A 55,976-nucleotide genomic window follows, 5' to 3' on the forward strand; every position below is an offset into this window, starting at 1 on the left:
GCGGAGAGCATGATGATGAACGTGTCGCTGATCCGCCGGATGCGCTTCGCGACCTCGAAGCCGTCGATGCCGGGGAGATTGATGTCGAGCGTCGTGATCACCGGGTGGTGCTCCTCGATCGCCGCGAGCCCGTCCAGCCCGGATCCGGTGAGGACCGTCTCGAAGCCTGCCGCGAGGAAGACCTCGTCCAGCAGCGACCGCACGTCGGGATCGTCTTCGATGATCACGGCGACCAGCGCGGGGTTCACTCCCTGGGTCATGAGATGCTCTCGCGCACGATCGTCACGATCCGCGGCGCATCGGCATCGAGTTCCGAGGGGTCGAGGTCCGATGCGCCGACCGGGCGCTCGAGCTCGATGTCCCACCAGGAGTCGGCCAGCTCCTCCGCCATGCCACGGCCCCACTCGATCACGACGACCGAGCGCTCGAGGTCGAGATCGAGATCGTCGAGCTCTGCCGCCGACCCGAGCCGATACGCGTCGACGTGCACGAGCGGTGCCCGGCCGACCAGCGAGGGATGTGTGCGGGCGATCACGAAAGTCGGGCTCTGCACGGGCCCGCGCACTCCGAGTCCCTCGGCGAGTCCGCGGGTGAACGTGGTCTTGCCTGCGCCCAGAGGACCGGTGAGGATGAGGAGGTCACCGGGCTCCAGCTGTTCGCCGATCCGCAGACCGAGCTGCTCCATCGCTTCGCTGGTCGCGATCTCCCGGCGTCCGAGGAAAGCGGGATCGACACTCATACGGTCCGCCGGGGTACGCGCGGGCCGATGCGCGTCACGATCTCGTAGTTGATGGTGTCTGCTGCTTCCGCCCAGTCTGCGGCGGACGGCACCCCGAGAGTGGGATCACCGAACAGGACCACCTCGTCGCCGATCGAGACAGGGGTGTCGCCGACGTCGACGATGAACTGATCCATCGCGATGCGTCCGACGTTCACGAAACGGCGTCCGCCGATCGAGACGGGGAGCCGCCCGGAGGCGTTGCGCGGCACACCGTCGGCGTACCCGAGCGGCACGAGGACCAGAGTCGTGTCGCGGTCGGTGCGATGGTCATAGCCGTAGGAGACGCCGGTTCCGGCCGGCACACGACGGACGGCCGCGATCGCTCCACGGAGCGTCATCGCCGGGCGCAACCCGAGCGAGGCGGAACTGCGGTCCTCGAACGGCGACAGCCCGAAGAGCCCGACACCGATCCGCACGGCGTCGAGCCGCATCTCCGGCAGGTCGATCGCCGCGGCAGTGGCGGCGATGTGCCGGATCTCCGGGTGGATGCCGAAGGATGCCGCAGCCGCGACCCCCTCCTGGAACTTCGCGAGCGCAGCTCTGTCGTCTTCCACCGAGGTGTTGGAGAGGTGGCTGAAGAGTCCGACGATGCGCAGGCGTCCGATGCGCTCGAGACGCGCGGCCTCGGCCAGCACCCGCCCCCAGTCGGCCGGGGCGATGCCGTTGCGCGACAGTCCGGTCTCGAACTTCAGGTGCACGCCGACCGGACGGTCGACCGCGGCTGCCGTGGCGGCCGCCTCGAGCTGGTCGAAGGATGAGATCCCGACCTCGATGTCTTGCGCAGCGGCATGCTCGAACCGCTCCCCCGGCGCGTGCAGCCACGCCATGATCGGGGCATGAACGCCCTGCCTGCGCAGCTCGAGCGCCTCGGGGATCTCGGCGACGCCGATGCGCGTCGCACCGGCGGAGAGCGCGGCGACGGCAGCGGCAGCCGCTCCATGTCCGTAGGCGTTGGCCTTGACGATCGCAATCACGTCGACGCCGGTGAGGCGGCGGAAGTGCCGCACGTTGTCGGCGATCGCGTCGAGGTCGATGGTCGCTTCACGGAACGGGACGGTCACAGCGGTGCTCCTTCGGCGACGACGAACGCGGCGGCGAGGCCGGCATCGTGGGTGAGGGTCAGATGAAGCGTGAGGATTCCCCGTTCCTGGACGACGGCTGCCGTCGAGCCGGAGAGAACGAAATGGGGGCGACCCGAGGGTTCCGATGCGATCTCGATTTCGGTCCAGTGCACACCGTCCGAGCCGCCGAGCGCCTTGATCAGCGCCTCCTTGGCGGCGTAGCGTGCAGCGAGCGACGGGAGTCGCAGAGTGCGCTCCGACGGAGCGAAGAGTCGCTCTCGCAGTCGTGGCGTCCGTGCCATCGTCCGCTCGAATCGCGGGATGTCCACGAGGTCGATGCCGGTGCCGATGATCACTCGCTCAGCCTATCGAGCATGCTTCCGGTTGAGATCGCCCAAATGGCCCCGTTTCCGGTGGAAACGAGGCCATTTGCGCGATTCGGAGAAGGGGTTACTCGACCGTGACGGACTTCGCGAGGTTGCGCGGTTGGTCGACGTCGAGACCCTTCGCCGTGGCCAGAGCCATCGCGAAGATCTGCAGCGGAACGACCGCGAGCAACGGCTCGAACATCGCACCGGCGAGCGGGATGCGGATGACCTCGTCGGCGAACGGCAGCACGGCGGCGTCGCCCTCCTCGGCGATCACGATCACACGGGCACCGCGGGCGCGGATCTCCTGGATGTTCGAGACGACCTTGGAGTGCACGAGTGCCGAATGACGCGGAGACGGCACCAGGACGAACACCGGCTGCCCCGGCTCGATCAGCGCGATCGGGCCGTGCTTGAGCTCGCCGGCGGCGAAGCCCTCGGCGTGGATGTAGGAGATCTCCTTGAGTTTGAGCGCACCCTCGAGCGCGATCGGGTAGCCGACATGGCGACCGAGGAAGAGCACCGAGCGGGTGTCCGCCATCCAGCCGGCGAGCTGGGTGACGTGCTCGTGCTCGCTCTCGAGCACCTTCGCGATCTTCTCCGGAAGAGCCGCGAGCTCGGCGACATCGACCGATGCGTCTGCCACCGCACCACGCACCCTGCCCATGTGCAGCCCGAGCAGCAGCAGCGCCGTGATCTGTGCGGAGAACGCCTTGGTCGAAGCGACCGCGACCTCGGGCCCGGCGTGGGTGTAGACGACGGCGTCCGACTCACGCGGGATCGTCGCGCCCTGCGTGTTGCAGATGGAGAGTGTGCGCGCGCCGCGCTCGCGGGCGTACTTCACGGCCATGAGCGTGTCCATGGTCTCGCCCGACTGGCTGATCGAGACCACCAGGGTGTCGGCGCCGATGACCGGATCGCGGTAGCGGAACTCGTGCGCGAGCTCGACGTCGACCGCGACGCGCGCCCACTGCTCGATCGCGTACTTGCCGACGAGCGCCGCGTACGACGCTGTGCCGCAGGCAGTGATGATGACGCGGTTGATACCCATGAAGAGCTCGTCGAGGCCATCGAGCTCGGGGATGACGACCTGGCCGTCCTTGATGCGGCCGCGGATCGTGTTGGCGACCGCCTCAGGCTGCTCGGCGACCTCCTTGGCCATGAAGCTGGACCATCCGCCCTTCTCGGCAGCAGCAGCGTCCCACGACACGTCGAACGGCTCGGGCTCGACCGGAGTACCGGCGAAGTCCATGACGGTGACGGCGTCCGGGGTGATCGAGACGATCTGATCCTGACCGATCGCGAGCGCCTTGCGCGTGTACTCGATGAAGGCGGCGACGTCGGAGCCGAGGAAGTTCTCCCCCTCGCCGAGTCCGATGACGAGCGGCGAATTGCGGCGGGCGCCGACCACGAGGCCAGGGTGGTCCTCATGCATCGCGAGCAGGGTGAAGGCGCCCTCGAGGCGGTTCACGACGCTGCGGAACGCCAGCTGCAGGTCTCCGCCGTTGTCTGCGTACGCCCGGCCGAGGAGGGCGGCTGCGACCTCGGTGTCGGTCTCGCTGCGGAACACGACGCCGTCGACGAGCAGCTCTTCGCGCAGCGCCGAGAAGTTCTCGATGATGCCGTTGTGGATGACGGCGAGCTTGTCGTCGTCGGCCAGGTGCGGGTGCGCGTTGCCGTCGGTCGGCCCACCGTGCGTCGCCCAGCGGGTGTGCCCGATGCCGGTCGACCCATCGGGGAGCGGCGCGTCGGCGAGCGAGTCACGCAGCACGGCGAGCTTGCCCGCCTTCTTGCGCATCCCGAGCGAGCCGCCGCCGTCGATGACGGCCACTCCCGCAGAGTCGTACCCGCGATACTCCAGGCGGGCGAGGCCGGCGAGAAGGATGTCCTGGCTGGGGCGCGGGCCCACGTATCCGACGATTCCACACATGCGGTCAAGAGTAAGGCGGAATTTTTGCGAGCCGTCCGTACATTCTCGGGAAGCGCCGTCGATCGTCGACCGGACCGCATCGACGCGCTTGCGAGCCGTGTCAGAGCTTGCGCAGCAGCACGGTCTCGACGTCGTGGTCCGCGCCCTTGCGCAGCACCAGACGCGCACGATGCCTGGTGGGCATCACGTTCTCGACGAGGTTGGGCATGTTGATCTCGTTCCAGTACCCGAGCGCCGTGGTGATCGCCTCCTCGTCCGTGAGGTGCGCGAATACGTTGAAGTAGGACGAGGGGTTGCTGAACGCGGCCTGGCGCAATGCGAGAAAGCGGTCGACGTACCACTTCTCGATGTGCGAGGTGTCGGCGTCGACGAAGATCGAGAAGTCGAACAGGTCGCTGACGGCGACGTCGTTCGGAGCCGGCGGGGGCTGCAGCACGTTCAGTCCCTCGACGATCACGACGTCGGGGCGACGCACCACGACGTTGGCGTCCGGCACGATGTCATAGCGCATGTGGGAGTAGAACGGGGCGCGCACCTCGGTGGCGCCGCTCTTCACCTCGGTGAGGAAATCGATCAGCGCACGGCGATCGTACGACTCGGGAAATCCCTTGCGGTCCATGATCCCGCGGCGCTCGAGCTCGGCATTCGGGTACAGGAACCCGTCGGTGGTGACCAGCTCGACCCGGGGCGTCCCCGGCCAGCGGCTCATGAGCTCGCGCAGCAGACGCGCGATCGTCGACTTGCCCACCGCCACGGATCCTGCAACGCCGACGACGAACGGCGTCGTGGTGTCATCCTCTTGGAGGAAAGACGACGTCGCGGCGCCGAGGCGCTTCGTCGAGGTCGCGTACAGGCTGAGCAGCCGACTCAGCGGAAGGTACACCTCGCGCACCTCAGTGAGGGAGAGGCGGTCCCCGATGCCCCGGAGCTCCACGACCTCGGTTTCAGTGAGCGGCTGATCGAGCCCGGCCGCGAGCCGAGCCCATTCTGCGCGGCCGATCTCCCGGTAGGGCGACAGCGGCAGCGTGGGGTCGGCGGTGGTCACGGAGTACATCGTATCGGGGGGCGAGTATTCTCTTCCCGTGCGCCTAGGAGTCCTCGACATCGGATCCAACACCGTCCACATGCTGGCGGCCGATGTCCGCCCAGGTGGACGTCCACTCGCGACGACCAGCGACAGGACGGTGCTGCGCCTCATGCGCTACCTCACACCTGACGGCTCGATCTCCGAGGAGAGCGTGGTCGCGCTCGAAGTCGCGGTCGCCCAAGCGCGCCGCGTCGCCGAGAGCGAGCGCGTCGACGCACTGCTCGCGACGGCGACGAGCGCCGTGCGCGACGCACGCAACGGTGCAGACGTGATCGCCCGCATCGAAGCAGCCCTCGGTCAGCCGCTGCAGGTGCTCGACGGCGAGACCGAAGCCGAGCTGACTTTCCTCGCGGTACGCCGCTGGTTCGGCTGGTCTGCCGGGCAGATCCTGCTGCTCGACATCGGCGGCGGCTCATTGGAGATCGCGGCAGGGGCCGAGGAGATGCCCGACGCCGCGGCATCCGTGCCCCTCGGCGCAGGACGCATGACCGTGCAGTTCCTGCCGAACGATCCTCCAGGCGAGGTCGACGTCGAGCGATTGCGCGCCCACGCCGAGACCACTCTCGCGGCAGTACTGCCCCCGTTCGCCGCACTCCCCCGCCCCGACCACGTCGTCGGATCGTCCAAGGCGATCCGCTCCCTCGCCCGGTTGGTCGGCTACCCGGTGCCCGGATGGTCGGGAAGCGAACGGATGCTGCTGCCTCGGGCAGCACTCGGCTCCTGGATTCCTCGGCTCGCACGCCTCCCCGCCTCAGCCAGGCAGGAGCTGCCGGGCATCACGCCGGACCGGACGTTCCAGATCGTCGCCGCTGCGGTGTCGCTGCACGCGGCGATGACCGCGCTGCAGATCGATGAGCTGGAAGTGTCCCCATGGGCTCTGCGCGAAGGCGTGCTGCTGCGATACATCGAGCAGCTGAAGTGGAGCGATACTCGAAGCTGAGGAGCGACCGGGAGCCCGACGCAAGAGGCACTGTTGCCTTCCCCGTCCGCGCCGGTATCCTCTGACGAAGCGAGCACTTCCCCGTCCGCATCATCCGCTGGTCGGTGAGGAACGAGCCCGGCGAGCACCGGCCCGTGGTCGGTGTCGTCCCCACGGTCATCAGCGTCGGGGGGTGCTGCATGGGTCAAGGCAACGTCAGAGAGATCAGCGCTGCGGAGTTGATCGCTCACGGCGTCCGCGCCGTCGGCGCCCGCTCGCCGCTTCACGCCTTGGAGCGGACACCGGGTCCGGTGATCCTGCTGTCCCTGCATGGCATCACCACCGAGTTGGCGATCGACACCACGACGGCTCACCCCGAGCACGCCGTCTTCGCGTTCGTCGACGCCGCAGGACTGTCGACGAAGACACCGGACGGGCCGTGGATGCCGCTCGAGGGCGGAGTCGTCCTCGCCGCGCCAGGGGTCACCCACCACGTGCGCTGCGAAGGCGCCTGGCGCGTGACAGCCGCCTACGTTCCTCGCTCCGCGCTGGGGGCCTTCGTCGCTGCTCTGCCGACTGTCGCCTGGATCCTCACCGAACGTCGTCCATTGGATCGGGCGATGCAGGCCTTCATCGAGCAGATCCTCGACACCGATGACCCGGCGACGTCGATCGAACGGTATGCGATCGAGCACCTGATCGTGGAGATGAGCGGCGCGATCCTGCTCGACCGTGTCGGCGCGGCTTCCGGTCAGCGCTCCCCGAGGGCTGCGCTGCGCGACCGAGCCGTAGCGGTCATCGCGCAGCAGTGCGGTGACCCCGCTCTGAACCCGACGCTGGTCGCCCGTGAGGTGCAGTCTTCACTGCGTCAGCTTCAACTGGTCTTCGCCGAGGCGGAGAACAGCGTGGCGGGCGAGATCCGGCACCAGCGCGCACGCCTGGCCAAGTCTCTTCTGATCGACAGCCGATTCGACGTGCTGAGCATCGAGCAGATCTCGCAGCGTGCCGGATTCCACTCGCCGATGAGTCTGCGCCGCGCACTCGACGACGACTATGGCACGACGCCGCGGGCACTTCGCGCGCACCGCAGCGAAGAACGCGAAACGGCCGTCCGCTGAGATCAGCGACCGGCCGTTCCGAAACACTACAGGTGTCAGAGCGCGAGGCGCTCCTGGACGACCTCCGCAAGGCGTCCGGCGTAGGCGTGCACCGACTCCGCGTCGGCGGCCTCGACCATGACCCGCACCAGAGGCTCGGTGCCGGACTTGCGCAGCAGCACCCGTCCGGAATCGCCCAGCTCGGTCTCGATATCGCGCACGGCCTGCTGCACGACCTCGTCGTCTGCGACGCGATCCTTGTCGACATCGCGCACGTTGATGAGAACCTGCGGGTAGATGGTCATCACCGAGGCGAGCTCGGCGATCGTCTTCTTCTGACGTGCCATCTCGGCCACCAGGTGGAGGCCGGTGAGGATGCCGTCGCCGGTGGTCGCGTACTCGCTCATGATGACGTGGCCGGACTGCTCGCCGCCGAGGGCGTAGCCGCCCTCGTTCATGTCTTCGAGGACGTAGCGGTCGCCGACCGCGGTCTGACGCACCGTGATCCCGTGCTCACGCATCGCGACATGCAGACCGAGGTTGCTCATCACGGTCGCCACGAGGGTGTCGTCGGTGAGGTGACCGCGCTCCTTCATCGACACGGCGATGATCGCCATGATCTGATCGCCGTCGATGTGCTTGCCTTCGGCGTCGACGGCCAGGCAGCGGTCGGCGTCACCGTCGTGGGCGATGCCGATGTCGGCCCCCAGACGCACGACAGCCTCTGCGAGGTTGTCGAGGTGCGTCGAGCCGACGCCGTCGTTGATGTTCCAACCGTCGGGGTCTGCTCCGATGACCGTGACCTCGGCGCCCGCATCGCGGAACGTCTCGGGAGAAACGCCTGACGCTGCACCGTGGGCACAGTCCAGCACCACGTGGATGCCGTCGAGGCGGTTCGGCAGCGAGCCGAGGAGATGCACGACGTAGCGATCCTCCGCGTCGGAGAACCGGTCGATGCGGCCGACACCGGCACCCGTCGGGCGCAGCATCTCGCCAGCCATCGCCTCTTCGATGCGCTGCTCGACGACGTCGGGAAGCTTGCGGCCCCCGCGAGCGAAGATCTTGATGCCGTTGTCGGGCGCGGCGTTGTGCGACGCCGAGATCATCACGCCGAAATCGGCGTCACGGTCAGCGACGAGGAAGGCGAGCGCAGGTGTGGGGATGACCCCTGCCTCGAGCACATCGACGCCCGAGGAGGCGAGTCCCGCTGCGACAGCTGCGGCGATGAAGTGCCCCGAGACCCTGGGGTCCCGGGCGACCACTGCGAGGAGTCGCTTGCCTTCGGCTTTGCGAGCCTCCGCAGTACGCCCCTGGCCCAGGACGACAGCAGTCGCCTGGGCCAGGGTGAGCGCAAGATCGGCGGTGAGGACGCCATTGGCGAGTCCTCGCACACCGTCCGTGCCAAAGATCGGCATCGGAGCAGTGGACCTTAACGCTTCGAGTACTGAGGCGCCTTACGGGCCTTCTTGAGTCCGGCCTTCTTGCGCTCCTTGACGCGAGCGTCGCGCGAGAGGAAGCCGGCCTTCTTCAGGGTCGGACGGTTGTTCTCCTCGTCGATGCCGTTCAGCGAACGGGCGATGCCGAGACGAAGCGCACCGGCCTGGCCCGAGGGGCCACCACCGGAGATGCGTGCGATGACGTCGTATGCACCGGTGAGGTTCAGCACCGTGAACGGGTCGTTGATCAGCTGCTGGTGCAGCTTGTTGGGGAAGTAGTCCTCGATCGTGCGGCCGTTGACCGTGATCGTGCCCGAGCCGGGGACGATGCGCACGCGGGCGATGGCCTGCTTGCGACGGCCGACAGCGGCGCCCGGGACGCTGAGGACGGGGCGGGGAGCCGCCTCGACCACGTCGGTCTCGGGAGTCGACGTCGAGAAGTTCTGCGGGGTTTCGGTGGTGTCCTGGATGTCAGCCACGAGTATGTCCTTAAGTCTTTACGGCGCTTACTGGGCGACCTGGTCGAGGGTGTACGTCTGCGGCTGCTGAGCGGCGTGCGGGTGCTCTCCACCGACGTAGACCTTGAGCTTCGAGAGCTGCTGGCGGCCGAGGCTGTTCTTGGGGAGCATGCCACGGATGGCCTTCTCGACAGCGCGGACCGGGTTCTTCTCGAGGAGCTCGGCGTAGGTGACCGACTTCAGACCACCCGGGTAACCGGAGTGGCGGTAAGCCAGCTTCTTCTGGAGCTTCTGACCGGTGAGCGCGACCTTCTCTGCGTTCACGATGATGACGAAGTCACCCGAGTCGATGTGGTTGGCGAAGGTCGGCTTGTGCTTGCCACGCAGGAGCGTAGCGGCGTGCGAAGCCAGACGGCCGAGAACGACGTCGGTGGCGTCGATGACGACCCAGTCGCGCTGGACTTCGCCAGCCTTGGGGGTGTAAGTGCGCGTCACGATAGTGCTGCTTTCTTGTGTCGAACGGAGAAGTTCGTGAATCCCACTCCGGGGTGGTTCTTCCCGACAGGGAGGAACACGCCAGTGGAGGGCTCACGTTCGGACGATGCCCCTTCACCGCGAACGGGAAAGGCACCAAAGAGAGATCATACGCCACCCGACGCCTGATGCCCAAACCACCGGCTCAGTCGGGCTTCACCGTGACGAGGATCGGACGGTGATCGCTCGCTCCCTGCGGCAGGGTCGTGATGCGTTCGATCTCGAATCCGGTCGAGGTCGCGAAGTCGTAGTGCCCGCGGAACACCCGGTAGCGCGTGTAGGTGTGATCGTCGCTGAGAGACAGCGCGTAGCCGTGGTCGCGCACGGCCTGGCCGAGGTTCTCCTTGAAGATGGGGTAGTTGTAGTCCCCCACCATGAGCTGCGGCAGCCCCTCCCCGAGCGCTGCCAACTCGGTGAGCGCGGCGCGGATCTGGTGGCGTCGCAGCGAGTTCAACGCCGTCAGCGGGGCGGCGTGGAACGAGGCGACGATGAAGTCCTGACCGTCGTCGATGTCGCGCAGCCGCGCCCCGAGCACGCGCTCGTGCGCCGGCTTCGCGATGCGGTCGTGCAGCGATTTCTTGAGACCGAGCATGCGGATCGAGTGCAGGTGGAACCTGCTCGCGCGATGGAACAGCGCGAGCCCGAGCCGATTCCCCTGGGTGGCGTCAGCGAGCACGAGGTCGCCGATCTGCGCGGGCAACTCCGAGACGTCGCACTCCTGCAGGCAGAGGATGTCGGGGTCGTGCTCGCGCACGAGGGCCGCGAGCTCGCCGGCCGCTCGATGCTTCTGGAGGTTGTACGAGATGACCTTCATGACCGTCTTACGCTACTCGTCCCTGCTGTGCCCTGGCTCCGGATCGCCGTCGTACCCCCAGCGAATGCCCAGCACGCCAGGGCCGAATCCATGACGGGACACATGGACGGAACCGCTGCGCACCGACCGCATCACGCACAGGTAGTCGTCTTCCGTCTCCACGTACTCCTCGCACCAGCTCGGCTGCGCGTCCGGATGGAACCGCACCCAGATGAGGGTCTCGCGTGCCGGACGCGAGGTCGCGTGCCACGCCGACTGCCGCGCCGGGTACCCGGGTGGGAACGTCTCGGTGAACTCGATGAGGGTCGTGTCTCCGACGGTGATCGGCTCGTCGAGCGCGATCACCACGCCGGAGAGCAGACGCCCCGGGTGCAGGTACTCCCTGTCGATGCGTCCGCCGACGACGTCCGAGATGACGGACAGCGCCTCCGTCTCCTCGGGAGCGACGTCGATGAGCGGGAGCTCGGTGATGATGCCATGGGTCGCCTGGACGAGAGATCGCATGACGATGCTCCTCACAGCGCCTTCCGCACCCACCTGCACGGTCATCTGGGTGGAGAGATCTCGCAGAACATCCTGAGGTGAGGACCGAAGCGCGGCCAACGTCTCCGCAGTCTCGCGGTTCTCGCGCTCCTCGTCGAACGGCAGCCTCGGCGGCGGCACGGCACCGAGCCGAGCGGAAGGGCCGAGCAGTGCGCTCAGATGACCGCGGCGAAGTCGAAGGCGATCCTCGATGCCCTCGACCACGCCCAGGGACTGCGCACCTTCCGGCTGCCGGGCCCCCGATCGCCAGTAGCTGAGCGTCGCCATGGATACGACGTTCCCATCGTCGACGAGCTGTTGCCGCAGACGTGCGAGGGTGATGCCGCGCTCGGAGACCGCCGCCCGCAGAGCCGCCGCGAAGGCGTTCGGCCGCTCGCCGGTCGGCGCGGTCATGTCAGCTGCTCGCTCCGTCACGGCGTGCGCGGGTCTGCGTCGCCCGCGCCGAGAGCAGCTCATCGACGGGGTACCCCACCTCGGTGAGGATCAGTCCGCGCGCCGCCAGCACCTTGAACTCACTGGTACGCGTCACCGCGTCGCGCAGGACCACGAGGTCGTCGACGTCGAGGCGTCCCTCCCCGACGGCCGCGCAGGCGCCGACGAGAGCACGCACCATGCTGTGACAGAACGCATCGGCTTTGACCTCGGCGACGAGCACGCCTTCGGCGTCGCGCTCCCAGCGGTAGTCGAGCAGGGTGCGGATCGTCGTCGCCTCCTCGCGGGGCTTGCAGTACGACGCGAAGTCGTGCAGCCCGATGAGGGTGCGGGCGGCGGCATCCATGGCCCGTTCGTCGAGGCGACCGCGGATGGTGGTCGTGTCGTGGCGGCGCAGCGGATCGAATCCGGCCTGCGCATCGGCGAGACGGTAGCGGTAGCGGCGCCAGACGGCGGAGAACCGTGCATCGAAGCCGGCGGGAGCGATGGACGTCCGGGTGACCGCGACGTCGGAATAGGCGCCGAGCACACCCCGCATGCGGCCGGCTATGGTCTCGGCCGGCTCCAGCGGCGCGCGCCCCTGCCTGGCCTCGATGCGCGCCCACTGCTTCTCGTCGAGATCGACGTGCGCGACCTGCCCGCTCGCGTGCACACCGGCATCGGTTCGGCCGGCGACGACGAACTGCACGTCGGAGCCAACGATTCGAGCGAGGGCGGCCTCCAGCGTGCCCTGCACAGTGCGCAGAGTCGGCTGCTTCGCCCACCCGCGGAAGTGGGTGCCGTCGTAGGCGATATCGAGCCGGATGCGCACGGAGCAAGCCTAGGACAAGCGCCCCCGCGCCACCGGGCGACCCTCAGCGTTCGACGAGGATCCCGTCCTCATCGCTGTACAGATGCGCACCGGGCCGGCACACCACTCCCCCGATCACGAGCGTGACATCGACCTCGCCGGCGCCGAGCTTGGTGCTCTTGCGCGGATTGGTGCCCAGCGCCTTGACCCCGAGGTCGAGCGCATCGATCGCGACCCGGTCGCGGATCGCCCCGTTGATGACGACGCCCGCCCAGCCGTTCGCCACCGCTGACGCGGCGATCATGTCGCCCATGAGCGCTCTTTCCAGCGACCCTCCGCCGTCGACGACGAGCACGGCGCCCTCGCCGGGCGAGGCCAGCACGGACTTCACCAGCGCGTTGTCCTCGAAGCAGCGGACGGTGCGGATCGGGCCGTCGAACGCCGACCGCTGCCCGAACGAGCGCAGCTGCAGCGAAAGCGACTGGATGCCCTCTTCGAGTTCGTCGTAGAGGTCGGCAGTGGCGACCGGCATCCTCAGATGCCTCCGTCGATCGAGCGGATCGTCACGGCGGGCTCATCCGGCACCATCACCTGGGTCTCGCGGTTCAGGCTCTCGCCGCGGAAGAACCGCTTCGACCGCGGGAACAGATACCAGACGAACATCAGCACCAGGCCGAACGCCAGCGAGCCGACGCCGATCACGAACGTGCCGCCGATACCGAACAGGACCGTGTAGCCGTAGTCGACGTCCCACATGTCGATCGCGGACTGGATGAACGCCCAGGCCAGCATGAGACCACCCAGCAGCGGGAACAGGCCCTTGAAGAAGAACTCGCGGGCGGAGTTCGCCAGGTCCTTCCGGAAATACCAGACGCACGCGAAGCCGGTGATGGCGTAGTAGAACGCGATCGCGAGGCCCAGCGACAGGATCGAGTCCTGCAGGATGTTGTCGCTGATCAGGGTCATGCCGACGTAGTAGACCGTGGCGACGACACCCATCACGATGGTCGAGAAGGACGGCGTCTTGAAGGTCGGGTGCACTTCTTTGAACTTGGCGGGCAGAGCCCGGTACACCCCCATCGCGAGCGTGCCGCGGGCCGTCGGGAGGATCGTGGTCTGGGTCGACGAGATCGCCGAGATGATCACCGACACCACGAGCACCCAGCCGAACGGGCCGAGCAGTCCGTCTTTGATCGCGAGGAAGAAGTCGTCGGCATTCGCCTCGTTGCCGAGGCCCGTGCCGTCTTCTCCGAGGCCGGCGTACATCATGGCCGCGATGGTCACGGCGACGTAGGTGAACAGCAGGATGACGGTGGTAAGCAGCGCTGCGCGACCGGGGATGCGCTTGGGGTCCTTGGTCTCCTCATTGAGGGCGAGGCAGGTGTCCCAGCCCCAGTAGATGAAGAGTGCGAGCAGGATGGCCTCGGTGAAGCCCGACCAGTCGGTGAAAGCGAAGGGGTTCATCCACTCCCAGTCGAAGGGAGTGGGGTTCGGTGCGGTACCGGCGAAGAACTGCCAGAGCGCCGTGACGACGAAGATCGCGAGAGCGAGGTACTGGATGCCCAGCAGGATGTTCTGGATGCGTTCGCCGATCTCGACGCCACGCCAGCTGACCCAGGTCATCGCGGCGATGAAGGCGACCGCGACCAGAACCACACGCCAGTCGTTGTTCTCGAGGTCTTGCCCGATCAGCGACCAGAAGTACACCGAGGCGATCTGGGCGAGGTTGGCGAGCACGACCATGCCGGCGACCGCGACGCCCCAGCCGCCCATCCAGCCGACCCAGGGGCCGAAGGCCTTGGTGCCCCAGGTGAACGTCGTCCCGCAATCGGGCACCGCATTGTTGAGCTCGCGATAGGCGAAGGCGATCAGGAGCATCGGCACGAAGGCGATGATGAAGGCGATCGGTGCCTGCGCACCGACCGCGAGCACCACGAAGCCGAGGGTCGCGACGAGCGAGTAGACGGGGGCCGTCGAGGCCAGACCGATGACGGTCGACCCCCAGAGTCCCAGTGTTCCCGCAGCCAGACCCTTGCCGTCGGGTCGTTCCAGATGAATCGGCGTCGTTGCTGCCATGTCAGAACAGTAGAGCCACCACGGTTATCGCGTCAACGGCTTTCTGCGACAGCATGAATCCGAAGCCCAGAACAGGCCCTGACGACGGAATCCGCAGAATCAGGGTCTTTCGAGCATGCCGTCGGCGTGGTCGGCCACCCACTCCATCAGGGGCAGCATCCGCTCCATCAGATCTCGTCCGAGCGGGGTCAGGCTGTACTCCACGTGCGGGGGCACGGTCGGGAGGGATTCCCGGTGCACGAGTCCGTCGTCGACGAGGGTGCGCAGCGTGGAGGCGAGCATCTTCTCGCTGATGCCGTCGACCTCACGACGCAGCGCTCCCCAACGATGCGTGCCGTCGGACAGGCACGAGAGCACCAGCACGCCCCACTTGCTCATGATGTGGTCGAGCACCACCCGCGTTCCACAATTCTGATCGAAGACGAACGGCGTGGATTCCTTTATCTGCGCGAAACTAACCGTCATGTGGGTACCTTACTCCAAAGTGGGTACCCGCGGATTGGAATGCTTAAGGCCCCACCGCGGGTTGTCGAGGATGTCACTTACGAAAGGACCCCTCATGACCATCCTCGTCACCGGCGCGACCGGCAACCTCGGACGCCTCATCATCGCCAGCCTCATCGAGCGCGGAGCCGATCCGCAGTCGATCGTCGCCGGAGCCCGCGACACGGCCAAGGCCGCTGATCTCGGCGTGCGCGTCGTGCACCTCGACTACACCGACCCCGCCTCGGTCTCCGCAGCCGTCGAGGGCGTCGACACCGTGGTGCTGGTCTCCGGGTCCGAGGTCGGTCAGCGCGTCGCCCAGCACCAGGCGGTCATCGAGGCGGCCAAGGCCGCCGGCATCTCCAAGTTCGTCTACACGAGCGCCCCCAAGGCGACCACGAGCGACCTGATCCTGGCGCCGGAGCACAAGGCGACCGAAGAGCTGATCACCGCCGCGGGTCTGCCCGCTGTGATCCTCCGCAACAACTGGTACACCGAGAACTACGCCGCCGACCTCGCCCGCGCCGCCGAGACGGGCGTGCTCGCCGCCGGCACCGGCGAAGGACGGGTCGCCTCGGCCAGTCGCAAGGACTTCGCTGACGCCGCCGCCGTCGTGGTGCTGGAAGACGGTCACATCGGCGAGGTCTACGAACTGGGCGGCGACGTCGCCTGGACCTACACCGATCTGGCTGCGGCCTTCGCCGAGGTCACCGGGCGCGAGGTCTCCTTCGTGCCGGTCGGCTTCGACGACCAGATCGCAGCGCTCCGTGACGCCGGCCTCGACGAGGGAACGGCCGGATTCGTCGCTGCGCTCGACGCCGGCATCAAGAACGGCGCACTCGCCGACACCGACGGCACGCTCGCACGTCTGATCGGCCGACCGACGACCCCGCTCGTCGAAGGGCTGCGCGCCGCCTCCGCCTGATCACCGCAGGAAGACCGAGTGCCGCCGTCCCCCCGGACGGCGGCACTCGGTGGTTTCAGGACCGGATCATGAGGTGCCGCTGGTCTGCACGTGTGCGACGGTCAGAGTGATGCTCTCCCGCCGCACGCCTCGTGCTCCCAGCAGCGCATCGATCGCGGTGTGCACGTCGCGAAGGATGTCTGCCGACCTCGCGCCGGAGTCCACACCGAGCGTCGCTTCCACCGCCACTGCATCGCCGGCCGCGACCACCGAGACGATCGGCTCGTCGTCCTTGCGAACGCCGATCGCCTCGGCCCCCACGCGCAGCAGGTTGGAGATCAGCGAACCGGATCGATAGACGCTGCGGACGCCCGGAGTCGACCGCAGGGTCGCCTCGACGGCCGCTGCGAGCTCTTCGCGCTCTTGTGTCCCCATCAGCTCTCCCCCGCCCACGACGACACCTCCCGGATGTCTCGGATCGCGATGTCGATCGCGACGACGTTCAACTCGGTGTGCGCGCGAAGGCCCCGATCCACCTCGGCTCGCAGTTCAGCGGCGACCTTCGGGATCGACTGTCCGTGCAGCGCGCTCGCGTCGATCGCGACCCGGATCGGGGTTCCCGGCTGGGTCACGTCGCCTTCGAGTCGGCACCGTCCGATGAGGAGTCCCGGCACGGCGTTCTCCGCAGAACGGATGAGGCCGCGCACGGCTCCCTCGGTGATCGCAAGGTCGACGCGCGGATCCGGAGACTCGAAGGGGATGCGCCTTCCGGCGCGGGCATCCATCGCGATTCCGCTGAGGATGCGATCGACCCAGTTCTCGTCGACCGCGGGTTCGGCGGCAGCCTCCGCGGCGATGAGCTCAGCGCCGAGCCCTTGCAGCCGGGTCAGTGCGTCCAGCGCCAGCTGGCAGCCGGGCGACTCGTCGATCGAACGATCGGCGGGCTTTCGCCCCGCGTCGAGATAGTCGGTGAGCTCGTCGAGCGTGTGCCCGTCGAGATCGGTCGGTTCCAGGCCGAGCCGGCGGACGTCAGGTGTGTCTCTCTCGTCGGTCATCGCCACTCCTCCATCCGTACGATCATGTATTTTCGGGCCCGCGCGAGCAGCCCGCGCGCGGTCGAGACGGGGATGCCGAGTTCCTCGGAGATCTCGTCGTAGGAGTACCCGCCGATCTCCCGCAGCACCCAGCATTCGCGCTGCGCATCCGGCAGTTCGCGAAGCGCGGCCCCGAGGGCGGCGACACTCGCTCGCGCCTCGACGACCGCGGTCGGCGAGGCATGCAGCGGGGCGGGACGGTCGATCGAGTCGATGTCCACGGCCGGCCGGATCGCACGGATGCGATCCACCGCCTTCCGACTGACGATTCTCATCAGCCAGCTCTTGACCTTGGCCGGGTCTTCGAGTTCACCGAATCGCTGCCAGGCGGTGACGAACGATTCCTGCACGATGTCGTCGACGTCGGCCGATGCATTCAGCATCCGCTGCGTGTACGCGCGCATCATGGGCGTGTACCGGCGCACGAGGACCGCGAACGCCTCGACGTCGCCGTCCATCGCCCGACCGGCGACGATCCCGTCGTCCGCCTGTTCGAGCGCTGTGCGAAAGCGTTGGTCTTCCATCTACCCCACCCCTCGATCCGATCTCCAGAGAGATTCGGAACAGATGCCCCACCGGATCGGATCATTTCTCACGCACCTGTGAGAGATCGGGGAGAGGCCGCATGGGCCTCTCCCCCGACTCATCACTTCTTGAACGCATCCTTCACGTTCTCGGCGGCATCGCGGACGTTGCCCTTGGCCTGCTCCGCCTTGCCCTCGGCGACGAGCTTGTCGTCGTTGACGACCTTGCCGACGGTCTCCTTCGCCTTGCCGGCGACCTTCTCCGCTGCGGCCTTGATCTTGTCTTCAGCGCTCATGGCTTCTCCTTCTCCCATACCGGCCCCGGGTCTCGGGACCGAGTCCTCGACGAGGCGTCTATGCGGTCGGCGCCTCGTCCGTGTCGTTTTCGTCGTCCGCGGGGACGTGCACGTCGTCGATCGTGACGTTCACCTCGACCACGGCCACCCCGACCAGCTCGACCATGTCTCGATGGATGGCCGCGCGAACGTCGTCCGCGACCTTCTGCAGCGAGACCGGGTACTCGGCGACGATGGTGACGTCGACCGTGATCTGTGCTTCGCCGACCGCGACGCTGATCCCCTGCGAGAGGTCGGTCGTGTTGAGCGCGTCCCGAATCGCGCCCACCATACGCGCGGCGCCCCCGCCGAGCGCGTGGACCCCACTGACGTCACGCGCGGCGATGCCGGCGATCTTCGCGACCACCGCATCCTCGATCGTGGTCGTTCCCACTGCAGCCCCCTGCAGCGGGGCGACGACCTGGATCTCGGGCTGAGTGCCATCCGTCGTGTTCGCCATCGTGAGCTCCTTCATCCGTATGCCGCCCGCAGTGCGGACGCAGGTCGCGGTCGGCGACGCCATCACTAGGACGGATGCCGGACGGCGAATGTCACAGATTGATCGAAAGAAATCTTCGAGCAGGCGCGATGCGTCGCTCTCAGTGCACTCCAAGGTTAAGAGTGCAATATTGCACTCCATGAGCGACAGTGCAGATTCACTGCGAGAGCAGCGCAAGCGCGAGACGTCTCGTGCACTCACCGACACCGCCCGCCGCCTCACCACCGAGCTGGGCTTCGCCGGGTTCACGATCGAGGAGTTGTGCAGCGAGGTCGGAGTGTCCCGGCGCACGTTCTTCAACTACTTCGAGAGCAAAGAGAACGCGGTCTTCGGGTTCGCGACGATCGACTCCCGGCAAGAGGCACTCGAAGAGGAGTTCGCCACCCAGCACGGAGACCTCCTCGACGACTTCATCCAGTTGACGATCCGCCGGTTCGATCTCTTCAACCCGGTCGAGGACGCTCCGGCCATGTTCGCGGTGATCGAGCAGGAGCCGCGATTGCTCAAGGCCGCCTTCGAGCAGCTCGCGAAGAACGAACGGCGCGACATGAGCCTGGTCGTCCGCCGCATCGAGGACGCACCGGATGCCGAGCTCCGGGCCGCCGTCATCGTGCACACCGTCGGCGCGCTGGTCCGCCTGAGCATGGACCAGCTCCTGCACCACCAGTCCACCGAGCCGTTCGCCGACCTCATCACACGACGCCTCGAGCTCGCTCGCTCCCTCTACGCACCGTCACAGAAAGACCACTGAATGTCCGCCACCGCCACGAAGGATGCGCCCTTCCTGCTCACGAAGCGCCGCATCTGGATCATCTTCAGCGCCCTCATCGCGGGCATGCTGCTCTCCAGCCTCGATCAGACCATCGTGTCCACCGCCATGCCGACCATCGTCGGACAACTCGGCGGCGTCGACCACCAGGTCTGGATCACCACCGCCTACCTGCTGGCCACCACCATCGTCATGCCGATCTACGGCAAGTTCGGCGATGTCCTGGGCCGGCGCAACCTATTCCTGATCGCGATCGCGTTGTTCACCCTGGCTTCGGTCGGCTGCGCCTTCGCCACCGACTTCTGGATGTTCGTCGTGTTCCGCGCCCTGCAGGGACTCGGCGGCGGCGGTCTGATGATCCTGTCGCAGGCGATCATCGCCGACATCGTCCCCGCCAACGAGCGCGGCAAGTACATGGGCCCGCTCGGCGCCGTCTTCGGGCTGTCAGCCGTCGCCGGCCCGCTGCTCGGCGGCTACTTCGTCGACCACCTGACGTGGCAGTGGGCGTTCTACATCAACATCCCGGTCGGCATCGCGGCGTTCATCATCGCGCTGGTCGCCCTGAAGCTGCCGAGCAAGAAGGCCCAGAAGCCGATCGACATCTTCGGCGTCATCTTCCTCTCCATCGCCACCACCTGCCTCATCTTCTTCACCGACTTCGGCGGAGACAAGGAGTTCGGCTGGGATTCGCTGGCCACCTGGGCCTGGGGCGCCGGGCTCGTCGTCGCGGCGACCGCGTTCGTGATCACCGAGTCGCGTGTGCAGGACCCGATCATCCCGCTGAGCCTGTTCCGCAACCCGATCTTCGTCAATGCCACGGCGATCGGGCTCGTACTCGGGATCGGGATGTTCGCCGCGATCGGGTTCGTGCCGACGTTCCTGCAGATGTCTTCCGGCACGTCCGCCGCGGAATCCGGCCTGCTGATGATCCCGATGATGGTCGGACTCATGGGTACGTCGATCTTCTCCGGTATCGCGATCTCGAAGACCGGCAAGTACAAGATCTATCCGATCCTCGGCACGATCATCACGGGCATCGCGATGGTCTCGATGACCACGCTGTCGGCGTCGACGCCGATCTGGCTGATCTGCGTGTTCCTGTTCGTGTTCGGAGCCGGGCTCGGCCTCATCATGCAGGTGGTCGTCCTGGTCGTGCAGAACGCGGTGCCCGCCGGCGAGATCGGCACCGCGACCAGCACGAACAACTACTTCCGCGAGGTCGGTGCGTCGCTGGGAACCGCGGTGTTCGGCACCATCTTCACCACACGGCTGACCGAGAACCTGCTCGGCGTCTTCGCCGGAGCCGGAGCCTCTCCGGACGCCGCATCGCAAGCCGCATCGACGATCGACCCGTCGACGCTCAGCTCGCTGCCCGACGAGGTGCGCGAAGGGATCGTCACCGCCTACGCCGACGCTCTGGCCCCGGTGTTCTGGTACCTCGTACCCTTCATCGTGCTCGCGCTGCTGCTCTCGCTGTTCCTCAAGCAGATCCCGCTCTCCGACACGGCGGGACTCGTCGCGCGCGGCGAAGCCATCAGCGGCGAGGAAGCAGAGCGACTGGAGGCCGAGCAGCGCGGCGGTGGGCGTGCGGGAGCAGTCCTCACGGATACGGGCCCGGTGGATACCGACTCCGCCCCCGCAGCTCGCTGACGACCGAGGCCTCCACTCCTTCCCTGGGGTGGGGGCCTCGATCTGTCAAGGGGCTCCCTTTCGGCGGACGGATCGATCATCATTCACCGTGGGGACAGCTAGGAGAATGATGGAGCACGATCCACATCGGAGGTTCGCGTTGGTGGAGGTCAGCCCGACCGACTGGGCGATCCACGATCTGCAGTACCCCGAGAACGACCACCGCAGAGTCGTCTGCACGATCTTCGAGGATGCACCGACCGAGGTCGAAGTCCTGTGGCGACGCGACCTTCCACTCGCGTTGCGCTACTCCTCCGCCGACGATGTCCTCGACGCCGTCCGAAGGTTCCAGGACACCTCGCGCGCCACGCGTCCGATCCCGATCCCACACCTCCCGCCGGCACGCGGATCGAAGGGATTCCGTGGGTGATGCCTCCGACACTCCCCAGATTTTCCGGATGGACGCCGCCCGCCGCCGTGCGCCAAACTGACGGGTAGTCGGCCGCCCCCACCCGCCGACGGTCTGGAGCTCCCCATGTCGACACCCGCGGCCATATCCCCCTGGAAGAGGTTCTGGGAGAAGGGCGGCTGGTGGCGCGCTCTCATCCTCGCGGCCGTGTACTTCGTGCTCTACGACTTGCTCTCCCTCGCGTTCACTCCGCTCGCACTTCAGCTCGACGATCCGACCAGCGCCGCGGCGATCGTGGTCTACTACGTGCTGCCCCTCATCGTCGGTGGCCTGCTGCTCGCCGGCTTCATCGCGTCGGTCGGATGGTGGCGCGAGGTCTTCGGGACGCAGCCGATCCGCGGCCGGGGATGGATGTGGATCGCGATCGTCGTCGTGCTGCTCTTCAACATCCTGCGCTTCATGACGATCGACTACGGCGACGTCGGCTTCGACGTCGTGGCCACCTGGCTCCTCGCAGGGCTCTTCATCGGATTCGCCGAAGAAGTGCTCACCCGCGGTCTCGTCGTGAACCTCGCTCGCAAGGCCGGCTACCGCGAGATCGTCGTCGCGGTGATCTCCGCTGCCGTGTTCGCGGGGCTGCATGCCGGCAACCTCCTGAACGGACAATCGCTGTTCGCAACAGCGTTCCAGCTCGTGTACACCTTCGCTTTCGGCATCCTGATGTACCTCGCCCTCCGCGTCACGGGGACGATCATCGCGCCGATCCTGCTGCACGCCAGCACCGATCCGAGCATCTTCCTGCAGACCGCGTATCCCGCGGAAGGCGCACTCACCGGTATCGCCGGCTTCGGCAACATCGCGGTGATCGTCACCGGATTCGTGTTGCTCTTCTTCATCCGCGGCCGCGTCGGCGATGCGAAGCCCTCCTTCACCGAGGAGCGCGCCGCGTGACGACCGCGTCGCTCCGGGTCACACCGCGCGTATGGATCGGCCTCGTCATCTGGGTCGGATACCTCGTCGTCGTGTTCGCGATCCAGAACTCGACCGGCATCCCTTACGACACCTGGGGCGACAGCGCAGGGAACCTGTTCCTCGGCGGCGGGCTCTCGCTCATCATCGCAACGGTGCTTCTCGCGATCACCACCAGCTTGTTGGGTTGGTGGGGCCCCGCGATCCACGAGGCGCAGCGCAGCCGACACAAGTGGCCGATCTTCGTCCCCGTCCTGATCGCCGTCGCCGCCGTGATGAACTTGGCCGGGACCGATTGGAGCGCCTACAGCGTTGCCTTCTTCGGCGCTTCTCTGGTCCTCCTCCTGGTCGGCTTCACCGAAGAACTGGTGCACCGCGGACTGCTGCTCACCGCGCTGCGCTCACGGTTCTCCGAGGTGTGGGTATGGCTCTTCTCCTCTGCGCTCTTCGCAGCGATGCACCTCGCCAACATCCTTCTCGGCGCCCCGGTCGCCGGCACGATCAGCCAGGTCGGCACCGCCTTCTTGATGGGAACGGCGCTGTACATCCTGCGCCGTGTGACGGGCTCCCTCATCTGGGCGATGGTGCTCCACGGCGTGTGGGACTTCTCGGTCTTCGCCGCCGGTGTGGGGACACCGAGCAGCATCATCCAGATCTCCGGTCTGTTCTATGTGCTCGTCGGAATCATCGGCGTCGCCATCGTCTGGGTCGTGATCCGGGGAGCGCACGAGCGCATCCCCTCGATCGGAGCGACACCCGCCTGACCCCGGCTCAGACCCGACGCGGGCGGTCGTCGACCGTCACCAGGGTCCGACCACGAAGCGTGTAGATCACACCGTCGTCATCGACGTTGAGGTGGGGACCGCTGTACCAACCGCCGTTGATGGCGGGGACGACGGTGGTGACCTCGAAAGTGCGCGGGTCGATGCGGAAGAGGGTGGTGTCCGAGACGCCGTAGATCACTCCCCTGGCCGCCGTCATCGCGGCGAACCCTGGCACGAGCGCGGCGAGATCGCCGGTGTGCACGATCGTGCGACGGCGTAGATCGATCACCACGAGAGCGCCCTTGATCGTGAGGGCGAAGAGGTGCCGTCCGTGGCTCGCGAGAGCGGCGATGCCGTTCGGCTGGTTCGTCTCGAGGCGCCACAGCTCGCGATGCGCGATCGGATCCCACGCCACGATCGTCCCTCGCCGGCCCGTCTTCTGGGCGTTGTCGCCGCCGAGATAGGCGACCCCGTCCACCGAGACGACGGCACGGACGAGCTGCACCCCATCGATCGGGTTGATCACATGCGTGCTCTTGTTCCGCCGGGGATCGTAGGTCCACAGCGAACCGCCGCCCTCGGTGTCGGCCTGTGCCGCGACGAGCAGCAGCCTGTTGCAGTCGTCCCAGTGCGTGTCGAGCGGACGGTTCTGCGCCGAGGGGAACTCTGCGACGCGATGGATGGGATCGCCGGAGCGCGGGTCGTACGACCAGATGCCCTGCGAGCTGTACTGCCCCGTGTAGAGCACGCCGCGGACGACCTCGGCGTCCTTCGCCTCGCCGGGTGCGCGCAGGTTGACCACCCCACCGCGTCGCAGATCGTGCCGGGCGATCCCTCCGTTGCCGCCGACGTAGGCGTAGCCCGCACCGACCGCGATGCCCATGCAGGTCTGGGCGCTGACGGGTGCGCCGGCCTCACCGAGGTCGTACTCGCCGAGGACTCCACCCTCCGCGTCGAGCACAGCCACGAAACCATAGCCGGAGACGACCACGAGCCCATCTTCGTGCGCATCGAGCCCCCACACCTCGCCGAGGTCGATGGTCAGGGGCAGCTGCTGCACAGCATCCTCGCCGGGAATCCAGCGCAGCACGCCGGTCTCGTTCGCACAGTAGACGGCACCGGCGATCACGGCGAAGTTCTTGGCGGTCTTCCCGATCGAGGTCACGATCTGCACCGACGAGTGGTCGGCGAGCGCGACGGTGGCGAGCTTCGACGACTCGGCCGATCCGGCGGTCGACACCAGCAGCCGGTCGCCGTCGATGCCGAGCTCTCGGATGCTGGGGTCGTTCACCATCGCGGCCGGTGTGATGTCGCTGAAGGAGCCCGCCGCGCGGTCGAATGCGTAGAGCGCCGCCCTGCTGGTGCCGGAGCCGCCGCCGAGCGTGCTGCCCGCCCCGAAGTACACGGTCGCATCGGTCGCAGCGACCGCCCTGGCGAGCGTGGCCTTCGCATCCGGCACTCCCAGGCTCGTGATCGCTCCCGTCGCCGGGATGTACTGCCAGAGGGCCGGAGCGCCGGTACCGCCGCCGCCCACAGCGAACAGCGTCCCGTCGGGCGAGACGGCGAGGTCACGCACATCACGGTCCCCGATCTTCCCGATCGCGACAGCGGGCGATCCGAGATCCGACAGATCCCAGCGGTAGAGGTTGTCGCCGCCTGCTGCCTTCTGCAGGATGCCGGCGTAGAGGAGCTTTCGCACCGGATCGACCGCGAGCGCTTGAATGCTGTGGCCGGTCGCCAGCGTGGTCGAGTGCACGACCGTGCCGGAGGCGATGTCGAAGGCGATGATGCCGGTGGGCTCCAGGTTGCGCGACCCGATGTACGAGATGCCGTCGAGGACGACACCGCTCATCAGCGAGTACTGCATGATCCCCGGTCCGATCTCGGTGATCGTGGTCGCCTCGCGTCCGGTGCGCAACAGTGTCGACACCGCCTGCGCAGGCTGCGCCGCCGCCACCCCGGAGGCTGCGGCGAGCAGTCCGCCTGCGCCGGCGAGGAGGACGGTCCGTCGGGAGATCTTCGGGGAATCTGACATGGGGATGCTCCTTGTGTCGTCGTTGAACGGGAGTGGGTCAGTGTCGTCGGCGAGAAATGCGGAAAGGGGGACGAGTCAGGCCGTGATGGCGAGGAGCTCGGGTTCGATCTCGTGCGCGAGCGGCTCTCCGCGGGCGATGCGGCGCAGCTCGTCGAGCATCGCCCCGGACAGCCTTCCGAGTTCGACACCGAGAGAGCCCGCGATGTGCGGGGTGAGGAGCACGTTCTCGGCCGTGTACAGCGGATGATCCGCCTCGAGGATCCAGGGCACCGTCACGTCGAGGATCGCGAACAGCTCGCCCGCGACGACCCTGCGGGTCAGAGCCTCCTGGTCGATGATCTCGCCCCGCGCCGTGTTCACCAGGGTCGCCCCCGTCGGCATGAGGTCGATGCCCCGCGCGTCGAGGAGGTTCCTGGTGGAGGGCAGCGACGGCGCATGCACTGACACCACGTCGCTCGTGCGCAGCAGCTCATCGAGCGAAACGGCAGCGACACCGAGCTCGGCGGCTTCGCCCTCCGTCAGATACGGGTCGTGGACCACCACCTCGAACGAATACGCCTTGAGCATGTCGATCACGATCCGGCCGATCTTCGATGCGCCGACGATGCCGATGCGCTGGCCGAAGTTGCCCATGCCGGGGAACGTCGCCTCGACGTCGAAGTCGTCCTGGAGCTCGCGGTACCTGCGGGCGATCGGAAGCACCCGCTTGCCGGCCAACACGATCATCGCCACGGTGTACTCGGCCACGGGCACCGCGTTCGCCGCGGCGGCCGAGCTCACCCGCACCCCTCGGGCGAGGAGCTCGGGCGTCAGGTACGGCTTGACCGTGCCGGCTGCGTGGAGCACCGCGACGAGGCGGGGCGCCGCGTCGAGCAGCACAGCATCGAGACGCGGTGCGCCCCACCCGGTGACCAGCACCTCGACGTCGGCGAGGATCGCCCGTGCCTCTGCGGACTCGAACTCGGTGACGAAGCCGGCGACGTCCGCCGCTGCCTCGAACTCGCCCATCAGCACCTCCGGGAACACGCGCTCGCGCACGGATGCCGCCATCGCGAAGGCGATCACCGGACGCCGCGCACTCACTTGACGCTCCCTGCGGAGAGGCCAGCCCGCCAGAACCGCTGCAGCATCACGAAGGCGATGATCAGGGGGACGACCGACACGAAGGATCCGGCGATGACGAGGGTGGCGAACTCGGGGTTCTGCTGCACCTGGCTCTGCCAGAGGGCGATGCCGACACTCGACGGGAACAGCTCCCGGTTCTGCAGCATGATCAGCGGCAGCATGAAGTTGTTCCAGATGCCGACGAACTGGAAGAGCGCGATCGTCACGAAACCGGGAACCAGCATCGGGAATCCGACCTGGAGGAAGCTGCGGATCGGTCCAGCTCCATCTACGCGAGCTGCCTCGAGCGTCTCCCCCGGCAGGTAGCCCGAGGAGAACACCCTGGCCAGGTACACGCTGAAGGGGTTGCACAGCGTCGGGATCACGACGGCCCAGATCGTGTTCGTCAGCCCGACCGATGCCGCGAGGAGGTAGAGCGGGATCACCGTCGCCGTGTTCGGGATGAGCACGCCGACGAGCACCGACGCGTAGAGGCCGCGCTTGCCCCGGAACTCGAACTTGTCGAAGGCGTAGCCCGCCATGAGCGAGACGAAGCCGCCGATGATCGCTCCGATACCTGCATACAGGATGCTGTTGCCGAGCCAACGGAGGAAGATGCCGTCGTCTTGCGCGAGCAGCCGCTGCATGTTGGCGAGGAAGTCGGTCCCGAAGGCGAAGGCGTTGCCGGAGTACAGGTCGCCCGCGTTCTTGGTCGCGGCGAACACGAGCCACAGCAGCGGCAACACCATGTAGGCGGAGCCGAGGATGAGCAGTCCGTTGACCCCGACTTTGGCCGGGAGATTGCTGCGTCCGCCGGCACGGCGGGTCCGAGGAGTGCGCGGCGGTTTGGCGGATGCCGGAGAGTGCGGCACCGGACGATCGATCACGGCGGTCATCGCGTCGGCTCCTTCGAGGTGAATCGTGTGACGACCCAGGACAGCAGGCCGGCGAGCAGGGCGAGGATGATGGAGGCTGCTGCGGCCTGCGGCAGGTTGTTGCGGTTGAACGCCGCGTCGTAGGCCCACATGTTCGGCACCCAGGTGCTGGTCACAGCCGTCGTCGCCGAGGAGAGGATCTTCGGCTCGGTGAACAGCTGCAGCGAGCCGATCACCGTGAACAGCAGCGCGACGCCGATGGCCGGCCAGACGAGCGGGGTCTTGATCGAGAAGGCGGTGCGGATCTCCCCCGCGCCGTCGACCTTGGCCGCCTCGAGGATCTCGCGGGGCACGGCCTGCAGAGCGGTGAAGAGGATGATCACGTTGTAGCCCGCCCACTCCCACACCGCGATGTTGACCATCGAGGGGAGCACGAGCTGCACCGAGAGGAAGTCGATGGCGATGCCACCCGACTCGAGCGCCTTCACGATGGGGCTCACACCCGGGGTGTACAGATAGGCCCAGATCAGTGCGGCGATCACACCGGGCACCGCATGGGGGAGGAACAGCAGCAGCTGGAAGGTGCGTTTGGCGTAGGCGACCGTCGCATCCAGCAGCAGGGCGAGCACCAGCGCAACGATGAGCAGCGAGGGGACGTACATGAGGCAGTAGAGCGCGAGACGTCCGAAGCCGTCGGTGAACGTGCGGTCCGACAGCACTTCGAAGTAATTGCCGAGGCCGACGAACTCGGTGGTCGCTCCCCCGAAGCCGAGGCCGCTGCGCTTCTCGGCGAACAGGCTCATCCCGATCGCGTAGATGACCGGGGCGATCATCGTCAGCGCGAACAGGGCGAAGAAGGGGATCAGGAAGACGGAGGCCGTGCGACCGCCCGTTCCCGGGATGGTCTTCCTCGTCCGCGTCTTCGCGGGTGCGGGAGCTGTCATCGTCGTTGTCCTTCGATCTGGTCCGTCGGGCGGGCGGAGTGCCCACCCGCCCGACGCATCCGTCATTCCTTGATGTCGAGGCCGAGCTTTCCGAGCCCGTCCACGGTCGCCTTCTGGGTCACCTGAAGCGCGTCGCCCAACGTGGGAGAAGCGGTGACGGCATCCTTGAGCGCAGTGGCGGTGAGGTCGTACTTCGGCCCCCAGGCCCACGGACCGAGGTTCGCCGACGCCTCGTCGAACACCTCGTAGATGTCGTTCGCGTAGTAGTCGGTGGGGGCCACGGAGGCCGCGACATCATTCAGCCCGGGATAGGCGAGGTAGGCGGTGCCGACGGCACCACGTGCCTCGATGGCCTCGGACGAGGTGACGAGCCATTCCAGGAAGACGGCGGCCGCGGCCGCGTTGTCGGAGTTCTCCGGAATCGCGAAGCTCGTTCCTCCGCTCAGCGCCCCGGTGGGCTTTCCGTCCCATGACGGCGGAGCGGCCGCGATCCATTTGCCCTGCTGACCTGAGGCCTCGGTCCGCGTCTTGAGCGCGGAGGCGCTCCAGGATCCACCGACCCAGGCGTTGACCACGCCGCTGTTGAGATCGGCGGTCCACTCGTCGCTGAAGCCGAGCTGCTTCTTGACCAGACCCTCATCGATCAGGCGCTGCCAGTAGTCGGCGACCTTCTGCGACTCCTTGTCGTCGATGGCCACCTTCCAGCTGTCGTCCTCGACCGTGAACCATTCGGCGCCCGCCTGCCACGACATCGGCGCCAGCTGGGGCTCGTTCGTGAAGAAGCTCGTGAGGTAGGCGTCAGGGTTCACGGCCTTCACTGCCCGGGCAGCCTCCTCGAACTCGTCCCAGGTCTTCGGAACCTCTACGCCGGCGGCCTCGAGCACGTCCTGGCGGTACCAGATGACCATGGGCGGTGCATCGTAGGGAAGCGCGTAGGCCGCGTCGCCGAACGAGACGAGGCTTCGCACCTGCTCGTCGTACTTGCCGAGCAGGTCGCCTGAGACCAGGTCATCCACCGGGGCGAGCTGTTCAGCGGCGACGAAGCCGGGGAGCCGGTCGTACTCGATGCCGACGACGTCGGGGCCGCTGCCGGACTCGATCGCGGCGGACAGCTTGGTGTAGCCGCCGTTCGCACCGTTCGGGATCTCCTCGAACTTGACGGTGATGTCGTCCTGGCTCGCGTTGAACGCGGCGGCGACATCGGACATGCCACTGAGGAAGGACCAGAAGGTGACCTCGCCCTTCGGGGCGGCCGAGGGCTTGTCGGGTTCGGCGGTCGCACCACCGCCGGCGCAGCCTGCGACGAGAGCGGATGTGGCGACCAGGGCCGCCACCGAGAGGGAAGTTCGACGCAGGGACATCGCGGGTTCTCCTTTGAATCGTTGACCGTGCGGATTCGATCTTTCGGCACGCCGCGCGATTCACCAACACCAGGACCCGAGTTATAACAAAACCTAACAATCAGTGCGGGCGAACGCTGGAGTCCCTGACGACGAGAGCGGGGAGCAACGCCATCCGCACGGGCGTGTGCGTGGCGCCGGTCGCCTGCTTCAGCCGATCGACGCATAGGCGCAGCGCGGCATGACCCAGCTCGTGCTTCGGCGGGGCGACGGCCGTCAGCGGCACGGTGGCGAAGGCTGCGACCTCATCGTCATACGCGACGACCGCGAAGTCGTCCGGCACACGCAGACCGCGCTCGAGCACCAGATCGAGGAAGGCCATCGCATCCGCGTCGCCGAGCAGGATCGCAGCCGTCACCCCCTGTGCGATGCAGTCGTCGAGCAGATCGTCGAGCTCGGCGATGTTCGCGTTGTCGCCGAGTTGAGGGTCGGAGAGCTCGCGCCGGAGCGCGACAGCGGAGACGGGATCCATCGCGGCCATCGCCCGTCTGAACCCCGCATCCAGTCCGGCGGCGGTCGCAGCGGGCCGCGCAGCCAGGACGAAACCCGTATGCCCCTGTTCCGCCAGATGTCGCACGGCCACCTCGGCTCCGTGGGCGTGATCGGTGCGGACCCATTCGAGCCGCCCGGCGTGCCGGTCCTCGACCGAGCGCTCCACCATCACCACCGGGACACCCACCTCAGCGAGCATCCGCTGCAGAGGCGAATCCCCCGCGAGCGTGTCGTGCGGAGTGATCATGAGCGCGTCGACGCCACTGGCGATGAGCCGCTCGGCCTGCCGGAACTCCTCCTGCGGCGAATAATTCGAGGCGCCGACCACGAGCCGGCAGTTCGACTCGTGGGCAGCCTGGCTCGCACCGCGGATCACTTCGGGGAAGTAGTACTGGGTGGTCGGAACGATCATCCCGATGGTGGCCACCGGGCGTGGCCTCGCTCCCACCGCATCACGCGCACCGCGCGACTGCTGCTGTGCCACCTCGAGAGAGACCGCGCCGCCGTGCACGCGCACCAGGAGTTCGCGCTCCTCCAACGCGACCAGGTCGCGCCAGAGCGTCATGGGCGTGATCCCCAGCCGCGCGGCGTACGGGGTGCTGGAGAGTGACCCCCGCAGCTCCAGCTCGCGGAGGATCGCATCGTGACGGGCAGCGGCGGTCATATCGCTTTCACGATAGTTGATGCGCCTCCGGCCAGTCGGTCACGACGACTTTGCCGATGGTGCGGGACGCCTCGACGATCTCGTGGGCTCGGCGCAGGGTCGCCGCATCCAGTGGGGTCAGATGGGTCGTGAGCGTCGTGCGGATCACGCCTTCGTCGACGATTTCGGCGACCCGTTCCAGCAGGTCGTGCTGGTAATCGTCTGCAGGATCCGTCACGGGCCTGGTGAACATGAGCTCCCAGTGCCACGTCACACTCTTCGCCTTGAGCGCGTCGATGCTGCCACCGGTCTCATCGATCGACACGACCTGCCCGCGCGGACGGATGACCTCTGCGATCGCCTTGACGTTGCCCGGCGTGAACGAGGTGAACGCGTAGTCGACGCCGGCAGGAGCGATCGCCGACACCTCTGCCGCGAAGTCACGGCCGACCACGTGGTCGGCCCCCATCTGCCGTACCCAGTCCGCCGTCTCGGGGCGTGAGGCGACGGCGATGACCTCCAGGCGCGTGAGGGCCTTCGCGAGCTGGATGATCAACGAGCCGACGCCGCCCGCCGCACCGATCACGAGGAGGACCCCCTCGCTCTCGCGGCCGAGGGCGAGCCGATCGAACAGGCTCTCCCACGCGGTGATGACCGTGAGCGGCAACGCGGCCGCCTCGGCGACGGAGAGAGTGCGCGGCGCATGGCCGACGATGTTCTCGTTCACGAGGTGATAGCGGGAGTTCGTTCCGGGGCGATCGATCTGCCCCGCGTAGTACACGTGGTCCCCCACCGCGAACCGGCTTGCCTGCTCGCCCACCGCGACCACGACGCCCGCGGCGTCATAGCCGAGGATCCGCGGCGTGCCGGTGGTGGATGCTCCGGCTCGGACCTTCACGTCGACCGGGTTCACCGAGACCCCCTGCACCTCGACGAGGAGGTCTCTCCCGCTCGGAGTCGGGACGGGCAGGGAGATGTCGACGAGCGCGTCGGGGTCGGTCACGGGGCGCCGTCCGCGCGCGCCGATCGCGGACATGCGGTCAGGGATCGACATCGAGGCGGAAGCGGATTCCGGAGTGTTCGTGGTTGCCATGCGCGTCACGCTATCCGAAGGCCTCTAGTTACCCGCAAGGGCATCTGGTATCCAAAAGATACCGCCCGCATGGGTCAGACTCCGCTCTCGGCACCTCGCTGCGTCGAGAGAGCCCAGACCTGCTCGATCGGAGTGAAGCCGTCTTCGCCGTCCGGCCCGTGGAATCCCTCGACGAATCGGCCGATATCGGCCTGCCAGGCGTCGTTCGCCGGCGAGGCGTTCACCACGTGCATGGCCGCGTCGAAGTCGTCGCACTCGACGAGGTGGAACAGGTTGCGTCCGGAGCGCCAGATGGTCCAGTCCTGGATGCCGGCCACGCCGAAGAGTTCCCGCAACGCCTCAGGGATCCGGGCGTGATGAGTCCGGTAATCGTCGATCGCACCTTCTGCGATCACCGAGTGCAGTGCGATGCGCATGCCGCTCCTTGTCCGTTCACCATCGATGTCAGTTCACAATCGATTCCACTGCCACGATATGCCCCGCAGCAGCCCGCTGGTGACGAGCCCCGCGCCACACGCTCGACACGCCACCCGCCTGCAGTCGGTCCACGTGCGCCCCCGTAGCCTCGAGAGCATGACTGTCGAGTACCTCGGAACCGTCGTATCGGCGATGTGGCTGACCGTGGCGATCCTCGCGGGCGGATTCGCGCGGACGCGCAACAGGTCGGCGTGGGCCTGGTTTCTGTTGACGTTGCTGTTCGGTCCGATCGCCGCTTTCCTGCTCGTCGTCTGGCCTCCCGTCGAGAAACCATCGCGCGTGCAGGTCACTCCGTCCAGCTAGTGGCAGGCAGCGGGTACACGACATGAGCGCAGAGGAACTCCGGCCCGAAGCAACAGACCAGGACCGATCGAGTCGGGTCGGACTCGCGGTCGGCCTCTGGATCCTCATCCCCCTGATCCTCCTCGTGACGTACTGGGTGCAGATCCTCGAGTCGTTCAGCGTCGTCGGCTGCGAAGGCGACTGCGACCTCGACCTCAGTCTCGGCGCCCGCGCCGTGTATCCCTGGGCGGTCGGGGCCTCCGTCATCGCTGCGGTCGTCACAGCGATGGCGCTCCGCCGTCGGGGGAAGCCCGCGTACCGGGGGCCGCTGCTCGGCGTGATCCTCGTGCTGCTCTCGGCGGTCGTGACCGGCGTCGTGTTCCAGGTCGGCCTGGCTCCGATGCACGAGCGCAACGACAGGATCGCCAATGGCGAGATTCCGGCCGAGACGGCACCCCCGCTCCCCGATCCCTCAGGAGAGTGGGAGGCGAGCGTCGACGGCACCCCGTTCCTGCGGTTCGCGGCAGACGGGACCGTCACCGGGAACGACGGCTGCAATGACCTGAGCGGCCGATGGACCCAGGACCCCGCGGGCAGGATAGATCTGGAAGCGCTGCTCCTGCAGACGACGAACGTGTGCGACGGTGTGGACGCATGGTTGGGCAGAGGACGCTCGGCCGACATCATCGACGGCTACATGTACGTCAACGGCGACATGGATTCGCCCATCGGAGGCCTGCAGCCGGCGCGCTAGAGCCCGGCGCTCACCGCCTGGAACACGCACTGCCTGAGATCAGAAAAACCCCGGCGAACCGGGGTTTTCATCTGTAGCAGGAGCGGGGCTTGAACCCGCGACCTCACGATTATGAGTCGTGCGCTCTAACCAGCTGAGCTACCCTGCCGCGAGGCATCCGTCCGCGTGAGAAGAATGCTGCGAGCCCCGAGTCAGGATTGAACTGACGACCCCTTCCTTACCATGGAAGTGCTCTACCACTGAGCTATCGGGGCGTGCTGCCCCTCGCGGGGCAACCGTACGAGAATACCATCACTGTGGCGTCCTCATGAAATCGAGCCGGTCAGTACGAGGTGCGGCCCGCATTCTCTTTGAGCCACGGCATCGGATCGATGGTCGTTCCGTTGACGATGAGCTCGAAGTGCAAGTGTGCGCCGTAGGAGCGGCCGGTGTTTCCGGTCTTGCCGACGATGGTGCCGACCTTCACGGTGTCGCCGGCCTTGACGTTCAGCGAGCCGTACTGCATGTGCGAGTAGTGGCTCGTGATGACCGAACCGTCGATGACGTGATCGATGTAGACGGTCACGCCGTAGGCGCCGCCCTGCTCGGTCGCGATACGGACCGTGCCGTCGGCGATCGCCTGGATCGGTGCACCGTTACCCGGCACGAAGTCGATGCCCTCGTGCAGGCGACCACTTCGCATGCCGTAGCCGTAGCTCATACCGACGCCGACGAGGAACGGCCACTGGATCGCCGCATCGGGATCGTTCGTGAAGATCTCACCGGAGTAGTTGATGCCCTGCTCCGCTGCGACCTCGGCCAGCGAGACCGTGCTGAAGTCATCGGCACGAACGAGCGATTCGCTCTCGACGCCGGAGGGCGCGACGAATGCCTGGATCTCTCCGGCGGCAGCGCCCTTGGCCTCGTCAGCGGACGCCGAAACCAGAGACATGGAGGCGACCGATGTTCCCTGCACGCCGGCGACAGCCTCAGCCGGAAGCGTCATCGACACCGCAAGGAGGCCCGCGAGGCTCATCACGCCGACCGTCGCACCGACGGTCACGACCTTGCGGATGCTGCGCGGACGGCGGGGAGCGACATGCGCGGGCGCTTCGGCCTCTGCGGCATTCGTCCGCTCGGCCGGAACCTGCTCGGAAGCAGCGACGGTCGGGATCGATCCCGTGATGCGGAAGGCACGAGAGGCGCGTTCGAAGGCGTCGACATCGTCATCGACCGGCCGATCCTGCTGCGAGCTCTGAGTTGATGCGGAAGACGCAGCGGGGTCGACGACCTCGACGAGCTCCTCGATCGCTACCTCGACATGCCCTTCGACGTTGTCTGCAACGACGGGAACATCGGCGATGATCGGCTCGGGCGAGGCGATGAACGGCTCGGCAGGTGCCTCCACGGCAGCTTCGCCGGACGACTGACGCTGACGGGTGGCGCGGCGCGAAAGAGGGGCGACTGCGGCGAGGGCGATGGCGGACTCTGCGGCAGAGATAGGAGCCGTCGTTCCCGCCGCGGGGGCCTCAGCGGCCGCTATGCGGTGTCGGCTGGAACGGCGCGTGGGCGCAGAGGCAGCCTGGGAATTATCGAAGGGCAAAAGGTTTCTCTCGGTCGTGCGTCAAGCTCGGGGGGCGCAAACTTAGACTTTCACCTTCGGGTGGCGAAAGTAACGATCGCATAAACCATACCTTGATCAGTCTGGGAATGCCATGAATCGTTCAGTGTTTCTCGTCGAGGATCGCGACGAGCTGCGCGTGCACACCGGGCGCGCCCGCGATCAGCATCGGACGTGATGAGTCGACGTCGATCCACGAGACGACACCGCCCCCTTCCTCGACCAGGAGTGCGCCTGCGGCGAAGTCCCAAGGACGCAGACCCCGCTCGAAGTACCCGTCGAGGCGTCCTGCCGCAACGTAGGCGAGGTCGAGCGCCGCGGCGCCCATCCGTCGGAGATCGCGCGCCATCGGCATCACCCGACCCACGGTGGCGAGGTCGCCTTCGTGCGTCGCGGGGTCGTAGCCGAAGCCCGTCGCGAGGAGCGCGCCGGCCGGAGTCTCGTCGCTGACCGCGAGGCGATTCCCATCCGACCAGGCGCCGTGGCCGCGCGCCGCCGTGAAGATCTCCCCGAGGGCCGGTGCATTCACCGCTGCGGCGAGTGCCTCCCAAGACTGCGGGTCGGGTTCACCACGAACAGCGGCGATGCTCACGTTGTACGCAGGGATGCCATATGCGTAATTGACGGTGCCGTCGATCGGATCGACGACCCACGTGATCCCGCTGCTGCTGCCCTCAGCGCCCGTCTCCTCGCCGAGGAAACCGTCCTCTGACCGTGCGGCGCGGAGGCGTGCGCGGATGAGAGCTTCGACCTCTCGGTCGGCCTCCGTCACGATGTCAGCGAGAGACGACTTGGTTGCGGCGAGGCGCACGCCTTCCTGCCGACGTGTGCGTGCGAGCTCCCCGGCTTCACGAGCGATCTCGGTGGCGAGCTCGCCGAGCTCGAGTGCGAGGCTCACTGCGCGGACTGCTGCGGCGCGGGCGGCGGCGGCGGGAACGCGGGCGGTGACCCCTGCGGGGCCGCGGGCAGTGTGGGGGCGGACGGCGGCACCGGGTGCTCACCAGGAGTGGCCGGCTGCGCGTATTGCGCAGCGGCGGGCTGCGGAACCTCAGGGAACCCCGGGAACGCCGAGGTCGGCGCCTGCGGAAGCGCCGGCTGCGGCGGAGCGACGGTCGGATAGCCGGTGTAGTAGGCGTTCCAGTCGGGAGTCGCATCGGGCAACGCCGGGAGGGGGGTGATGCCATCGGCGTATGTGGGCCACGACGGCGCCACCGCGGCCCGGTCGGCCGGGGTCTTCTTTCTCGGCGCGAAGAGTGCGTTCAGCAGCGGGATGAGCGTGGTGCCGACGGCTACGAGAATCGTGAGCGCGACCACGATGCGCCAGTACAGCTCGCCGTAGAAGAAGGTGTTCGGGAACGCGAGGAAGAACACGAGCATGCCGACGAGGCCGCCGAGGAACACGATAGTCACGATGTAGATCACCCGCGTGAAAGTGGTGACGTATCGCTGAGCGGCAGGCGTGAACAGGCGCACGTGCACGAGCGCGAGCTGCAGGATGCCGATGACGAGGAGCAGCTGGAAGAAGCGCTCCGCACCGAAGTAAAAGCCGTCTTCGGGGAGCCAGATCTTCACGGCGCCGACGAGGAGCGCGACGATCCAGCTCACCATGCTGGCCAGTTGCAGCCAGTCGGGGCGGTTCGGCGCGAGGCCGGCTTCGAGGATCGCGATGCCGGCGAAGGCTGCGAGCAGCAGGATCGTGAGGAAGGCACGACCGATCAGACCGTCTTGATCTCCGATGAGCACCCAGACGACGCACACGAGTGCCGCGGCGATCAGCGCTCCGATGGCGATCCAGAGGGACCCCCTGATGAGCAGCGACATGTTCTTCTTCTCACCCTGCGTCGTCTGATGCGTGGTGATGTCCGGCTGGGACATGGCGATCCTCTCGTCGAGCGGCGATGCCCTCATCCTGCCACGCGCGCTGCCGGTTACCAGGGCCGCCGCCCCGCCTGGGGAAACCTGCGGCCCCAAACCCTGTTCGGGCAGGAAGAGTCAGCCTGCCTTCTTCGCCGATGCTGCAGCGAAGGCCGCGACTCTGGCCTGCGCATCCGGTGTCTCCAGAGAAGCCCCGATCGAGCGCGCCTCTTCGCTCAGCTGCTCGGCGAAGGAGCGCTCGGGCTGCGACCGCACCAGCCGCTTGGCCTGCCCGTACGCATCCGCAGCGCCTGCAAGCCAGAATCGGGCGATCTCCTCGCCGCGTGCCCGCACGAGCGCCGCCTCGGCAGCGGCATCCTCACCCTCGACAGCCTCTGCGACGAGCCCCCACTCCACGGCTTCCGCAGCCGACAGCAGACGGTCCTGCAGCACGAGCTGCAGCGCGCGGCGCTGACCGACGGCGCGTGCGAGCTGCGCGGAGACAGAGAGATCCGGGGTCAGACCGATGTTCGCGTACAGACTGCCGAGCTTCGACCGCGATCCGACGACGGCATAGTCGCCGGAGAGCAGGATGCCGAGTCCGCCACCGGCCGTGGTGCCGTGCGCGGCCGCGACGACAGGAACAGCGGACTCGGTGAGAGAGCGGATCCCGGCGTTGATGACCTCGGCGAGCGCGGTGATCTCCGCGCCGGATGCCCCCATCGTCGTCGCCATGTCGATCACGTCGCCGCCGGCGCAGAACGCCGGACCTGCGGCATCGATCAGGATCGCCTTGACGTCCGCTCTCGAGGTCGCCTCCGCCGTGGCATCTCTCCAGGCGTGAGCGAGGTCTGCGTTGAAGGCGTTGAGACGAGCAGGACGGTTCAGAGTCAGCCTGGCCATCCCCTCTTCGACGGCGAACAGGATGGCATCACTCATGGCTTCTCCTTCGAGCACAGGACGTTCGTCCAGCGTAACCGCGATCAGGCGTCAGCCCAGACCTGCGAGACGAAGCTCTCCATCCGGCGTCGCGTGCCGTCCAGACGAAGATCGGCCTGACCAGGTGCCCTGACTTCGTTCGGCGCGAGCGGGTGCGCCAGGCGCACATTGTCGTGGCAGGAGAGGTCGGCGCACATGTAGGTGCCGAACGAGTCACCTCGTCGACCCGCCTCGCCGGACCGACGTGCGGAGAGGAGCGCGATCTGGTTGCCCGGCTGCATCGTGTGGCAGATGTTGCACATCCCCGATCGACCGCGACCGGGTTCCGTGGCACGCAGCACGATTCCGACCACGCCGTCGTCATGCGGGATGAGCACGTAGCCACGGCGGCCCGCGCCGGGATCCTGCCAGGCGAAGAAATCGAGATAGTCCCAGTCCACGAGCAGGAAGTCGTGTGGCATCTCCATGAGCCGCAGTTCGTCGGCATCCGCGTTGACGAACGATGCCCGAACGTCGGCTTCGGTAAGCGGTCGCATCGTTCCAGTCTAGGAACCGGGGGCGGGGGCGGGGGCATTGACGCCCTCAGCGGGCTCGTCCGTGCGATCGCGGATCAGGAAGCCGAAGCCGAACGCGATGAAGAACATCAGCACGCCGTACACGGCCGCAGGCAGACTCAACTCCACCGAACCGAGGACCGACTGTGCGATCACGATCGCCAGTGTGGCGTTGTGGATACCGATCTCGAATGACGTCGCGATCGCCTGCCGCTTCCCGACCCGGAGGATCCGCGGCACGAGGAAGCCGATGGCGAGGCTGATCAGGCAGAACAGCACGGTGATGAGAGCGAGCTGCGTGAAGTTCGCAACCAGCAGGGTCCAGTTCGAGGCGACGGCGCCCGCGATCACGACGATCAGGATCACGACGGAGGCGATCCGCACCGGCTTGTCCATGCCGGCCGCGAATCTCGGCCAGAAGCGTCGCACGATCATGCCGAGCGCCACCGGCAGGAGTACGATCGCGAACACCTCGAGGGCTTTCGACCATTGCAGCCCCAGACGGTCGTCGAACGGCTCGAAGTAGGCGATCGCGAAGTTGGTGATCACCGGGAGCGTGATCACTGCGATGACCGAGTTCACCGCGGTCAGCGAGATGTTGAGGGCGATGTCGCCTCGGAACAGGTGGCTGTAGAGGTTGGCGGTGGTGCCGCCGGGAGACGCGGCGAGCATCATCATTCCGACCGCGAGGATCGGTGGGAGCTGGAAGGCGAGCACGAGGCCGAAGCAGATCGCCGGCAGGACGATGAGCTGGCAGAGCAGCGCGATGATCACCGCCTTCGGCTGCTTCAGCACCCTCGCGAAGTCGGCGAGCGTGAGGCTGAGCCCGAGCCCCAGCATGATGATCCCGAGAGCGACGGGCAGTCCGATGGTGGTCAACGCTGATCCCATGGGACTCAGTGTGGCGGATGGAGGGCCCCGGTGTCACGGGTGCCGCAGGTATCGCCCCGTAATGCCGTCAGGAGACCCAGCTACGGATCTCATCTTCCATGGACGCATCCGCCGCACCCCGAAGCTCGAACGTGGGACTCGCCTCAGTCCCGCCGATCGTGCAGTATGCAAGGCTTTCGACGTCGCCCGAGAGACCGGGTACCAGCACGAACCAGGGGTAGTCGGAGTCGAAGTGCTCGACGGTCGCACGCGCGAGGTCCGGCTGAAGCGGCGTACCGAAGTCTCCCGCGGTCCGCTCGAGGCACAGCTGGATGAGCGTTTCCTCGTCGAAACCATCCTCGGTCTCCGGTGTCTGCGTCTGCGGCGCCGACGTCTCGCTCGGCGTCGGCGAAGTCGACGATGCACCGGTGGGCGAGGGGGACCCAGAAGGATTCGCCGCGGTCGACGCGCATCCGGTCAGGAGCACGAGTACCGCGAGGACACCGAAGGCTGCAGGAGGTCTCATATCGGCAGGCTATCCGTGACGCGTTGACAGCCGCGCGAGCGGCACGCCGTCAGCTCATCGCGGCGGGATCATCGAGAAGACGGTCTCGAAGATCTGGCTCACGAAGACGGACACCCAGACGGTCAGCGCGATCAGGGTCACGACCTGGATCGCGATGGTCACGATGAGCGGTGCCGAGCCTCGCCCTCCCCGTCGACGGATCACGACGTGGCGACCGATCACGTAGACGAGCGGCGAAAGGAACATCCACGCCCAGTGGAAGGGACGAACGAAACCCCGCGCCTTGAGGTCACGGACGTCGAGAGCGGCGAACCAGGCCGAGAGCCCGTAGATCGCCCAGCCCAGCACCAGCAGAACCAGGTACCACGGCGTGAGGAACATCCCGAACTCTGCGGCGATGAACCTCTCCACGTCCAGAGACGTCGAGCCGTCGAGCGGAATGAGCGCGAGCATGTCGAACATCCCCCGCTGCATCTGTGCCAGGTAGCCGATGGCGGCGATCGTGCTGAGCAGCGGCAGCAAGACGATGAGCCACACCCAGACTGTGTTCGAACTCGTGCCCGGCGATACCTGTGGCGGCTCCGGCGACGTCGCGGGGACAGGAGCCCCATCCACCCATCGGTAGCCATCCCACCAGCGGGTCGCGCCCGAACCGTCGTCGTACCAACCGGCAGGCGCACTCATCGTCGGCTTTCGGGGCCGACATCGGTCTGGATCGCGTAGAGCATGGGTCCACCCTATTCACCGCGTCAACCGCTCCGGTGCCGGCACGATCATGAGGGCCTTCACCATGGCTGGAACCGGAGCGGGCGTCGGGCCGCCGTCGGCCTGAACGTCGGTCGAGACGCCGCAGAGACGAAGGAAGGCCCCCGCGTGATCGCGTGGGCCTTCAGTTTCCGCAGTGCTTCGCGGAAGTGGTGGCGAGTGAGGGATTCGAACCCCCGAATGCTGAGCAGTCTGATTTACAGTCAGATCCCTTTGGCCGCTTGGGTAACTCGCCAGAGCACACCCGTCCGACTTGAACAGCCAACCGGGGGCACGATAGACAAGCATACCTGTCCGAGGCAGGTGCAAGAAATCGAACGGTCAGCTGCCGTTCACGCCGCGCCCGGCATCGGCCAACGACTCGGGGGTGCGCAGCAGACCCCCCTCAGCACGACACGTCGCAGCGGCAACATCCATGGCTCGCAGCAGCAGCGTGCGCCACTCCCCCAGCTCGGTCGGCGACTCGGATACCAGGCCTTCCGCAACCGCGGCGAGCGTCGCATCTCCCGCCCCGACCGTGTCGATCACGGCTCCGTCGAGTCGCGAGATCGGCGCGGAGGCGACGCCGTCCTTCGTGTCTATGGTTGCGCCCTCGGCACCGGCCGTCGCCAACACCGCAGCGGCGCCGAGTCCGCGAAGGCGCAGGCGCAGGGCATCGAGATCACCGTCGTAGAGGATCGCCGCGTCATCCGCTCCGACCTTGACGATGGCCGCCGAGGCAGCGAGCCGCTCGAACCCGCGGACGAACTCTTCGCGATCGCTCAGCATCCCGGTGCGCGGGTTGGGGTCGACCGCCACGCGCGCATCGCCCAGGGCCTCGACCAGTGCGTCGACCTCGGCCGAAACGTCGAAGGGGAAGCAGCTGATCGCGACGAGCCCGGCCGCGGCGATCGCCTCTCTGGCCTCGTCGGAGTACCGGATGCTGCGCTTCTGCGCGGCCTCGTTGAAGACGTACCGGGGCTCGCCGTTCGCCGCCCGCTGCACGATGGCCCGTGAGGACCCTCGCGGGGCATCACTCGAGATCAGGCGCACGCCGTGGTCGGACAGGTACTCGCGGATGTGCGCACCGGCTTCGTCGTCACCGACCATCGCGATCAAAGTCGTCCCGACCCCCAGTCGGCGCAGACCGACGGCGACATTCAGCGCCGCACCGCCGACGAGCTCGCGCACACCGGCATCGTCACGGATCTCATCGATCAGGGCGTCGCCGATCACGACCACGGAACCGGCAGAAGTAGTCTCGTTGCTCACTCGCTGACACTACCGCGCCCCGCAACCGCCGCGGCGGCACCGCGATCCTCCCGCACACCGCTGCACCTGAGCACTACGGTGTGGCTATGAAAGCTCGACTCACCGGCGCTGCTGCGACTCTCGTCATCCTCGCTGCCCTGACGGCCTGCAGCCCGCAGTCAGACGCCGGCGGTGATCCCGCTCCGAGCCCCACGGGGAGCGCGACCTCCAGCGCCGAGCCGACCGATACGCCATCGCCCTCCGCGAGCCCGACCAGTGCTCCGGTCGCGCTCCCGACGGACTGCCGCGCGATCCTGTCGGAAGCCGTCCTCGCCGAGCTCGGCGAAACCCCACTCAACGACGCTGCTTTCGGCCCGTCCGGCGTCGCTGCCGATGGGTCGCTCACCTGCAACTGGGCCGACCCTCGCGCCGACACCACGAGACTCACGACGAAGATCTCTCACATGAACCGCGGCCCCGCACTCGACATGCTCAACGCGTTGGCCACCACCGAGGGCTTCTCCTGCTTCACCCCGGATGGCGGCACCCGCTGCGAGAAGACCTGGCCGAACGAGCAGTATCCGGTGACCGACGGCCGCACCCTGTTCTGGCGTGAGGACGTGCTCATCGACACGCGCTACTCGAACCTCGCCCCCGCCGGCTACACCTCCAGCATCGTCGAGCACATCTTCGACTGACGCCCGGCGCGGCCCCCTCGTCGAGTGCACGTCGAGTGCACCGCTTCTCGCCGAGTGCACGGCTTGGCGGCGCACGTAACCCGTGCACTGGGCAGCTTCCCGTGCACTCGCGCCACTTCGGGCGCGCGCGGGCACGAAGAAGGCCCCAGGCGAATCGCCTGGGGCCTTCTCAGTCACTCAGTACTCAATCAGTTGTAAGTACCGGGGGTGATGTCGTCCGTCGAGAACGCGTCGAAGTCGACGTAGCCGAAGTCGCCGTCAGCGTACGCGCCGTCGGATGCGAAGATCCGGTTCGGGTAGCGCTCGCTCTTGGCTTCCTCGGTGGCCTCGACCGTGACGTCGCGGTACTTCGAGAGACCGGTTCCGGCGGGGATGAGCTTACCGATGATGACGTTCTCCTTGAGACCGACCAGCGGGTCACGCTTGCCCTGCATCGCAGCCTCGGTGAGCACGCGGGTCGTCTCCTGGAAGGAGGCGGCCGACAGCCACGACTCGGTCGCGAGCGACGCCTTCGTGATACCCATCAGCTCCGGTCGGCCGGACGCGGGGCGCTTGCCCTCTGCCACGGTCTCGCGGTTGATCGACTGGTAGCGCTTGAGGTCGACCATCTCACCCGGCAGCAGGTTCGTGTCGGCGTGATCGACGACCGTGACCTTGCGGAGCATCTGACGGACGATGACCTCGATGTGCTTGTCGTGGATCGGCACACCCTGCGAGCGGTACACACCCTGGACGCCGCCGACGAGGTAACGCTGCACCTCGCGAGCACCCATGACGCGCATGATCTCCTTGGGGTCGAGCGTGCCCACCAGGATCGGCTGACCGACCGTGACGTGCTGGCCGTCCTCGACGAGAAGCGTCGCACGCTTCAGCACCGGGTAGATGACGGGCTCGTCACCGCTGTCGGGCGTCAGGATGACCTTCTTGCCCTTGTCGGTCTCGTCGATCGCGATGCGGCCATCGGCCTCGGCGATCGGCGACGCGCCCTTGGGGGTACGCGCCTCGAAGAGCTCCTGCACGCGGGGAAGGCCCTGCGTGATGTCATCCGCCGATGCCGAACCACCCGTGTGGAAGGTACGCATCGTCAGCTGGGTACCGGGCTCACCGATCGACTGGGCCGCGATGATGCCGACGGCCTCGCCGATGTCGACGGTCTTGCCGGTCGCGAGCGAACGGCCGTAGCACTGCGCGCAGACACCGACGGCGGAGTCGCAGGTCAGGACCGAGCGCACCTTGATGCTCTCGACACCCAGACCGACGAGCTTGTCGATCAGCACGTCACCCACGTCGTCACCGGCCGAGGCGAGAACCTCGCCCGACTCGCTCACGACGTCGGAGGCCAGCGTACGAGCGAACACCGAGTTCTCGACGTTCGCGTCGCGCACGAGCTCACCCTGCGAGTTCGGAGCGGCGATCGGGAGCTCGAGGCCCTTCGACGTGCCACAGTCCTCTTCGCGGATGATGACGTCCTGCGAGACATCCACCAGACGACGGGTCAGGTAACCCGAGTCGGCGGTACGCAGAGCGGTGTCGGCCAGACCCTTACGGGTACCGTGCGTCGCGATGAAGTACTCCGCAACCGACAGACCCTCGCGGTACGAGGAGATGATCGGACGCGGGATGATCTCACCCTTGGGGTTGTTCACGAGCCCTCGCATACCGGCGATGTTCCGGATCTGCAGCCAGTTACCACGAGCACCAGAGGACACCATGCGGTTGATGGTGTTGTCCTCGGGGAAGTTCGCCTTCATGGCGGCCTGAACCTCGTCGGTTGCCTCGGTCCAGATCTTGATGAGCTCCTGGCGACGCTCCGAGTCGGTCGTCAGACCCTTCTCGTACTGCGACTGGACCTTCGCGGCCTGCTTCTCGTAGCCGGCGACGATCTCCGCCTTGTTCGGCGGGGTGAGGATGTCGCTCAGGGCGACGGTCACACCGGAGCGCGTTGCCCAGTAGAAACCGGCGTCCTTGATGCGGTCCAGCGACGCAGCCGTCTCGACCTTGGGGTACTCCTCGGCCAGCTTGTTGACGATCTGCGACAGCTTGTTCTTGTCAGCCTGCTCGCGGACGAACGGGTAGCCCTTGGGCAGCGTGTCGTTGAAGATCGCCTGACCCAGCGAGGCATCGACCAGACCGTGGCGCTCGTAGCCCTCGGGAGCTTCGCCCTCGAGGAACGTCAGACCGGGGATGCGGATGCGGATCTTCGCCTGCAGGTCGAGGGTGCCCTCGTCCTTGGCCAGGATCGCCTCGCCCACCGAACCGAACGCGCGGCCCTCACCGGCTGCCCCCGCCTTGACCGTGGTCAGGTGGTGGAGACCGATGATCATGTCCTGCGAAGGCAGGGTGACCGGACGACCGTCAGACGGCTTCAGGATGTTGTTCGACGCGAGCATCAGCACGCGGGCCTCGGCCTGAGCCTCGACCGACAGCGGCAGGTGCACAGCCATCTGGTCACCGTCGAAGTCGGCGTTGAACGCCGCGCAGACGAGCGGGTGCAGCTGGATGGCCTTGCCCTCGACGAGCTGAGGCTCGAACGCCTGGATGCCCAGACGGTGCAGGGTGGGTGCACGGTTGAGCAGCACCGGACGCTCGCGGATGATCTCCTCGAGCACGTCCCAGACCTCGGGACGGGTGCGCTCGACGGCACGCTTGGCGGCCTTGATGTTCTGCGAGTGACCGAGGTCGATCAGGCGCTTGATGACGAACGGCTTGAAGAGCTCCAGAGCCATCTGCTTGGGCAGACCACACTGGTGCAGCTTCAGCTGCGGTCCGACGATGATGACCGAACGGCCCGAGTAGTCGACACGCTTGCCGAGCAGGTTCTGGCGGAAACGACCCTGCTTACCCTTCAGCATGTCGCTGAGGGACTTCAGGGCACGGTTGCCGGTACCGGTGACGGGGCGACCACGGCGACCGTTGTCGAACAGTGCGTCGACGGCCTCCTGCAGCATGCGCTTCTCGTTGTTGACGATGATCTCGGGGGCACCGAGGTCGATCAGACGACGAAGACGGTTGTTGCGGTTGATCACACGGCGGTACAGGTCGTTCAGGTCGGAGGTCGCGAAGCGGCCACCGTCGAGCTGGACCATCGGGCGCAGCTCCGGCGGGATCACCGGGACGACGTCGAGGACCATCGCGGCCGGGCTCATACCGGTCTCGAGGAACGAGCTGACGACCTTGAGGCGCTTGATCGCACGGATCTTGCGCTGGCCCTTGCCCTCGGAGATCTGCAGACGCAGGTTCTCCGCCTCGGCGACGAGGTCGAACGCCGCGAGGCGACGCTGGATCGACTCGGCGCCCATGTAGGCCTCGAAGTACTGACCGAACCGGTCCTGCAGCTCGTGGAAGACGTCGTCCTCCGGGCGGAGTGCGCCGACCTCGAGCGTGCGGAAGTCTTCCCACACGCGCTCGAGCTTGGCGATCTGCTCGTCGGCACCCTTGCGGATGAGGGACATCTCCTTCTCGGCGGCGTCCTTCACCTTCTTCTTGACGTCGGCCTTGGCACCCTCTGCCTCGAGAGCAGCGAGCTCCTCCTCCAGCTTGGCCAGGCGCTCCGCGATCTTGGAATCGCGGCGGTCGCCGAGCGTCTTCAGCTCGAGACGGACGTTGTTCTCCTGCGTACCCAGGTCGCGGTGACGAGCATCCTCATCGACCGAGATGACCATGTAGGCGGCGAAGTAGATGACCTTCTCGAGGTCCTTCGGCGCCATGTCGAGCAGGTAGCCCAGACGCGAGGGCACGCCCTTGAAGTACCAGATGTGGGTGACGGGAGCGGCGAGCTCGATGTGACCCATGCGCTCACGACGGACGGAGCTCTTGGTGACCTCCACGCCGCAGCGCTCGCAGACGATGCCCTTGAAGCGGACACGCTTGTACTTGCCGCAGGCGCACTCCCAGTCGCGGGACGGGCCGAAGATCTGCTCTCCGAAGAGACCATCCTTCTCCGGCTTCAGGGTGCGGTAGTTGATGGTTTCGGGCTTCTTGACCTCACCGTACGACCACGCGCGGATGTGGTCCGCGGTGGCCAGGCCGATGCGAAGCTCATCGAAAGTGTTTGACTCGAGCACTGATTCTCCTGTGTCGGAATTCTTTTTGAGAAGTCTGCTTCAGTGTGCTCGGGAGTTGCCTCCCGAGCACACCAGCGGATTAGATCTCGTCGATCGAGGCGGCCTCGAAGCGGCTGGAGATGTTGATACCGAGCTCTTCTGCGGCGCGGAACGCCTCGTCGTCGGTGTCGCGGAGGTTGACCAGCGTGCCATCGGCCGAGAGGACCTCGACGTTCAGGCAGAGCGACTGCATCTCCTTCATGAGCACCTTGAAGGACTCGGGGATGCCAGGCTCCTGGATGTTCTCGCCCTTGACGATCGCCTCGTACACCTTGACGCGGCCGAGGATGTCGTCGGACTTGATCGTGAGGAGCTCCTGGAGCGCGTATGCGGCGCCGTAGGCCTCGAGGGCCCACACCTCCATCTCACCGAAGCGCTGTCCACCGAACTGCGCCTTACCACCGAGCGGCTGCTGGGTGATCATCGAGTACGGACCCGTGGAACGTGCGTGGATCTTGTCGTCGACCAGGTGGTGCAGCTTCAGGATGTACATGTAGCCGACCGAGATCGGAGCCGGGAACGGCTCGCCGGAGCGGCCGTCGAACATCTGGGCCTTTCCGGTGGAGTCGATCAGACGGACACCGTCGCGGGTCGGGGTGGTCACGTCGAGGAGACCGGCGATCTCCTCCTCGCTCGCACCGTCGAACACCGGGGTGGCGACCTTCGTGCCGGGAGCCGCCTCGAAGGCCTGCTCCGGCAGACGAGAAGCCCACTCCGGGGTGCCCTCGACCTTCCAGCCCTGCTTCGCGATCCACCCGAGGTGGGTCTCGAGGACCTGGCCGAAGTTCATTCGACCCGGGATGCCGAGCGGGTTCAGGACGATGTCGACCGGGGTACCGTCTGCCATGAACGGCATGTCCTCGATCGGGAGGATCTTCGCGATGACACCCTTGTTGCCGTGACGGCCGGCGAGCTTGTCACCCTCGGTGATCTTGCGCTTCTGGGCGATGTAGACCACGACGCGGCGGTTGACGCCGGAGCCGAGCTCGTCATCGCCGTCTTCGGCGTTGAACTCCTTGACCGCGATGATCGTGCCCTGCTCGCCGTGAGGCACCTTCAGGGACGTGTCGCGAACCTCGCGGCTCTTCTCGTTGAAGATCGCGCGGAGCAGACGCTCCTCGGCCGACAGCTCGGTCTCGCCCTTCGGCGTGACCTTGCCGACGAGGATGTCGCCGGGGCGGACCTCGGCGCCGATGCGGATGATGCCGCGCTCGTCGAGGTCCTTCAGCAGCTCCGGGCTGACGTTGGGGAGGTCACGGGTGATCTCCTCCTTGCCGAGCTTGGTGTCGCGGGCGTCGACCTCGTACTCCTCGATGTGGATCGAGGAGAGGGTGTCGTCCTTCACCAGGTCCTGGCTCAGGATGATCGCGTCCTCGAAGTTGTAGCCCTCCCACGTCATGAAGGCGACGAGGAGGTTCTTTCCGAGGGCCAGCTCACCGTTCTCGGTGGCGGGGCCATCGGCGATGACCTCTCCGACCTCGACGCGCTCACCGGCGTTGACGACGACCTTCTGGTTGTAGGAGGTGCCCTGGTTGGAGCGGTCGAACTTGCGCAGGTGGTATTCCTGCGTTCCACCCTCGTCGAGCATGACGACGACGCGGTCTGCGGAGACCTCGGAGACGACACCGGGCTTCTCGGCCGTGAGCACGTCACCGGCGTCGATGGCCGTGTAGCCCTCCATACCGGTTCCGACGAGCGGCGAGTCGCTGCGCAGCAGCGGCACAGCCTGACGCTGCATGTTGGCACCCATGAGGGCGCGCTGTGCATCGTCGTGCTCGAGGAAGGGCACGAGCGAAGTCGCGACCGACACCATCTGGCGCGGGGAGACGTCGATGTAGCCGATGTCCTCCGGCAGGAACATGTCGACCTCGCCGCTGCCGCCCTTGGGGCGGGCCAGGACGTGGCTCTCGATGAAGCGACCCTTGGCATCGAGCGGGGCGTTGGCCTGCGCGATGTTGAAGTCGACCTCTTCGGAAGCCGTGAGGTAGTCGATGTGCTCGGTGACGACGCCGCCGGTGACCTTGCGGTACGGGGTCTCGATGAAGCCGAACGAGTTGATGCGCGCGAAGGTCGCGAGAGCACCGATCAGACCGATGTTCGGGCCTTCAGGAGTCTCGATCGGGCACATGCGGCCGTAGTGCGACGGGTGGACGTCACGGACCTCGACGCCGGCGCGGTCACGCGAGAGACCACCGGGTCCGAGCGCGGACAGACGACGCTTGTTCGTCAGACCAGCGAGCGGGTTGTTCTGGTCCATGAACTGCGACAGCTGCGACGTCCCGAAGAACTCCTTGATCGCGGCGACGACGGGGCGCACGTTGATCAGGGTCTGCGGCGTGATCGCCTCGATGTCCTGCGTGGTCATGCGCTCGCGGACGACGCGCTCCATGCGGGACAGACCGGTGCGGACCTGGTTCTGGATCAGCTCGCCCACCGCGCGGATGCGACGGTTGCCGAAGTTGTCGATGTCGTCGGTCGCGAGACGGATCTCGGCCTTCTTGCCACCGCGGATGCCCGAGAAGGTCTCCTCGGTGCCGGCGTGCAGACGCACCAGGTACTTGATCGTGGCCACGATGTCCTCGACGGTCAGGACCGACGAGTTCAGCGGCTGGTCAAGGCCCAGCTTCTGGTTGATCTTGTAACGACCCACCTTGGCCAGGTCGTAGCGCTTCGGGTTGAAGTAGAAGTTGTCCAGCAGCGCGCGCGCGGCCTCGGCAGCGACCTGCTCGCCCGGACGGAGCTTGCGGTAGATGTCGCGGAGCGCATCTTCCTTCGTGACGATCGTGTCCTTCGCGAGCGTCTCCTCGATCGAGGTGTAGCCGGCGAACTCGGCGAGGATCTCCTCGCTGGTCATGCCCAGCGCCTTGAGGAAGACCGTGACCGACTGCTTGCGCTTGCGGTCGACGCGCACGCCGACCTGGTCGCGCTTGTCGATCTCGAACTCGAGCCATGCACCACGGCTCGGGATGACGCGCGCCGACACGATGTCCTTGTCAGACGTCTTGTCGGGGGTCTTGTCGAAGTAGACACCCGGCGAGCGCACCAGCTGCGAGACGACGACGCGCTCGGAGCCGTTGATGATGAACGTGCCCTTGCCCGTCTGGAGCGGGAAGTCGCCCATGAAGACCGTCTGGGTCTTGATCTCACCCGTGAGGTGGTTCATGAACTCGGCCTCGACGTACAGCGGAGCGGCGTAGGTCTTGCCACGCTCCTTGCACTCCTCGATCGAGTACTTCTCCGGCTCGAGGTACGGGTTCGTGAACGAGAGCTGCATCGTCTCGCCGAGGTCTTCGATCGGAGAGATCTCCTCGAAGATCTCGCCGAGACCGCTGTTCTCGTTGACGTCGGTGCGACCGGCCTTCTTAGCCTCGGCGACGCGCGCCTTCCAGTCGTCGTTACCGACGAGCCAACCGAAAGACTCGGTCTGCAGGGCGAGAAGGTCTGGGACAGTCAGCGTGTCGGAGATCTTGGCGAACGAAAGACGGGAAGCTCCGCGTCCGTTCTTGGTGGTGGTGGATGTGGATGCGTTGCGAGCAGCAGCCAAGGGAATAACCTCCGTGAGCCCCGCAGGGCTTCTCGATTCCTTTGTCGTCAGGTGGAGTGTGCGCCCGGGAACTCAACAATGCCGACCACCATATGAGGGCAGGGAGAAACGAGCGCAACTACCAACTATACGCACGATTGTGCGACATGGCAAGCGCAGTCCTTGACCAATCTTGGAAGCTGCGGTATGAGCGCCCGATCACCGGGCCGGATCGCGTCCGGCCCGGTGATCTCAGGACGCGATGCCCAGCTCGTTGCCGGGGATCGAGGCCAGCAGGCGCCGCGTGTACGGGTCTCGCGGATTCGTGAAGATCTCCTCCGAGGTGGCCGCTTCGACGAGCTTGCCGTCTTTCATCACGCACACGTAGTCGCTGATCAGCCGCACCACGGCGAGGTCGTGCGAGATGAACAGGTAGCTCAGGCCGTACTCCCGCTGCAGGTCGCCGAGCAGCTTCAGGATCTGGTCCTGCACGAGCACGTCGAGCGCCGACACCGGTTCGTCGCACACGATCAGATCGGGTGAGAGGGCGAGGGCACGGGCGATCGCGACGCGCTGCCGCTGGCCGCCCGAGAGCTCGGACGGGTACCGCCGCAGCATCGACTGGGGCAGCGCCACGTCATCGAGCAGCTGCCGCACGCGCTTGCGACGATCGGCACCGCTCCCCCGTTTGTAGAACTCCAACGGCTCGGCGATCAGCCGTTCGATCGTGAACATCGGGTTCAGACTCGAATACGGATCCTGGAAGATCGGCTGCACCTGCTGCCGGAAGTTCCGTGTCTCCGCGCGGGAGAGCGTGGAGATGTCCTTGCCCTCGTAGCGGATCAGACCCTTCGTCGGCTCGATCACCTTCAACAACATCCGCGCGGTCGTGGTCTTGCCCGAACCGGACTCCCCCACGATCGCGACGGTCTCCCCGCGCGGGATCACCAACGATACGTCGTCGACGGCAACGAAGTCCTCGCCTCGTCCCCGCACCGGATACACCTTGGTGAGGTTCTCGATCTCGACGATGTTGTCGGCGGGGGCGACCGGAGCGGCGGGGTCCACCTCGGCGGGTCGATCCTGCACCCGGAACGCCTCCGGCTGCAGGCGGGCCGCAGCCACCGACGGCGCCGCCTTCACGAGCGACTGCGTGTACGGGTGCTGTGGATCCTCGAGGATCTGCCGCGCATCGCCCTGCTCCACGACCTTGCCGCGGTGCATCACGATCACCCGCTCCGCCCGCTCGGCCGCGAGCCCCAGGTCGTGCGTGATGAGCAGCACGGCCGTTCCCAACTCGCGCGTCATCTGTCCGATCTGGTCGAGGATCGTCTGCTGCACCGTGACGTCGAGGGCGCTCGTGGGCTCGTCGGCGATCAGCAGGCGCGGCTTGCAGGCCAGACCGATCGCGATGAGCGCGCGCTGGCGCATGCCACCCGAGAACTCATGCGGATACTGCTTCGCACGTCGCGCCGGATCGGGGAGGCCGGCGGCGGTCAGTGCTTCGACCACCTTCGCCTGCACGTTCTGCCGCGTGGCGAGGCCGTGCGCGAGCAGCGTCTCCGCCACCTGCGTGCCGATCTTCGCGACCGGGTTCAGGTTCGACATCGGGTCCTGCGGCACGAGGCCGATGTCACGACCGCGGATCGCGCGCAGCTCGTGCTCCGACGCGTGCGAGATCTCCTTGCCGTCGAGGCGGATGCTGCCGGCGGCGATCTTGCCTCCGCCGGCGAGCAGCCCGATGATGGCCATCGCGGTGGTGGACTTGCCCGAACCGGACTCCCCCACGATCGCGACGGTCTCGCCGGGGCGGATCTCGAGGTCGACACCCTCGACGGCGTGCACGACGCCGTCCATGGTGGCGAAGTCCACGGCCAGCCCTTGGACCGACAGCAGCGGCTCGGTCGACATCTGCTTCTCCTTCGCGGCGCGCATCGCGCCGTCGTCGCGCGCGTTCATCGCGCCCTCGTCCGTGGATCCATCGCCTCGCGCAACGCCTCACCCAGCAGGGTGAAGCCGAGCGCGGTGACGGCGATGCAGATGCCGGGCAGGAAGGCGAGCCACGGCGCGATCGCGAGTTCGGACTGCGCGTAGGTGAGCATGCGCCCCCACTCCGCCGTCTCCGGGCGTCCGCCGCCGAGGCCGAGGAAGGACAGAGCCGCCGCATCGATGACCGCGGTGGCGAGCGTCAGGGTCCCCTGCACGATCACGGGACCGATGGCGTTGGGCAGCACGTGCGACATCGTGATCTTGCCGCGGCCGAGACCGAGGGTCTGCGCGGAGAGCACGTAGTCGCTCGAACGCTGCTGCAGCATCGACGCCCGCAGCAGCCGCGCGAAGATCGGCACCTGCGACGCCCCGATCGCGATCATGATCGCGAATGGGGTCTGCCCGAGGATCGCGGCGATCGAGACCGCCAGCAGCAGGTTCGGCACCGAGAGGATGATGTCGACGATGCGCATGATGAGCGTGTCGACCCATCCGCCGAACGTCCCGGCGAGCAGTCCGAGGATCATGCCTCCGACCAGGCCCATCGCGGTCGAGATGACACCGATCATGAGCGATGCCTGCGCACCCCAGATGAGCTTGGAGAGCACGTCGCCGCCGAACCGATCGAGGCCCAGCGGGAACTGCGGCAGCTCCCCCGGTCCCGGGATGTAGGTGGGGGTGATGTACTTCGCTCCCGGCAGAGCCGTCTCCGGATAGGGCGCGAGCAGAGGGGCGAGGGCTGCGACGAGCAGGAACGCCACGACAATGGCCGCGCCGATCCATGCGGTCGGATTGCGGCGGAGACGGCGGAACACGTCCTTCCAGAATCCGCCGGAGCCGTTCTTCAGATCGGCCTGGGCGATGGCGACGGTGTCGATGCTGCCGCCACTCTCCGCCGACGGGCCCTGGGCGGGCGGGAGTGCGATGGTCATGCGACCGCCTCCTTTCGGACGATGGGGAGGGACATCACTGCACCCTCACTCTCGGATCGATGAAGCTGTAGGAGACATCGACCGCCAGGTTGATCAGCGCGTACGCGATCGCGATGAAGATGATGAAGCCCTGGAGGACGGGGAAGTCCCTGGTGAAGATCGCCCTCGCCAGGAACGAGCCGATGCCCGGGAAGGCGAACACCGTCTCGGTGAGCACCGCCCCCGAGATCAGGAGCCCGGTCTGCAGACCGATCGTCGTGATGACGGGGAGCATCGCATTGCGCAGGATGAAGCGGTTGCGCAACGTCGGCGAGCCCACGCCCTTGGCCCGCCCCGTGCGCACGTAGTCTGCGTTCTGCACCTCCAGGACACTGGCCCTGGTGATGCGGACGATGATGGCGAGCGGGATCGTGCCGAGCGCGAGCGCCGGCAGGATCAGGTGCAGGATCGCATCCCACGCGGCATCGAACTCGCCGGTGATGATGCCGTCCCACACATAGAACCCGGTGGGATGGGTCGCGTCTATTCGTGGGTTCTGACGTCCGTCCGACGGCAGCCAGCCCAGTTGCACCGCGAAGACGTACTTCAGGATGAACGCGAGGAAGAACACCGGGATGGTGATGCCGATCAGGCTCAGCACCACCGAGGCGTGGTCGGTGAACTTGCCGTGGCGGCGGGCGGCCCAGTATCCGAGCGGGATGCCGATGCCGACGGCGAAGATGAGCGCCATGACGCTCAGCTCCAGCGTCGCGGGGAACCGGCGGAGGAACTCCTCCGTCACCGGACGGTTGGTCTGGATCGAGGTGCCGAAGTCTCCTTGGAGGAGGCGCCCGATCCAGATGAAGTACTGCTCGATGAGGGGCTTGTCGAAGCCGTAGAGCTCATTGACTCTCGCGACGGCTTCCGGTGTGGCCTTCTCGCCGAGCAGGGCGACCGCGGGGCCGCCGGGGAGGGCCCTGACCCAGGCGAACAGCAGGATGCTGAGCCCGAACAGGGTGGGGATGAGGAACAGCAGTCGCCTGCCGATGGTGCGCAGCACGAAGATCTCCGTCGATCAGAAGGTACGCCGTGCTCCGGTCCCGCAGACGCGCGGGACCGGAGCTCGACATATCAAGTGGTCAGGCCTACTTGGTGAGGACGATGTCCGTGAAGACCTCGTCGTTCACCGGGCTGGCGGGGTAGCTCTTCACGCGCGGGTCGAACGCCAGGGTCGGCGCCGGGTGCGCGAGCGGGACGCCCGGGATGAACTGGGCGACCATCTCGTTGATCTCCTCGTACAGCGCCGTCTGGTCCTCGAGCTTGGAGACGCCGCGCGCCTCGTTCAGCTTCTGGAACAGCTCGGGGTTGTCGAAGCCCCACTCGGAGCTCTGCTGGCCGAAGAAGACGCCGACGAAGTTGTCGGTGTCGTTGTAGTCACCGGTCCAACCGAGCAGGTGGATGCCGTGATCCGAGGTGCCGGTGGTGCGGTCGAGGTACTCGACCCACTCCTCCGAGACCGGGGTGGTCTCGACGCCGACCTCGGACAGCTGCGACGACAGCACCGTGAAGATCTGCTCGGGGTCCGGCATGTAGGGACGCGAGACGTTGACCGGGTAGTTGAAGGTGAGCTTCAACGGGTTCGCCTCGGTGTAACCCGCCTCGGCCAACAGCGACTTGGCCTTCTCGGGGTCGTAGTCGTAGGTCGTGACGTCGGGGTTGTAGCCGTTGACGACCTCGGGCACGAACTCGATCGCCTTCTGCGTGCCCTCAGGCAGCACCTGGCTGATCAGCGCGTCCTTGTCGACCGCGTACGACAGAGCCTCGCGGACCTTCGGGTCCTGCAGTTCCGGGACCGCCTGGTTGAACGCGAGGTAGAGGATCGTGAACGGCGGACGCGACACCATTGTGAAGCCGTCGTCCTCGAGGGCCTTGGTGTCGGCCGGTCCGACGAGATCGTAGCCGTCGATCGAGCCGGACTCGAGCGCCTGGCGGCGAGCGGTCGGGTCATCGATCGTGCGGAAGATGATCTCGTCGATCTGTCCGGCATCGCCCCAGTAGCCGTCATAGGCCTTGAGCGTGACCTGCTCGCCCGGCGCCCACTCGTCGAATGCGTAGGGGCCGGTTCCGACCGGGTGGCCCATCGCGTACTCCGACAGCTGCGGAGCCTCGGCTGAGCCGCTGACCTCGTCAGCACCGAACTCCTGCATGGCCGAGGGGCTCTGCATCGCGAACGACGGGAGCGAGAGCGAAGCGACGAATCCGGCGAACGGCTTGTTCAGCTCGATCGTGACGGAGTTCTCGCCGTCAGGGGTGCAGGACTTGTACACGGCGTCGGCCGCGTTGGAGGCGTACCCCTTGAAGAGCTTGTTGTAGTAGTAGCCGAACGCCTCGGACGCGGCGAGGCCGGTCCAGTTGAACCAGCGGTCGAAGTTGACGCACACGGCCTCGGCGTTGAACGGCGTGCCGTCCTGGAACGTCACGTCCTTCTTGAGCTCGAAGGTGTGGGACATGCCGTCCTCCGACGACTCCCATGACTCGGCGAGGAGCGGTGCGGGGTCGGCGGTGCCGGGTTCGGTGCCGACGAGCCCCTCGAAGATCTGACGCGAGACGCGGAAGCTCTCGCCGTCCTGCGCGAAGGCGGGATCGAGGCTGGCCGGGTCCGATGATGCCGCGAAGACGAACGTTCCGTCGACATCGCCTGACCCTTCGGAGCCCTCATCCCCTCGCTCACTGGCGACGCACCCCGCGAGGGCGAGAGCGGCGATCGTGGCTCCGGTTACGGCGATGAGTCCTCGCCGACGCTTGACTGATTGGTGCATTGTGTGACCTTCCCTGTCGGGCGCTTCTTTGCGCGTCCCGAGGCTTCTTCGCCTCGGGGCGGTGATGCATCGACGGTACCCAGCAGATCCTCAGATTCCAAACGGATCCAGGTTGCAATCCGGTATCGGCATGAGCGGCACTGATCCGGTAGTGTCCAGATCGTGCCCGACTCCACCCCGCTCGCCGTCTGCTTCGGCGAGGGCTTGGTCGCCCTCGTCGCCGCCACCGCAGGACCGCTGGAGGACTGCCGCACCTTCCACCGCTCCCTGGCCGGAGCCGAGTGGAACACCGCGATCGCTCTCGCGTCTGCCGGAATCCGCACGTCTGTCCTCTCGCGCGTCGGAGACGACGGTTTCGGTCGTTTCCTGACCGCCGAGCTGCGTGCGCACGGGGTCGACGATTCTGCGGTCGAGGTCGTCGACGGTGCACCTACCGGCCTCTACGTGAAAGAGCTCTCGGCGCGAGACGACGGCGCCGTCGACGGAACCATGCACTACTACCGTGCAGGCTCCGCCGCTGCGGCCCTGTCGCCGCAGACCCTGGCGACGCCCGTGGCGTCCGGCCTCCTCGCCGAAGCGGCCCTCGTGCACACCTCGGGCATCACTCCTGCGCTCTCGGCCTCGGCTCTCGCCGCTCAGGAGGCGCTGTTCGCGCAACGGCGCCCCGGCCGACTGCTCAGCTTCGACCTGAACTGGCGACCTGCCCTCTGGCGCGGACGCGAGGCGGAGGGCCGGAGGATCGTCTCGGACTTCGCCGCCCGCGCCGACATCGCGTTCTGCACCCGCCCCGA

55 protein-coding genes and 3 tRNA genes (2 of these 58 cut by a window edge) are annotated in these 55,976 nt (G+C 66.9%); 12 read left to right on the forward strand and 46 right to left on the reverse strand.

Annotated features, from left to right (window positions below; genetic code table 11):
- The 6 genes from ACIQTX_RS16060 to coaA form a co-directional block, all read right to left on the reverse strand.
- Positions 1–260, reverse strand: the start of a protein-coding gene (locus ACIQTX_RS16060; protein ID WP_402973920.1) for a response regulator transcription factor. It extends 583 nt beyond the left edge of the window; the window shows 260 of its 843 coding nt (coding positions 1–260); the start codon lies at positions 258–260; its stop codon lies off the left edge, out of view.
- Positions 257–739 carry a tRNA (adenosine(37)-N6)-threonylcarbamoyltransferase complex ATPase subunit type 1 TsaE gene (tsaE, locus tag ACIQTX_RS16065; RefSeq protein WP_402973923.1) on the reverse strand — a complete coding sequence of 161 codons (483 nt, stop codon included), beginning with the start codon at positions 737–739 and terminating at the stop codon, positions 257–259. The genes ACIQTX_RS16060 and tsaE overlap by 4 nt, the downstream gene beginning before the upstream one ends.
- The gene (gene alr, locus ACIQTX_RS16070; RefSeq protein ID WP_402973926.1) at positions 736–1,842 is read right to left on the reverse strand and encodes an alanine racemase; all 1,107 of its coding nucleotides are present in this window, start codon (positions 1,840–1,842) and stop codon (positions 736–738) included. The genes tsaE and alr overlap by 4 nt, the downstream gene beginning before the upstream one ends.
- The gene (locus ACIQTX_RS16075; protein WP_402973929.1) at positions 1,839–2,198 is read right to left on the reverse strand and encodes a holo-ACP synthase; all 360 of its coding nucleotides are present in this window, start codon (positions 2,196–2,198) and stop codon (positions 1,839–1,841) included. Before ACIQTX_RS16075 ends, alr begins: the two co-directional genes overlap by 4 nt.
- Positions 2,199–2,292: 94 nt before the next feature.
- Positions 2,293–4,140, reverse strand: a complete 1,848-nt coding sequence (glmS, locus tag ACIQTX_RS16080) for a glutamine--fructose-6-phosphate transaminase (isomerizing) (RefSeq protein WP_402973932.1) — start codon at positions 4,138–4,140, stop codon at positions 2,293–2,295.
- 100 nt (positions 4,141–4,240) lie between these two features.
- The gene (gene coaA / locus ACIQTX_RS16085; protein ID WP_028502259.1) at positions 4,241–5,194 is read right to left on the reverse strand and encodes a type I pantothenate kinase; all 954 of its coding nucleotides are present in this window, start codon (positions 5,192–5,194) and stop codon (positions 4,241–4,243) included.
- 28 nt (positions 5,195–5,222) lie between these two features.
- Here coaA and ACIQTX_RS16090 point away from each other — a divergent pair, with 28 nt between their 5' ends.
- Both ACIQTX_RS16090 and ACIQTX_RS16095 read left to right on the forward strand, forming a co-directional pair.
- Positions 5,223–6,167, forward strand: coding sequence for a Ppx/GppA phosphatase family protein (locus ACIQTX_RS16090; protein ID WP_402973935.1), 945 nt, complete (start codon positions 5,223–5,225; stop codon positions 6,165–6,167).
- 179 nt (positions 6,168–6,346) lie between these two features.
- A complete protein-coding gene (locus ACIQTX_RS16095; RefSeq protein WP_402973938.1) occupies positions 6,347–7,264 on the forward strand; it encodes a helix-turn-helix domain-containing protein in 918 nt (305 codons plus the stop codon).
- 35 nt (positions 7,265–7,299) lie between these two features.
- Here the strand turns inward: ACIQTX_RS16095 and glmM are convergent, their stop codons facing one another.
- The 9 genes from glmM to ACIQTX_RS16140 all read right to left on the reverse strand — a co-directional run bounded on the left by glmM (position 7,300) and on the right by ACIQTX_RS16140 (position 14,791).
- Complete coding sequence (glmM, locus tag ACIQTX_RS16100) at positions 7,300–8,658, reverse strand: phosphoglucosamine mutase (RefSeq protein ID WP_028502256.1); 1,359 nt, start codon at positions 8,656–8,658, stop codon at positions 7,300–7,302.
- 14 nt (positions 8,659–8,672) lie between these two features.
- The gene (gene rpsI / locus ACIQTX_RS16105; RefSeq protein ID WP_028502255.1) at positions 8,673–9,158 is read right to left on the reverse strand and encodes a 30S ribosomal protein S9; all 486 of its coding nucleotides are present in this window, start codon (positions 9,156–9,158) and stop codon (positions 8,673–8,675) included.
- A gap of 27 nt (positions 9,159–9,185) precedes the next feature.
- Complete coding sequence (rplM, locus tag ACIQTX_RS16110; RefSeq protein ID WP_028502254.1) at positions 9,186–9,632, reverse strand: 50S ribosomal protein L13; 447 nt, start codon at positions 9,630–9,632, stop codon at positions 9,186–9,188.
- A gap of 184 nt (positions 9,633–9,816) precedes the next feature.
- Positions 9,817–10,485 carry an endonuclease/exonuclease/phosphatase family protein gene (locus tag ACIQTX_RS16115; protein ID WP_402973943.1) on the reverse strand — a complete coding sequence of 223 codons (669 nt, stop codon included), beginning with the start codon at positions 10,483–10,485 and terminating at the stop codon, positions 9,817–9,819.
- Positions 10,486–10,497: 12 nt separating this feature from the next.
- Positions 10,498–11,421, reverse strand: a complete 924-nt coding sequence (locus ACIQTX_RS16120) for a hypothetical protein (RefSeq protein ID WP_402973946.1) — start codon at positions 11,419–11,421, stop codon at positions 10,498–10,500.
- A 1-nt stretch (position 11,422) separates the two neighbouring features.
- The gene (truA, locus tag ACIQTX_RS16125) at positions 11,423–12,271 is read right to left on the reverse strand and encodes a tRNA pseudouridine(38-40) synthase TruA (RefSeq protein ID WP_402973949.1); all 849 of its coding nucleotides are present in this window, start codon (positions 12,269–12,271) and stop codon (positions 11,423–11,425) included.
- Between the two features lie 43 nt (positions 12,272–12,314).
- On the reverse strand, positions 12,315–12,782 hold the full coding sequence (rraA, locus tag ACIQTX_RS16130) for a ribonuclease E activity regulator RraA (RefSeq protein WP_402973952.1): 468 nt from the start codon (positions 12,780–12,782) through the stop codon (positions 12,315–12,317).
- 2 nt (positions 12,783–12,784) lie between these two features.
- On the reverse strand, positions 12,785–14,326 hold the full coding sequence (locus ACIQTX_RS16135; RefSeq protein WP_402973955.1) for an APC family permease: 1,542 nt from the start codon (positions 14,324–14,326) through the stop codon (positions 12,785–12,787).
- A gap of 99 nt (positions 14,327–14,425) precedes the next feature.
- The gene (locus ACIQTX_RS16140; RefSeq protein ID WP_402973958.1) at positions 14,426–14,791 is read right to left on the reverse strand and encodes a winged helix-turn-helix transcriptional regulator; all 366 of its coding nucleotides are present in this window, start codon (positions 14,789–14,791) and stop codon (positions 14,426–14,428) included.
- 94 nt (positions 14,792–14,885) lie between these two features.
- Between ACIQTX_RS16140 and ACIQTX_RS16145 the strand changes: the two genes are divergently transcribed.
- Positions 14,886–15,734 (forward strand): SDR family oxidoreductase, encoded by an 849-nt coding sequence (locus ACIQTX_RS16145; RefSeq protein ID WP_402973961.1) that lies wholly within the window; start codon positions 14,886–14,888, stop codon positions 15,732–15,734.
- Between the two features lie 66 nt (positions 15,735–15,800).
- Here ACIQTX_RS16145 and ACIQTX_RS16150 read toward each other — a convergent pair whose 3' ends face one another.
- From ACIQTX_RS16150 to ACIQTX_RS16170, 5 genes are all read right to left on the reverse strand, one after another.
- Entirely contained in the window at positions 15,801–16,148 is a 348-nt protein-coding gene (locus ACIQTX_RS16150) for a hypothetical protein (protein WP_105527319.1), read from the reverse strand.
- Entirely contained in the window at positions 16,148–16,768 is a 621-nt protein-coding gene (locus ACIQTX_RS16155) for an Asp23/Gls24 family envelope stress response protein (protein WP_028502241.1), read from the reverse strand. The genes ACIQTX_RS16150 and ACIQTX_RS16155 overlap by 1 nt, the downstream gene beginning before the upstream one ends.
- Positions 16,765–17,331 (reverse strand): sigma-70 family RNA polymerase sigma factor, encoded by a 567-nt coding sequence (locus ACIQTX_RS16160; protein WP_028502240.1) that lies wholly within the window; start codon positions 17,329–17,331, stop codon positions 16,765–16,767. The genes ACIQTX_RS16155 and ACIQTX_RS16160 overlap by 4 nt, the downstream gene beginning before the upstream one ends.
- A gap of 122 nt (positions 17,332–17,453) precedes the next feature.
- Positions 17,454–17,627 (reverse strand): CsbD family protein, encoded by a 174-nt coding sequence (locus ACIQTX_RS16165; protein ID WP_028502239.1) that lies wholly within the window; start codon positions 17,625–17,627, stop codon positions 17,454–17,456.
- 58 nt (positions 17,628–17,685) lie between these two features.
- The gene (locus tag ACIQTX_RS16170) at positions 17,686–18,126 is read right to left on the reverse strand and encodes an Asp23/Gls24 family envelope stress response protein (RefSeq protein WP_402973966.1); all 441 of its coding nucleotides are present in this window, start codon (positions 18,124–18,126) and stop codon (positions 17,686–17,688) included.
- A 178-nt stretch (positions 18,127–18,304) separates the two neighbouring features.
- Here ACIQTX_RS16170 and ACIQTX_RS16175 point away from each other — a divergent pair, with 178 nt between their 5' ends.
- The 5 genes from ACIQTX_RS16175 (at position 18,305) to ACIQTX_RS16195 (ending at position 22,705) form a co-directional block, all read left to right on the forward strand.
- Entirely contained in the window at positions 18,305–18,916 is a 612-nt protein-coding gene (locus ACIQTX_RS16175; RefSeq protein ID WP_402973969.1) for a TetR/AcrR family transcriptional regulator, read from the forward strand.
- Positions 18,917–20,584 (forward strand): MDR family MFS transporter, encoded by a 1,668-nt coding sequence (locus ACIQTX_RS16180; RefSeq protein WP_402973972.1) that lies wholly within the window; start codon positions 18,917–18,919, stop codon positions 20,582–20,584.
- 109 nt (positions 20,585–20,693) lie between these two features.
- Complete coding sequence (locus ACIQTX_RS16185; protein WP_402973975.1) at positions 20,694–20,993, forward strand: hypothetical protein; 300 nt, start codon at positions 20,694–20,696, stop codon at positions 20,991–20,993.
- Positions 20,994–21,098: 105 nt separating this feature from the next.
- Positions 21,099–21,923: a type II CAAX prenyl endopeptidase Rce1 family protein gene (locus ACIQTX_RS16190; RefSeq protein WP_402973978.1), complete on the forward strand. Its 825-nt coding sequence runs from the start codon at positions 21,099–21,101 to the stop codon at positions 21,921–21,923.
- Positions 21,920–22,705: a lysostaphin resistance A-like protein gene (locus tag ACIQTX_RS16195; protein WP_402973981.1), complete on the forward strand. Its 786-nt coding sequence runs from the start codon at positions 21,920–21,922 to the stop codon at positions 22,703–22,705. Before ACIQTX_RS16190 ends, ACIQTX_RS16195 begins: the two co-directional genes overlap by 4 nt.
- A 7-nt stretch (positions 22,706–22,712) precedes the next feature.
- On the opposite strand, the gene ACIQTX_RS16200 is transcribed toward ACIQTX_RS16195, so the two are convergent.
- The 8 genes from ACIQTX_RS16200 to ACIQTX_RS16235 form a co-directional block, all read right to left on the reverse strand.
- Positions 22,713–24,740 (reverse strand): hypothetical protein, encoded by a 2,028-nt coding sequence (locus tag ACIQTX_RS16200; protein ID WP_402973984.1) that lies wholly within the window; start codon positions 24,738–24,740, stop codon positions 22,713–22,715.
- Between the two features lie 75 nt (positions 24,741–24,815).
- A complete protein-coding gene (locus ACIQTX_RS16205; protein WP_402973987.1) occupies positions 24,816–25,823 on the reverse strand; it encodes a hydroxyacid dehydrogenase in 1,008 nt (335 codons plus the stop codon).
- On the reverse strand, positions 25,820–26,740 hold the full coding sequence (locus ACIQTX_RS16210) for a carbohydrate ABC transporter permease (protein WP_402973990.1): 921 nt from the start codon (positions 26,738–26,740) through the stop codon (positions 25,820–25,822). The genes ACIQTX_RS16205 and ACIQTX_RS16210 overlap by 4 nt, the downstream gene beginning before the upstream one ends.
- On the reverse strand, positions 26,737–27,663 hold the full coding sequence (locus tag ACIQTX_RS16215; protein ID WP_402973993.1) for a carbohydrate ABC transporter permease: 927 nt from the start codon (positions 27,661–27,663) through the stop codon (positions 26,737–26,739). Before ACIQTX_RS16215 ends, ACIQTX_RS16210 begins: the two co-directional genes overlap by 4 nt.
- A 62-nt stretch (positions 27,664–27,725) precedes the next feature.
- On the reverse strand, positions 27,726–29,024 hold the full coding sequence (locus ACIQTX_RS16220; protein ID WP_402973997.1) for an ABC transporter substrate-binding protein: 1,299 nt from the start codon (positions 29,022–29,024) through the stop codon (positions 27,726–27,728).
- A gap of 100 nt (positions 29,025–29,124) precedes the next feature.
- Complete coding sequence (locus ACIQTX_RS16225; RefSeq protein WP_402974000.1) at positions 29,125–30,219, reverse strand: substrate-binding domain-containing protein; 1,095 nt, start codon at positions 30,217–30,219, stop codon at positions 29,125–29,127.
- Between the two features lie 7 nt (positions 30,220–30,226).
- Positions 30,227–31,291 (reverse strand): zinc-binding alcohol dehydrogenase family protein, encoded by a 1,065-nt coding sequence (locus tag ACIQTX_RS16230; RefSeq protein ID WP_402974003.1) that lies wholly within the window; start codon positions 31,289–31,291, stop codon positions 30,227–30,229.
- Between the two features lie 74 nt (positions 31,292–31,365).
- Positions 31,366–31,707, reverse strand: coding sequence for an L-rhamnose mutarotase (locus ACIQTX_RS16235; RefSeq protein WP_402974006.1), 342 nt, complete (start codon positions 31,705–31,707; stop codon positions 31,366–31,368).
- Positions 31,708–31,864: 157 nt separating this feature from the next.
- Here ACIQTX_RS16235 and ACIQTX_RS16240 point away from each other — a divergent pair, with 157 nt between their 5' ends.
- The gene (locus ACIQTX_RS16240) at positions 31,865–32,071 is read left to right on the forward strand and encodes a hypothetical protein (protein WP_028502226.1); all 207 of its coding nucleotides are present in this window, start codon (positions 31,865–31,867) and stop codon (positions 32,069–32,071) included.
- A 22-nt stretch (positions 32,072–32,093) separates the two neighbouring features.
- Positions 32,094–32,804, forward strand: a complete 711-nt coding sequence (locus ACIQTX_RS16245; protein WP_402974009.1) for an META domain-containing protein — start codon at positions 32,094–32,096, stop codon at positions 32,802–32,804.
- A gap of 74 nt (positions 32,805–32,878) precedes the next feature.
- On the opposite strand, the gene ACIQTX_RS16250 is transcribed toward ACIQTX_RS16245, so the two are convergent.
- The 12 genes from ACIQTX_RS16250 to ACIQTX_RS16305 form a co-directional block, all read right to left on the reverse strand.
- Positions 32,879–32,952: transfer RNA gene (locus tag ACIQTX_RS16250), tRNA-Met, on the reverse strand.
- Positions 32,953–32,986: 34 nt separating this feature from the next.
- Positions 32,987–33,058 (reverse strand) — tRNA-Thr (locus tag ACIQTX_RS16255).
- Positions 33,059–33,126: 68 nt separating this feature from the next.
- Complete coding sequence (locus ACIQTX_RS16260) at positions 33,127–34,191, reverse strand: M23 family metallopeptidase (RefSeq protein WP_402974012.1); 1,065 nt, start codon at positions 34,189–34,191, stop codon at positions 33,127–33,129.
- A 316-nt stretch (positions 34,192–34,507) separates the two neighbouring features.
- Positions 34,508–35,302 carry an inositol monophosphatase family protein gene (locus ACIQTX_RS16265; protein ID WP_402974015.1) on the reverse strand — a complete coding sequence of 265 codons (795 nt, stop codon included), beginning with the start codon at positions 35,300–35,302 and terminating at the stop codon, positions 34,508–34,510.
- Positions 35,299–36,279 carry a hypothetical protein gene (locus ACIQTX_RS16270; RefSeq protein WP_402974017.1) on the reverse strand — a complete coding sequence of 327 codons (981 nt, stop codon included), beginning with the start codon at positions 36,277–36,279 and terminating at the stop codon, positions 35,299–35,301. Before ACIQTX_RS16270 ends, ACIQTX_RS16265 begins: the two co-directional genes overlap by 4 nt.
- A 117-nt stretch (positions 36,280–36,396) precedes the next feature.
- Positions 36,397–37,197, reverse strand: coding sequence for an enoyl-CoA hydratase/isomerase family protein (locus tag ACIQTX_RS16275; RefSeq protein ID WP_402974020.1), 801 nt, complete (start codon positions 37,195–37,197; stop codon positions 36,397–36,399).
- 44 nt (positions 37,198–37,241) lie between these two features.
- Positions 37,242–37,733, reverse strand: a complete 492-nt coding sequence (locus ACIQTX_RS16280; protein ID WP_028502221.1) for an FBP domain-containing protein — start codon at positions 37,731–37,733, stop codon at positions 37,242–37,244.
- A 9-nt stretch (positions 37,734–37,742) separates the two neighbouring features.
- Positions 37,743–38,642: a bile acid:sodium symporter family protein gene (locus ACIQTX_RS16285; RefSeq protein ID WP_402974023.1), complete on the reverse strand. Its 900-nt coding sequence runs from the start codon at positions 38,640–38,642 to the stop codon at positions 37,743–37,745.
- A 67-nt stretch (positions 38,643–38,709) separates the two neighbouring features.
- Positions 38,710–39,147 (reverse strand): hypothetical protein, encoded by a 438-nt coding sequence (locus ACIQTX_RS16290; protein WP_402974026.1) that lies wholly within the window; start codon positions 39,145–39,147, stop codon positions 38,710–38,712.
- A gap of 54 nt (positions 39,148–39,201) precedes the next feature.
- On the reverse strand, positions 39,202–39,831 hold the full coding sequence (locus tag ACIQTX_RS16295) for a DUF2510 domain-containing protein (RefSeq protein WP_402974029.1): 630 nt from the start codon (positions 39,829–39,831) through the stop codon (positions 39,202–39,204).
- 231 nt (positions 39,832–40,062) lie between these two features.
- A tRNA-Tyr gene (locus tag ACIQTX_RS16300) sits at positions 40,063–40,147 on the reverse strand.
- An 86-nt stretch (positions 40,148–40,233) separates the two neighbouring features.
- Positions 40,234–41,163 carry a PfkB family carbohydrate kinase gene (locus ACIQTX_RS16305; RefSeq protein ID WP_402974032.1) on the reverse strand — a complete coding sequence of 310 codons (930 nt, stop codon included), beginning with the start codon at positions 41,161–41,163 and terminating at the stop codon, positions 40,234–40,236.
- A gap of 86 nt (positions 41,164–41,249) precedes the next feature.
- On the opposite strand from ACIQTX_RS16305, the gene ACIQTX_RS16310 reads away from it, so the two are divergent.
- A complete protein-coding gene (locus tag ACIQTX_RS16310) occupies positions 41,250–41,840 on the forward strand; it encodes a hypothetical protein (protein WP_402974035.1) in 591 nt (196 codons plus the stop codon).
- Positions 41,841–42,028: 188 nt separating this feature from the next.
- Here ACIQTX_RS16310 and rpoC read toward each other — a convergent pair whose 3' ends face one another.
- The 6 genes from rpoC to ACIQTX_RS16340 all read right to left on the reverse strand — a co-directional run bounded on the left by rpoC (position 42,029) and on the right by ACIQTX_RS16340 (position 55,185).
- Positions 42,029–45,904, reverse strand: coding sequence for a DNA-directed RNA polymerase subunit beta' (gene rpoC, locus ACIQTX_RS16315; RefSeq protein ID WP_028502217.1), 3,876 nt, complete (start codon positions 45,902–45,904; stop codon positions 42,029–42,031).
- Positions 45,905–45,983: 79 nt separating this feature from the next.
- Complete coding sequence (locus ACIQTX_RS16320) at positions 45,984–49,487, reverse strand: DNA-directed RNA polymerase subunit beta (protein WP_028502216.1); 3,504 nt, start codon at positions 49,485–49,487, stop codon at positions 45,984–45,986.
- 231 nt (positions 49,488–49,718) lie between these two features.
- A complete protein-coding gene (locus ACIQTX_RS16325; RefSeq protein ID WP_402974039.1) occupies positions 49,719–51,425 on the reverse strand; it encodes an ABC transporter ATP-binding protein in 1,707 nt (568 codons plus the stop codon).
- Entirely contained in the window at positions 51,422–52,387 is a 966-nt protein-coding gene (locus ACIQTX_RS16330) for an ABC transporter permease (protein WP_402974042.1), read from the reverse strand. Before ACIQTX_RS16330 ends, ACIQTX_RS16325 begins: the two co-directional genes overlap by 4 nt.
- A gap of 34 nt (positions 52,388–52,421) precedes the next feature.
- Complete coding sequence (locus ACIQTX_RS16335) at positions 52,422–53,426, reverse strand: ABC transporter permease (protein ID WP_017828176.1); 1,005 nt, start codon at positions 53,424–53,426, stop codon at positions 52,422–52,424.
- Positions 53,427–53,511: 85 nt separating this feature from the next.
- Entirely contained in the window at positions 53,512–55,185 is a 1,674-nt protein-coding gene (locus ACIQTX_RS16340; RefSeq protein WP_402974045.1) for an ABC transporter substrate-binding protein, read from the reverse strand.
- A gap of 162 nt (positions 55,186–55,347) precedes the next feature.
- On the opposite strand from ACIQTX_RS16340, the gene ACIQTX_RS16345 reads away from it, so the two are divergent.
- A protein-coding gene (locus ACIQTX_RS16345) for a sugar kinase (protein ID WP_402974048.1) crosses the window boundary here: on the forward strand, positions 55,348–55,976 show its 5' portion. It continues 292 nt past the right edge of the window; only the first 629 of its 921 coding nucleotides appear in the window; the start codon lies at positions 55,348–55,350; its stop codon lies beyond the right edge, outside the window.

Origin of the sequence: Microbacterium sp. NPDC090281, from assembly GCF_044769635.1 — a bacterium.
In the GTDB taxonomy this organism is placed as follows: domain Bacteria; phylum Actinomycetota; class Actinomycetes; order Actinomycetales; family Microbacteriaceae; genus Microbacterium.

What these genes read in the sequence shown, in the direction of transcription:
- ACIQTX_RS16145 (WP_402973961.1), top strand. Translation starts at nt 14,886, where the DNA reads ATGACCATCCTCGTCACCGGCGCGACCGGCAACCTCGGACGCCTCATC.
- ACIQTX_RS16240 (WP_028502226.1), top strand. Translation starts at nt 31,865, where the DNA reads ATGACTGTCGAGTACCTCGGAACCGTCGTATCGGCGATGTGGCTGACC.
- ACIQTX_RS16185 (WP_402973975.1), top strand. Translation starts at nt 20,694, where the DNA reads ATGGAGCACGATCCACATCGGAGGTTCGCGTTGGTGGAGGTCAGCCCG.
- ACIQTX_RS16140 (WP_402973958.1), bottom strand. Translation starts at nt 14,791, where the DNA reads ATGACGGTTAGTTTCGCGCAGATAAAGGAATCCACGCCGTTCGTCTTC.
- ACIQTX_RS16135 (WP_402973955.1), bottom strand. Translation starts at nt 14,326, where the DNA reads ATGGCAGCAACGACGCCGATTCATCTGGAACGACCCGACGGCAAGGGT.
- ACIQTX_RS16220 (WP_402973997.1), bottom strand. Translation starts at nt 29,024, where the DNA reads ATGTCCCTGCGTCGAACTTCCCTCTCGGTGGCGGCCCTGGTCGCCACA.
- glmS (WP_402973932.1), bottom strand. Translation starts at nt 4,140, where the DNA reads ATGTGTGGAATCGTCGGATACGTGGGCCCGCGCCCCAGCCAGGACATC.
- ACIQTX_RS16200 (WP_402973984.1), bottom strand. Translation starts at nt 24,740, where the DNA reads ATGTCAGATTCCCCGAAGATCTCCCGACGGACCGTCCTCCTCGCCGGC.
- ACIQTX_RS16280 (WP_028502221.1), bottom strand. Translation starts at nt 37,733, where the DNA reads ATGCGACCGCTTACCGAAGCCGACGTTCGGGCATCGTTCGTCAACGCG.
- ACIQTX_RS16210 (WP_402973990.1), bottom strand. Translation starts at nt 26,740, where the DNA reads ATGACCGCCGTGATCGATCGTCCGGTGCCGCACTCTCCGGCATCCGCC.
- glmM (WP_028502256.1), bottom strand. Translation starts at nt 8,658, where the DNA reads ATGCCGATCTTTGGCACGGACGGTGTGCGAGGACTCGCCAATGGCGTC.
- ACIQTX_RS16310 (WP_402974035.1), top strand. Translation starts at nt 41,250, where the DNA reads ATGAAAGCTCGACTCACCGGCGCTGCTGCGACTCTCGTCATCCTCGCT.
- tsaE (WP_402973923.1), bottom strand. Translation starts at nt 739, where the DNA reads ATGAGTGTCGATCCCGCTTTCCTCGGACGCCGGGAGATCGCGACCAGC.
- ACIQTX_RS16285 (WP_402974023.1), bottom strand. Translation starts at nt 38,642, where the DNA reads ATGGGATCAGCGTTGACCACCATCGGACTGCCCGTCGCTCTCGGGATC.
- ACIQTX_RS16225 (WP_402974000.1), bottom strand. Translation starts at nt 30,219, where the DNA reads ATGACCGCCGCTGCCCGTCACGATGCGATCCTCCGCGAGCTGGAGCTG.
- ACIQTX_RS16295 (WP_402974029.1), bottom strand. Translation starts at nt 39,831, where the DNA reads ATGAGTGCGCCTGCCGGTTGGTACGACGACGGTTCGGGCGCGACCCGC.
- ACIQTX_RS16165 (WP_028502239.1), bottom strand. Translation starts at nt 17,627, where the DNA reads ATGAGCGCTGAAGACAAGATCAAGGCCGCAGCGGAGAAGGTCGCCGGC.
- ACIQTX_RS16180 (WP_402973972.1), top strand. Translation starts at nt 18,917, where the DNA reads ATGTCCGCCACCGCCACGAAGGATGCGCCCTTCCTGCTCACGAAGCGC.
- ACIQTX_RS16245 (WP_402974009.1), top strand. Translation starts at nt 32,094, where the DNA reads ATGAGCGCAGAGGAACTCCGGCCCGAAGCAACAGACCAGGACCGATCG.
- ACIQTX_RS16175 (WP_402973969.1), top strand. Translation starts at nt 18,305, where the DNA reads ATGAGCGACAGTGCAGATTCACTGCGAGAGCAGCGCAAGCGCGAGACG.
- ACIQTX_RS16290 (WP_402974026.1), bottom strand. Translation starts at nt 39,147, where the DNA reads ATGAGACCTCCTGCAGCCTTCGGTGTCCTCGCGGTACTCGTGCTCCTG.
- ACIQTX_RS16235 (WP_402974006.1), bottom strand. Translation starts at nt 31,707, where the DNA reads ATGCGCATCGCACTGCACTCGGTGATCGCAGAAGGTGCGATCGACGAT.
- ACIQTX_RS16340 (WP_402974045.1), bottom strand. Translation starts at nt 55,185, where the DNA reads ATGCACCAATCAGTCAAGCGTCGGCGAGGACTCATCGCCGTAACCGGA.
- ACIQTX_RS16270 (WP_402974017.1), bottom strand. Translation starts at nt 36,279, where the DNA reads ATGTCCCAGCCGGACATCACCACGCATCAGACGACGCAGGGTGAGAAG.
- rraA (WP_402973952.1), bottom strand. Translation starts at nt 12,782, where the DNA reads ATGCCGGTCGCCACTGCCGACCTCTACGACGAACTCGAAGAGGGCATC.
- ACIQTX_RS16170 (WP_402973966.1), bottom strand. Translation starts at nt 18,126, where the DNA reads ATGGCGAACACGACGGATGGCACTCAGCCCGAGATCCAGGTCGTCGCC.
- ACIQTX_RS16230 (WP_402974003.1), bottom strand. Translation starts at nt 31,291, where the DNA reads ATGGCAACCACGAACACTCCGGAATCCGCTTCCGCCTCGATGTCGATC.
- ACIQTX_RS16330 (WP_402974042.1), bottom strand. Translation starts at nt 52,387, where the DNA reads ATGACCATCGCACTCCCGCCCGCCCAGGGCCCGTCGGCGGAGAGTGGC.
- ACIQTX_RS16120 (WP_402973946.1), bottom strand. Translation starts at nt 11,421, where the DNA reads ATGACCGCGCCGACCGGCGAGCGGCCGAACGCCTTCGCGGCGGCTCTG.
- ACIQTX_RS16155 (WP_028502241.1), bottom strand. Translation starts at nt 16,768, where the DNA reads ATGACCGACGAGAGAGACACACCTGACGTCCGCCGGCTCGGCCTGGAA.
- ACIQTX_RS16150 (WP_105527319.1), bottom strand. Translation starts at nt 16,148, where the DNA reads ATGGGGACACAAGAGCGCGAAGAGCTCGCAGCGGCCGTCGAGGCGACC.
- ACIQTX_RS16325 (WP_402974039.1), bottom strand. Translation starts at nt 51,425, where the DNA reads ATGAACGCGCGCGACGACGGCGCGATGCGCGCCGCGAAGGAGAAGCAG.
- ACIQTX_RS16095 (WP_402973938.1), top strand. Translation starts at nt 6,347, where the DNA reads ATGGGTCAAGGCAACGTCAGAGAGATCAGCGCTGCGGAGTTGATCGCT.
- coaA (WP_028502259.1), bottom strand. Translation starts at nt 5,194, where the DNA reads ATGTACTCCGTGACCACCGCCGACCCCACGCTGCCGCTGTCGCCCTAC.
- ACIQTX_RS16115 (WP_402973943.1), bottom strand. Translation starts at nt 10,485, where the DNA reads ATGAAGGTCATCTCGTACAACCTCCAGAAGCATCGAGCGGCCGGCGAG.
- ACIQTX_RS16215 (WP_402973993.1), bottom strand. Translation starts at nt 27,663, where the DNA reads ATGACAGCTCCCGCACCCGCGAAGACGCGGACGAGGAAGACCATCCCG.
- ACIQTX_RS16160 (WP_028502240.1), bottom strand. Translation starts at nt 17,331, where the DNA reads ATGGAAGACCAACGCTTTCGCACAGCGCTCGAACAGGCGGACGACGGG.
- ACIQTX_RS16190 (WP_402973978.1), top strand. Translation starts at nt 21,099, where the DNA reads ATGTCGACACCCGCGGCCATATCCCCCTGGAAGAGGTTCTGGGAGAAG.
- ACIQTX_RS16275 (WP_402974020.1), bottom strand. Translation starts at nt 37,197, where the DNA reads ATGAGTGATGCCATCCTGTTCGCCGTCGAAGAGGGGATGGCCAGGCTG.